This window comes from Phaeobacter sp. QD34_24 (genome assembly GCF_028890115.1).
Lineage (GTDB): Bacteria > Pseudomonadota > Alphaproteobacteria > Rhodobacterales > Rhodobacteraceae > Phycobacter.
In genome coordinates this window covers 1-51,949 of the sequence record NZ_JARCJD010000023.1, presented here as the reverse complement: position 1 = coordinate 51,949, position 51,949 = coordinate 1, and the positions used below count along the sequence as shown (strand labels likewise).

Sequence of the window (51,949 nt, the reverse complement as noted above, 5' to 3'; positions counted from 1 at the left end):
CAAATCACGCTCCAAGACCCAAACTCGGGGAAAGCTGGGCAACACCAGCCAGTTTCCACACAGCCTCCGGACTTTGCCGACATTGATGTTTAGCCATGTTGCTGACGCAGCATTTGTTTTCTCTTGCAGCACAACCATCGCTGCGTTGCGGCCGCGAGCCGCGGGAGCGGACATTCAGAGTTCGTCGGGCCCCAAAAATCTGTTCCACTACCGAATGACGGAGGGGAGCCCGTAGTTCCAACCCTGTACCTTGCTCGAACAACCGCTAGACGTCGCCACTTCAAGGTTAACGATCGCCATCGGAGCTGAGATCTTTCCCCGTAAGCTCCTGACACAATGACAGCGCAACTTCGGCGAGGGTATCAATCAACTGCTTTTGAATTGGTCGGATACGTCAGGTGTCCGCGACGTAGAACTTCAGAATGTCTGGCGCGACACCCACGCCGTTGACTGGCGTGACGTCTTGAGGGCAGGCGGACATGACGGCGATGACGTCCATATCGGCGCGGAAGGTCACTTGGTCATCCGGTTTTGACACGGGTGCGACGAAACTTGTGCTGCCGTCGGCTTGCACAGGGACGTTCATCCAAAGATTGAAAGGGGCGGGAACAGCTGGCGCTTTGAGGCCAATGGCCATCAGCGCCATCCGCAGATTATCAGCGCAATTGTCGTGGTATTCCGTGCAGCCCAATTGCTGGTACCGGGCATGATCGCAGCAGGCGATTATCGTGTCATGCACACCATCGGATGTGTCTTCCGTGATTGTCATCAAGGGGCGACGCAGGTTGGAGGTCACACTGTCACCTACTTTGGGGAATATCGAGCCTAGGGCTGTGTGCAAATGCTCCATCGAAGAATACTCACCCACATCATCTGCTGCAAAAATCCAGAAATCGCAGACTTGATGGCCGCTGGGGTTCATCACGGTTAGCTGTTGACCTGCGCCGACGCGCACCGCCACGCCGCATCGCGCGTCGATTGTGTAGGTGTGGTTCATTCTGGGTGTGCCGTCAGCGGAAACGGCAATCTCAAGACTGCGGTTGGTACCATCGGGTCGGGAGGGGTCGAACGAGGCCATGGGCACGGGCTTTCGTGGATTATGTCTGGGTAGTTGCATTGTTTGGCGAGGGGCCATTCGCAAAGGAGCATAGACAGTTCTCGGCATATTGGAATGAAGCTTACGTGCTTCTCGTCGGAGACGTGCCGAAGATTAGCTCCGCTTTGACATCGGCTGGTTTTGCAAAGAACCGCAGGCGTTCTCATCGAGATGCATTCATTTCCAAGCTAAATGAACTAATAAGCACAATAAATTTTCTAAATTCCATTGCCGATGATAGCGTCCTCGCAATAACCGGGATTGAGAATTGAGATGGATCGACACGACTTCAAAAAGACCTTTGGCGCAACTGGTCCTGTCATTCTTCCTGTCATTCATGTGCTTGACAGCGAACAGGCCGAGCGGAACATCAAAGCAGCCATTGCTGGCGGGTGTCCGGGGGTTTTTCTGATCAACCACGACTTCGAGAAAGAGAAACTAGTCCCGATCATCAAGGAGATGCGGCAGGCGTTCCCGGACATTTGGCTCGGGGTGAATTTTCTGGCGGTCACCGGCAAGTTTGCCTTCCCAATTCTGGGAGAGATGCAAGCTGAAGGGTGCAAGGTCGATGGTTACTGGGCCGATGACGCACGTATGGATGAACGCCGTGCGGAAGATGATCAGCCCGAAGCAGATGAGATCGCGGCCATCCGCGAAGGAAGCGGTTGGACCGGGCTTTATATCGGCGGCACCGCATTCAAAAAGCAGCGCGACGTTGATCCAGCACAGTATGGCAAAAGCGCGCGCATCGCGACGCACTACATGGACGTCGTTGTGACCTCCGGCGTGGCGACTGGCCACGCAGCCGATGTTGGCAAGATCGACACGTTTCGCGCGCATTGCGGCGACACGGCACTTGGCCTTGCATCCGGCATCACACCTGAAAACGCAGCGCAATATGCAGATGCGGTTGATCTTTTCATGGTCGCGACCGGCATCAATTTTGACGGCGATTTCTACAATATTGATCCTGAGCGCCTGAAGCGGCTCATGGACCTCACACAGACATAAGGGAGAGAAAAGATGGCTCAAGACAAAGGACCCAGAGACGACCGTTGGTACTTCTCGCTGATGGCCCCGAACACCAAAGGCGACAAGTTTGCATGGCTTGACCCGACCTCAATCTACATCAACGGCAAGGCGTATCATGATCTGCTGGATGATCTGGTGGCTGATCTAGATGCCGATGAGATTGACGTCGTCGCGGGCCTTGATGCGATGGGCTTTGTTCTGGCGGCGGGCATCGCGGCCCGTATCGGGAAGGGGTTTCTGCCCATTCGCAAACCCGGAAAGCTCTGTGTGGATACAGACAGCGCGTCTATGACCAACTACTCCGGTCAAACCCAGTCGATGGAAATGCGCACGCCCGCCTTTGCACCCGGAACGCGGGTTTTGCTGGTGGATCAGTGGGTTGAAACCGGCGGCACGATGCATGGTGCTGTCCAGCTGGTTGAACAGCAGAAGGGCAAAGTTGCGGGCATGGTGGCGATTGTCATGGAAGAGAATGACAATACGAAGTCCTATCGCGAAAAGTACAAGGTCGTCACCGCGATCCAGCCCGGCACCGAATGGCAGCGCCAGGCCAATGCGCAGTATCTGGAAAGCTTCAAGACCTACAAACCCGAGATGGCGTTCCCGGTCTAAGGCCTGAACCCGGCGCACATCCAATCAAACTCTGACCAGAGGGGCTCGACAGATGAAATTGATCTGTGGAAACAGTAACCGTCCGCTTGCTGAAGCGATTGCCGCGCATATGCGTGTCCCTCTGGCTGAGTGTAACGTGCGTCGGTTTGCCGACGAAGAAGTCTTTGTCGAGATACAGGAAAACGTGCGCGGCGATGACGTCTATGTCATCCAATCAACGTCCTATCCAGCCAACGACAACCTGATGGAGCTGCTGGTGTTGATCGACGCGCTGCGCCGATCCTCTGCCGGGCGGATCACCGCCGTGATCCCCTATTTCGGCTATGCCCGTCAGGACCGCAAATCAGCCCCGCGCACGCCGATCACGGCAAAGCTTGTGGCGAACATGATCACGCAGGCGGGCGCGCATCGGGTGCTAACTATGGATCTGCATGCAGGGCAAATTCAGGGGTTCTTCGACATTCCCACCGACAATCTTTACGCGGTGCCCGAAATCGTGCGGGATATCGAAAAGCAAAAGGACCGCGACAATGTGATGGTCGTATCCCCGGACGTAGGCGGTGTAGTGCGCGCACGCGCTTTGGCGAAACGTCTCTCGACTGGCCTCGCAATTGTAGACAAGCGCCGCGACAAGCCCGGCTCGTCTGAAGTCATGAACATAATCGGGGACGTCTCTGGCAAGTCCTGCATGTTGGTCGATGACATTATCGACTCTGGCGGTACGCTCTGTAATGCCGCGACGGCGCTGCTCGAAAATGGCGCGGCGGAAGTTTCTGCTTACATCACCCATGGGGTCCTGTCCGGCAAGGCTGTCGACAGGATCAATGCATCTGATCTGACGTCCCTGGTCATCACCGACACAATTTGCGCTACCGAAGCGGTCACCGCATCATCGAAAATTCGCGAGATTTCGATTGCGCCAATGTTCGCCAAGGCGATCACACGGATCGCGAATGGAGAGTCCGTCAGCGTCTTGTTCGAATAGAGGGTGATCATACGATTTGCATAAAGCAACTTTATCGTTGTTCGCTATACATTTTCAGCGCTAATGTTCTCGTATGGGCGCGGTCAACCTTTCAACAGAGCTCCTCAGAGCTTTCATCACTGTCATTGAGGTGGCAAGTTTCACGCGCGCGGCCGAGATACTTGGTCGGACGCAACCTGCCATCAGCCTGCAAGTGAAGCGCTTGGAAGAAGCGGTTGGCTATCCGCTCATTGCGCGGAAGGGCAAAGAGATATCGCTCACGGAGCGGGGGGAGGCTCTGGCCATACATGCGCGCCAGATTCTGCGCCTGAACGATCTGGCAATGGCGGAGTTTGAGCAGCGTGATCCCGCAGCAAGATTGCGGGTGGGGTTGCCTGTGGACTATGCGGTCAACACCCTGCAAGCCTGTTTGACGGACGTTGTCCGACAATTCCCCGATACACAGATCGAAATTCGATGTGATCTGTCCAAGCATCTGCTGGCGGCCATGCGGAGCAACGAAATCGATATCGCCGTGGCATTGTTCGACGGGGACGACCAGCAGTTCCTATTCCGCAACTGGAAAGAACAACCAACCTGGGTTGGCGCCAACGGGTTCGAGATCCCGGAACATGCTGACATCCCCCTTGTCGCGCACCCCTTTGGTTGTGTGTACCGCGACCGTATGGCTACCGCTTTGAAGTTGGTGGGAAAAAGCTGGCGCATCGCTTACTCCAGTCCCGGCATTGGTGGCGTTCAACGCGCGGTCCAGGATGGCCTTGGCCTTTCGTGCCTGACTGCTCCGACGGTCCAAAGCGGCATGCGCACTTTTTCTGAACAAGACGGCCTGCCGGTTCTTGCCCCTTTGCACATCGGGCTTTTCGCACGACAGGCTCAGTTGGGTGCGGGCGGATACGCGGCCATGGATGCCATGATCAACACCTTGGAGCAACGCTCATCGAGCGCTATTGACGCATAACTGCTCATTATGAAGGCATATCAACGATAAATTTCCTAAAAGTCTCATTTTACCATACCATTCTACAAAAATCAGACTGAACACTATGGTTCGGCGAAAAATCAAATGCTCTTTTGCTGGGAAAGAGTGACCAACCGGGAGACACAAATGTACAGACCAACCGTAACTTCATCACTATTGGGCTTGAACCGCCGCCAACTGCTGAAAGCTGGCGGCGCAGCCGTTCTGACAACACCATTTGTCAGCCGCGCCTGGGCGGCAACGACCGAAATCAACATGCTTGCGTGGTACGGCCATGGAGAGGCTGATGTGGTTGCGGAGTATGAGGCTGCAAACAACGTGAAGTTCGTGCCAAAGTATTATGCTGGTGGCGACAACATGCTGGCGCTGATCGCCCAATCCCCTCCGGGCACTTACGATCTGATCCTGTCTGACGCAGAATTCGTGCAGCAGCTGAACGCAGCTGGCTACATCGAAGAAATGAACCCGGCAGATTATCCGCTGGATGACATGCTGCACGAAGACTTCTCGCAGTTCCCCGGCCACTGGGCGGACGGCAAGATGTATTCCATGATCCTGCGCGGGGGGCACTTGGGTGTTTCCTACAACAAGAACTCCGTGACAGCGAAAGAAGCGGAAAGCTATTCCTGCTTCTGGAAGCCGGAGCTTCAGGGCAAAGTGGGCCATTTTGACTGGCACCTGCCGACCCTAGGTCAGATGAGCCTTTATGATGGGAATGGCGCTGACCTTTGGAACCTGAACGACGATCAGTGGTCCAAGGTTCAGGAGACCACCATGAGCCTGCGCTCGCAGGTTGGCGGCTTCTTTGACTATGGCGGCACGTTCAATGGCCTGAAAAACGGCGAGATGCAGGCGATGGTTGGCATCGGTGACTGGATCACCGGCGTTCTAGAAAAAGACGGCGCGCCTGTCGCGTCCGTGATCCCGAAGGAAGGCGGCATTCAGTTCACTGAAAGCTATTCCATCGGCAAGGGCAGCGAAAAGGCCGAAGAGGCCAAGAAGTTCATCCAGTACATGATGTCCCCTGCAGGTCAGGTGAAATCTGCACAGATGGCGGCCTATCCCGGCTTCTGCGTGACCAAGGCTGGCCGCGCCGCCCTGATCGAGGCTGACATGGCGGAAGCCAAGCGGTCGCACCAGGTCGATGGTGATCCGCAAGATCCGATCGCACTGATCAAGGAAGGCCGGGTCCATTACCGCGACATTCCTCAGCAGCAGACGCTGGAGGACTGGAACGACTTCTGGTCCGAGTACAAGAGCGCCTGATCTAGGGCCCAAAGAACCAAAAAAGGGCGGCCAACAGGTCGCCCCCTTTTTCCCTTAAGACGCGAAAGCCCTGCACAGCCCCATGTCTTCCAATCCTGAAAATCGCCCAAGCCTTTATGCGCTGACGTGGCGTTTGCCGATCATCTTCTGGCAGCTGATCTTCTTTGTCGGGCCGGTTCTGTTCATGGTCGCGATGTCGTTCTTCCTGGTGAAGAACTATCGCATGACCGAAGCCTTCGAGTTCGTGAACTGGTCGCGGATGCTGACGCGCGGGTTCTTCTGGGACAGCTATTGGTACACGATAGGCATCGCCACACTGTCCACCGTCTGCGCGATGTGTATCGCCTTTCCGGCAGCCTTTGCATTGGCCTTCCGCGCTTCTGAAAGCACGCGACGCTGGGCGATCTTTCTGCTGATCATTCCGTTTTTCACCAGCTATCTGGTGCGTACATTTTCATGGTTCGTGATTCTGTCCGAAAGTGGCGTGGTAAATGCCGTGCTGGGCTACATCGGCCTTGGCCCCTACACCATGCTGAACACCAACTTCGGCACGCTGGTGGGCTACATGACTCTGACCCTGCCGCTGGTGGTCATACTGCAAACCGTCACGATGGCCAATATCGACAAAAACCTGATTGAGGCGGCGCGCAACCTTGGCTGTTCGCCCCTGCGCACGATCTGGCAGGTGATCATTCCACTGTCCAAGACCGGGCTGATCATCGCGGCGATCTTCTGCTTTATTCTGTCCTTTGGTGACTTTGTGGCACCCTTCTATCTGGGCGGATCGCAGGAACCGACCCTGCCAATCCTGATCCTCGATACCACCAAGTCCGGCCAGCAATGGCCGCGCGCAGCCGTTGTCGCGATCATGATGATGGTTACGCTCTTTGCCATCGCCTTCACCGGCATTGCTTTGGCCTATCGCAAGGGGAAGGGCGCAAAATGAAACAGAGCCGATCCCTCAACTTTATCCTTGGCATCTATGTCGTCCTGATCTTCGCCTTCGTATTTGCGCCCATCATCTTCAGCATGATCTTTTCCTTCAACTCGCAGCGCTTCCCGACGATCCCGTTGGGTGAGTTTTCGACCGAATGGTACGCTAAGGTCCTGGCCGATCCGGACATCTGGAAAGCCGCGCGCAACAGCCTGATCGTCTCCTGCTCAACGGCTGTGATCGCGACATTCCTAGGCTTTTGCACGGCCTATTCCGACTTCCGGTACAACTTCCGATTCAAAGGCCCGTACCTTGCGCTGATCCTGCTGCCGCCCACGATTCCGCTGATCATCATGGCGCTGGCCATGCTTGCGTGGCTGTCCAAGATCGGGATGTCCGGGCAGCTTTATTCGATCATCATTGCGCACAGCGTGCTGACAGCACCTTTTGCCATGGCTGTGATCCGCCTGCGGCTGAACCAAATGGACCCGGACCTCGAATCCGCTGCATGGAACCTGGGCGGATCGGAATGGCAGACCATGCGGCATGTGATCGTGCCGTTCTGCAAGCCTGCCATTTTTTCAAGCCTGTTCCTGACGGCCGCTGTCTCCTTCGACGAATTTGCTGTGTCATGGTTTGTCTCTGGCCTGAATTCTACGTTGCCCGTGGTCGTTCTCGAAATCGTTCAGGGCAATATTGACCCGCAGGTCAACGCCATCGGGACATTCGTCTTCCTCACATCAATGACGCTGGTTGTGCTGGCACAGCTCTTCTTCGCCAGCCGCCAAATCAAGGGCCTGCACGCATGAGCAAACCGCTGGTTGTCTTTGACAAAGTACAAAAGCACTTCGGCAATTTCGTTGCAGTTAAAGAACTGGATTTCGAAATCCGCGAAGGTGAGTTCCTCGCAATCATGGGGCCATCCGGCTGCGGCAAGACCACAACTTTGCGCATGTTGGCTGGCCTCGAAGCGCCGACGCACGGCGAGATTCGCCTAAATGATCGAGTGATGAATGACGTTGCCCCGCACGAGCGCGACACGCCTTTGGTTTGGCAGTCACTCGCGCTCTTCCCATTCCTGACGGCGCGCGAAAACGTCGAATTTGGTCTCAAGATGCGTGGCGTGGACAAGGCGGAACGCAAAGAGCGTGCGATAAAGTGGCTCGACAAAATGGGGATCCTCGAATTTGAGAACCGCCATATTTCGACCTTGTCAGGTGGCCAGAAGCAACGTGTTGCACTGGCTCGTTCGCTGGTGATGGAGCCACAGATCCTGCTCTTGGACGAACCATTGTCAGCTCTGGATGCTCATTTGGTAATTCGCATGCAGGCCGTCCTCACGGACCTTCAGCGCGAGTTGGGGATTACCTTTGTCTACGTGACCCACTCCCAGTCCGAGGCCTTTGCGATGGCCGACCGCGTCATCATCATGGGCAAAGGCGAGATTGGTCAGATCGGCACGCCCAAGGAAATCTACCGCGCCCCTGCAAACCAGTTCGTCGCCGAGTTTGTGGGCCGCAACAATATTCTGGCAGGCAAAGTCAAATCTGTTGACGGCGGTACGGCGCGCATCACAACCACCTCTGGCGAATTCACAGTACCCACGAACGAGGTGCAGCTGGTCGAAGACCACAACGCCAGCTTCGTGATCTCCGCCGATCTGGTGCACATCGCATCAGAAGAACCCGTCGGCGGGAACAAGGCGTATTGCAAGCTGATTTCTGAAGAATTCGTCGGCTCCATGGTCACCCTGTTCCTCGAAGACGCGCAGGGCCATGAATTCAAGGTCCAGATGCAGGAACGCGAACTGTCCAAGTTCGATCTGCACTCTGGTGATGAAATCTGGCTGTCGTGGGACACGCAAAGCGCCCACGTCCTGAACGAAAGCTGACGATGTGATCCGCAACCCCATCCCCTGGCCCAATGGTGCCAAATGCGCCGTGGCAATTACGTTCGACATGGATGCGGACAGCCTGATCCACATCGCCAAGCCCGAAGACAGCCACGACCGGCTCTACCCCATTTCAATGGGCCGCTATGGCCCTCTGGTCGCGCTACCCCGCATCCTCGACACCTACCGGTGTCTGGGCCTGAAGCAATCGTTCTTCATCCCCGGCTGGTGTTTGGAGACCTACCCGGATGTGGCCGAGGCGATCCTGAAAGACGGGCACGAGATCGGCCACCACGGATACTTGCACGAAGACCCTATAAAGACACGCGGGGAGCAGCGCGAGTGGTTCGAGCGCACGCTCGATGCGCATATGCGCATCTGCGGGCAAAAGCCGCGTGGTTACCGTGCACCGGTCTACAACATAACGCAGGAAGTCGTCGATCTGATGATCGAACACGGCATTCGCTATGACAGCTCAATGATGGCCGACGACATTCCGTACCGTTTGGACACGGCCAATGGATCTCTCTACGAAATGCCTGTGCATTGGGGTACCGACGACTGGCCCCCCTTCGCGCATTACGACGAGATTGGGTACATGATGCCAGTTGCAAGCCCGTCGCACGGGCTCAGCGGTTTCTGGGAGGAATTCGAGGCGCAGTATGACGCCGGTGGTTTCTTTATGCTGATCATCCATCCTTTTCTCACAGGGAGATTGGCGCGGTGGAAGCAGGTTGAAGCATGGATTGCCAAAACGCAGGAAACCAAAGACGTCTGGTTTGCCACCCTTGACGAGATTGCCGATCATATGGACCAGTTGCAGGAGAATGGCACCTGGATGCCAAGCGTTGAACGGCTGCCCTACTACGACGGGCCAATCCTGGGGGACAAGACATGAACGCTGACGACACACGCTTGCTGCGCATCGCTTACGACGAGGCCAAAGCCGGGTTTGAAGAAGGCGGGTGCCCGATAGGTTCAGTGCTGGCGCGCGGCGGCGAAGTCGTAGCCCAAGGGCGCAATCAACGTGTCCAAAAAGGCGACCCGATTGCCCATGGCGAGATGGATGCGTTGCGCAAGGCCGGCCGCCAGAAGACCTATCGCGACACGACGCTTTATACGTCGCTCAGCCCGTGCATGATGTGCACCGGGACGATCATTCAATTCGGCATCCCGCGCGTGGTGATCGGCGAAAACACCAACTTCGGCGGGAACGAAGAGTTCCTACGCTCGAAAGGCGTTGAAGTGATAGTCGCAGATGACCCCGATTGCATTGCTCTGATGCAGCGCTTCATCGATGAAAAACCGGAGCTCTGGGCAGAGGACATCGCGGAGTAATCGCGTCCTGTGATCAAAAACGAGAGCATGACTGTAGATCGGCCGGATCTCGTGCCCGCGGGGGCGTTCAGCTATCCGGTCAAGGATCCCAAGGCAACCCGGTGGTTCGGGTTCCTGCTGTTGCCCCAATTCACTTTGCTCGCGTTCAGCGCTGCTCTGGATCCTCTGCGCATCGCCAACCAGCTGTCCCAAAAACCACTCTATGGATGGCTGGCCATCTCAGATGACGGCAGGGCTGTTTCGTCATCCTCCGGCATCGATATTGATGTGCATGGCAGCCTGGACGATCTGAACCCCGATACCTACTTCTTTGTCTGTTCGGGCAACAATAGTATTCAGGCGGCCTCCGACGATGTCTTGGGGGGCATACGCCGCCACGCCCGGTTTGGCGGCAAGCTTGGCGGCATCTGCACCGGTGCTGCGACCCTCGCGCGCGCGGGTTTTCTCAGGGACAAGACTTTCACCCTTCATTGGGAAAACCAGCCCGGATTTGTTGAGGCATTTTCCGATCTGGAGCCCACACCACAGAGGTTCGAAAGGGACGGAAGTCTGCTGACTTGCGGTGGTGGTGTTGCGGCAACTGAAATGATGATTTCGATCATCGCCGAAGACTATGGCGAAGACTTTGCAATCGCCGTTTCGGATATGTGTTTGAACGGCCCCGATGTCGCGACCCGCAGCGAACAGCGCTCCTCAATCGCCAAGGCCATCAGCTCTCGCAATCCTCGTATCCTTGCTGTTCTGCGGGCCATGTATGACAATATCGAGGACCCGCTGACGCTCGATGAACTTGCCACAAGCGCGGGTATTTCGCGCCGTCAGATTGAACGTCAGTTCAGACAATTGCTGAACGAGGCTCCGGCGCAAACCTATCGCAACATCAGATTGGAACGCGCGCGCACATTGCTTACAGAAACCAACCTGAGTGTCATGGAAGTTGCCATGGCGTCAGGGTTCAACTCGAACAACGTATTCTCACGGCATTACAAAGAGCGATACGGCGAAACACCCTATGGGCACCGAGGGCGGCTCAAAACGGTGGGCAACAACAAATAGTGTCGCGCTAGATGTGGAACCTCAACAGGTTGTTCCGATCAAAGTCTAGCCGGCTGATGGGTGGTTTTGATTTTAGCGCCGTGTGTGGGCGGTGCCAATTGTAGAGGTGGGTCCAGACCGGCAGATCGGCGGCGCGGTCGTCTGAGGTCTGATAGACTCGGGCGTAGGCCCATTCACGCAGAGCAGTCTGGATGAACCTCTCGGCTTTTCCGTTGGTTTTGGGCGTGTAGGGTTTGGTGCGGATGTGGCGGATGCCAAGCTCGGCACAGGCGGCCTTGAAAGCATGAGATTTGTAGCACGACCCATTGTCTGTCATCACCCGCGCAACCTTCACCCCGATGGACGCATGCCAGGCCACCGCCGCATTCAGGTGCGCCACCGCGCTCACCGCCTTTTCGTCGGGATGGACCTGGGTGAAGGCCAGGCGCGAGGCGTCATCGACACAGACATGCACATGTTCCCAGCCGATCCCTCGGCTGTTCGACTGGCCTGTCCTGTCGCCCGTGATGCGGTGCCCGGCGCGCTCAAACTTGCCAAGACGCTTGATATCGAGGTGGATCATGTCGCCGGGATGATCGCGTTCATACCGGCGTACAGGCTCGGCAGGCTCCAGATCGCGTAGCCGCGAAAGGCCCGCCCTGCGCAGAACCCGGCTGACCGTCGCCGCCGAAACGCCGGTCCTTGCCGCAATATGTGCCCCGGTAAGACGCTGACGGCGCAAGGCGATGATCCGGTCTGCCACGTCATCAGGCGTAGGATTGCGCAGAGAATAAGGGCGTGAACTGCGATCCTGCAAACCTTCGCGCCCCTCCTGTTCATACCGCCGCCACCACTTCGTGGCCGTCTTGGCAGAGCAGCCGCAGATCGCCCCAGCCTGCGCAAAACTCATCCCGCATGCAATCATCCCCACTAGCCGCTCTCGACCCAATGGCGTCAGTCTGGCATTCTTGTGCACGTTCATTCGATCCCTCCGAACAAGGTTGGTGCTTGGTAACTCCAACCAACTCGGTCTGGATCGAATGGACAACCTGCTGAAAGCTCACAGCTAGAGCCGGTATGAGCAGCTGTAGCCGCTCATACCTTGGATCAGGACTGTTTACCCGACGACGTTGTGCTCCGGTCCGTAGGGGAAACCGGTGATGTTCTCGTTACCGTCTTCGGTGATGACCAGAATGTCATGCTCGCGGTAGCCGCCTGCGCCGGGCTGGCCATCAGGAATCGTCAGCATTGGCTCCATCGAGATCACCATCCCCGGTTCAAGCACAGTGTCGATATCTTCCCGCAGCTCAAGCCCTGCCTCACGGCCATAGTAATGCGACAGAACGCCAAAGGAATGGCCATATCCAAAGGTCCGGTACTGCAGCATGTCGCGCTCCGCAAAGAAGTCGTTGATCTTGTGCGTGACCTCGGCGCAGGACACACCCGGCTTGAGCAAGCTCATTCCGTATTCATGGGCAGCGACATTCGCTCCCCAGACCTTGAGGCTGGCCGGATCCACCTCCTCGACGAAAAGTGTGCGCTCGAGCGCCGTGTAGTAGCCCGAGATCATCGGGAAGGTATTGAGGCTGAGGATGTCACCGCGCTCTAGTTTGCGGCAGGTCACAGGGTTGTGCGCGCCATCGGTGTTAATGCCAGACTGGAACCAGACCCATGTGTCGCGGATTTCAGAATCTGGGAACCGTTTGGAAATCTCCAATTCCATCGCATCGCGTCCGGCCATGGCAACGTCGATCTCGCGCGCTCCGGTTTTGATCGCGTCCTTGATGGCATATCCACCAACGTCCGCTGTCGCGGCACCTGCTCGGATCAGTTCGATCTCTGCCTCAGATTTGTGCATGCGCAACCGCATGGTTGTCGGCGCGATGTCTTTCTTGACAGAGGGTGCCAGGAATTCATCCATCAAGCCCAGTTGTGTATAGGAAATGTGATCCCCTTCGAATCCGACTACCTTACCGGACCCCGTCACAGACTGGATCGCACGCCAATAGTTGTTCCGCTGCCAATCAGTGTAGGTGATGTTGTCACCATAGCCACGACGCCAGGGCTGTGCCGCGTCGATGCCTGCGCTGAACGTGACGGTTTCGGTCGCTGTGACCACCTGAGCGTAAGGCCGACCAAACGCACAATACAAAAAGCCCGAGTAGTAGGAGACGTTGTGCATTGAGGTTAACACGCAGGCATCAATGCCCTCATCGGCCATGACCGCACGCAGCTTGGTCAAGCGTGCTTCATATTCGGCGTCGGCAAAAGGCAGCACCTTTTCGCCTTGGTGAAAACGGTAAAAATCTGGGCGCTGTCCTGCAACGCCAAACTCGGATATTCCGGACATCGGTATACTCCTGTTCAGGCCGAGTGTGACGAGGAGGAGCGTGCTTCATACCGGTTGCACCTTCCCTCACCACAAGAGCGGCAAAGCAAGATCCCGGCGTTCAGGATGGTTGGATAGGGATGCTCTAATCGGAATTCGGTTAGTGACGACGCCATCGTCAATCCCATGGTGCACTAATAGACAAAAAGCATCGCCCAATCAAGAATGTTCACCGCCGAACTTCTGAAAAGACGCAAGCTGTTAGCTGACTTTGGACGCGTCCTCTTGCACGCTCACCCTGACGACGACGGGAACGTCCCACAACCCTGCGGATTCGACCAAACCCAGATTTTGCAGCCGCAGGGAACAGCCGCAATGCCCGCTTCGACCGCAGCATCCGTGACTATGGGTTCGCATTTCGTTTTCGACGTCGCGTGATCTCAGATCTCTTATGATCTGGCGAACGGTAAGCACCGTTCGCCAACATTGCTTAGATATCGATGCGCTCCGCAATACTCAGAGCATCTTCCAACTCAACGCCTAAATATCGCACCGTACTGTCAACTTTTGTGTGACCAAGCAGAAGCTGCACCGCGCGAAGGTTGCCAGTCTTGCGATATATCTCGGCAGCTTTGGTCCGACGGAGCGAATGAGTGCCGTAACCGCTGGGTTCCAGTCCAATTGCAGTCACCCAATCACGAACAAGTCGAGCATATTGCCGCGCGGAGATGTGAGGTCGGTCATGAAATCGGCTGGGAAACACGAAAAGGCGGCCGATCATTTCAGGCGATCTAACCCAAGCAGTAACCGTTTCTCTCGTGTTTTCAGTCAGTTCAAACCGAACCGGCTGATTGGTTTTGCTTTGGATCACCGACACTCGTTCGCGAACGCGATCATCTCTGACCAAATCGGTCACGGCGAGTTTGACTAAGTCGCACCCTCGCAACTTGCTATCAATCGCGACGTTGAACAGCGCGAGGTCGCGAAGGTAGCCTGCAATCTCGAGCCGAGCGCGGATTGCCCAAACTTGTTTGGGAAACAGCGGCCGTTTCTGGCCGATTATCCGCCCTTTGTTCCAAGCTTTGCGTTTTGGGGTGACTGCGGGAAGTTGGACTCGTGGCATAACATGCCCTCCAATCCTCCCTCCAAACCCAGACGTCAGCGCCGCGCTGACGTCTGGAGCATAGCATCGGGTCGACACGCTGTAGCCCATCGATGGTGTTTAGCTTTTTTGCCTTGGTTTTTTGACGTGGGAAGCTCCGCGACCTGATCCTTGAATGCCACACCAAAGCTCCAGATTGCGCGAATGGCTGCTTCTTACACCGTGTTGCAGCATCAAAACCTTCGCCAATGCAGCACAATCCGTGCTGCGAGCGCACGCAGCACAAAATAAGGACTTCCGGTGTGGGCTCTCACCCGGCTTTCGCCGCACTTTACACGAACGTCCGCTGTCGGGAAGCGGGCCAGACTTTGCAAAGTCCGCTGTCTGCGCATAACCGCATCACAGATGAACCGCGGCGTCCGTCATCCAAACCTCAAGACCGTCCAACAGCACTTCAAAGCGCAAGAAAAAGGCGCCCCGCAGGGCGCCTTTTGATCACTGATCCAAGAAGCTGCGCAGCTTTCGGCTTCGGCTGGGGTGTTTGAGCTTTCGCAGGGCCTTGGCCTCGATCTGGCGGATCCGTTCGCGGGTCACCGAGAACTGCTGACCGACCTCTTCCAGCGTGTGGTCGGTGTTCATGCCGATGCCAAAGCGCATGCGCAGAACCCGTTCCTCGCGCGGGGTGAGCGAGGCCAGCACCCGGGTGGTGGTTTCCTTGAGGTTTTCCTGAATGGCGCTGTCCAGGGGCAGCACCGCGTTCTTGTCCTCGATGAAATCGCCCAGCTGGCTGTCTTCCTCGTCCCCGATGGGGGTTTCGAGGCTGATCGGCTCCTTGGCGATCTTCATCACCTTGCGGACCTTCTCGAGCGGCATCTGCAGCTTTTCGGCCAGCTCTTCCGGCGTCGGCTCGCGGCCGATTTCATGCAGCATCTGACGGCCGGTGCGCACCAGCTTGTTGATCGTCTCGATCATGTGGACCGGGATCCGGATCGTGCGCGCCTGATCCGCAATAGAGCGTGTGATCGCCTGACGGATCCACCAAGTGGCATAGGTCGAGAACTTGTAGCCGCGGCGGTATTCGAACTTGTCCACCGCCTTCATCAGACCGATGTTGCCCTCCTGGATCAGGTCCAGGAACTGCAAACCGCGGTTGGTGTATTTCTTGGCGATCGAGATCACCAGGCGCAGGTTGGCTTCGACCATTTCCTTCTTGGCCTGGCGGGCTTCCTTCTCACCCTTTTGCACCTGCTGCACGATGCGGCGGAATTCCGAGATATCGAGACCCACATACTGGCCGACCTGCGCCATGTCGGCGCGCAGTTCCTCGACCTTCTCGGTGGAGCGTTCGATGAACATCTGCCAGCCCCGGCCCGGCTTTTCCGCCATGTCCGACAGCCAGTTCGGGTCCAGCTCGCGGCCCCGGTATTCCTCGACGAATTCGCGGCGGTTGATGCGGGCCTGGTCGGCCAGCTTCACCATGGCGCTGTCGATCTGCATCACGCGGCGGTTGATGCCGTAAAGCTGGTCGATCAGGGCTTCGATGCGGTTGTTGTGCAGATGCAGCCCGTTCACCAGCTCCACGATTTCGGAGCGCAGCTGCTGGTAGGTCTTTTCGTCCTGCTCGCTGAAGGATCCGTCTTCGTTCAGGGTGGCCGAGATCCGGCTGTCCTGCATTTCGCTCAGCTGGGCGTAATCCGAGGAAATCTGTTCCAGCGTGGTCAGCACGCGATCCTTGAGCGCGGCCTCCATCGCGGCAAGGGACATGTTGGCCTGCTCGTCCTCGTCATCATCGTCATCGCTGGCGATGGGGTTGCCGTCGGCATCCAGCTCGGGGCCTTTGTCTTCCTTGACGGGTTTGGCGGCCCCGGCAGCCGCGCCGGTATCCACCACCGGTTCGCTGACTTCGCCCTCTTCGTCCATCTGGTTGCCAAAGGTGGCCTCCAGATCGATGACATCGCGCAGAAGGATGTCTTCGGACAGGAGTTCGTCGTGCCAGATAGTGATCGCCTGGAAGGTCAGCGGGCTTTCGCACAGACCCAGGATCATCGTGTTGCGGCCGGCCTCGATCCGCTTGGCGATGGCGATCTCGCCCTCGCGCGACAGCAGTTCGACCGAGCCCATCTCGCGCAGGTACATACGCACCGGATCGTCGGTACGGTCCAGCTTTTCGGTGGCAGCACCGGCAACCGCGACTTCACGGTTGGATTCGGTGGTCACAAGTTCGGTCGAGCCCTTGTTCTGCTCTTCCTCCTCGGCCTCTTCGTCCTCGATGATATTGATGCCCATTTCGGACAGCATCGACATCACGTCTTCGATCTGTTCCGAGCTGACCTGATCCGGCGGCAGAACCTGATTGAGCTGATCGTAGGTGATGTAGCCCTTCTCGCGTGCCTCGGCGATCATCTTCTTGACCTGGGCCTGGCTCATGTCCAGCGAGATTTCGGCTTCCTGATCGTCAGGTTTGCGGTCGTCGGTGTCTTTGGCGGCCATTCATTGCTCCTCTAAGAGGCTGGGGCGATTCGGATAGCGCGAATCATTAGCCGGAACTGATGATTCGTCACCCCATTTACCCAATTTTCTTTTGCTCTTCCTTAGGAAAACACCCTTTTTGCGCGGATGTGTCATTTGTCGGAAAAGCCGATTCTGTCCAAAAGGGCGCCAAAGGCGTCGCGTTCCTCGCGATCGAGCCGGGCGCCATTCTCGCCTACGTCATATTGCGCCCTGTCCTCGTTCTCGCTTCGCACGGCCCTGTTACGCGCCTCGGCGGCCTGTTTCAGGCGCCAGGTCAAAGCCTCATCTGCAAGACCGATCAGGTCCTCCTGTGCCTCAGCCAGTTCCGCATCCAGCCCCCTGAGCGCTTCGAGCTTTGCGATTTCCTCCGCCAGGGTCAGGCGCGCGGCCTCCTCATCGCCTGGTTTGCGCAGACAGGGCACAATTGCCACATGGCGCAGGGCAAAGAGGTTTTCAAGGGCATGGGGGCCAAGCGCGTATTCGATTTCCTCTTTCAGCCGCTCAGGGGCCGCAACGCCATGGCGCAGGACCATGTCGCGCAGGGCCGCCAGATCCGGGTCGGTGCAGATCATCCGCTCGAGATTGGTTTCAAACTCGGGGATCACCGCAGGCGTGGTGATCACCACCGCCAGGATCACCGCCTCGCGGGCACGGGCCAGGGTCGCCTCATCGGCGGCCGCCAGGAGCGAACTGCGGGTGGTTGCCAGTGGCACCGAAGCCCCCCCCTGCACGCGCCAGGGCGCGCGCGCGCCATCGCGAAAGCCGCCTGCCCCGCCGCCTCCGCCCGCCTTGCGGCGCGGTGTGAAACCGTCGTCGCGGGGCGGCCGATTGCCCCGGAACAGCTGCCAGCGCAGCTCCTTGATGTCCTCGCCATAATGTCTGCGGATCGACGGATCGCGGATCAGGCGGATCCTCTCGCGCAGGGCCTTGTCGAGCGCCGCCTTGCGTTCGGGGCTGTCAAAGACGCGGCCTTCGGTTTCACGCTGCCACAGGAGCTTCACCATGGGCATGGCCTGATCCAGCACCGCCTGCACCGCGGCAGGGCCTTCGCTACGGATCATGTCATCGGGGTCTTTCCCCTCGGGCATGATGGCAAAGCGCAGGGATTTCCCGGCTTCCAGTCGCGGCAGGGCCAGATCGATCAGCCGCATGGCGGCGCGGATCCCGGCGGTGTCGCCATCCAGCGCGATGATCGGCTCATCCGACATCCGCCACAGCATCATCAACTGGTTTTCGGTGATCGCGGTCCCCAGCGGCGCCACGCAGGAGGCAAAGCCGCCTTCGGACAGCGCAATCACATCCATATAGCCTTCGGCCACGATCAGCGGCGTGCCCCGCCCGGCAGCGGCGCGGGCCGGTCCGTGGTTGTAAAGGCTGCGGCCTTTGTCGAACAGTTCGGTCTCGGGCGAGTTCAGATATTTGGCGTTGTCATTCGGGTCCATCGCCCGGCCGCCAAAGGCGATCGCCCGGCCGCGCGCATCGCGGATCGGGAACATGATGCGGTTGCGGAAGGTATCATAGGGCTTGCCACCCTTGTTCGAGGGCTTCGCCAGCCCCGCCCCCATGATCAGGTCCTCGGCCACGCCCTTGCCGCGTAAGTGATCCCAAAGCCCCTGCCAGCCATCCGGGGCAAAGCCGATCTCCCAGCGCTGCAGGGCTTCACCCGTCAGGCCGCGTTTGGCCAGGTAGGCGCGCGCGGCGGTGCCGCCTTGGGTATTGAGCTGCAGGCGAAAGAACTGCACCGCCTGCTCCATCACATCTGCCAATTGGCTGCGACGATCCTGTTTTTCCTGCGCCTTGGGGTCGCGCTTGGGCATCTCCATGCCCGCTTCCCCGGCAAGGATCTCGACCGCCTCCATGAAGGCGACATTCTCGGTCTCCTGCACGAACTTCAGCGCATCGCCCTTGGCCTGGCAGCCAAAGCAGTAATAGAAGCCCTTGCGATCATCGACATGGAAACTGGCCGATTTCTCGTGATGAAAGGGGCATGGCGCCCACATGTCGCCCTTGCCCGGGTTTGACTTGCGCTGGTCCCACATGACCTTGCGCCCGACAACATCAGTCAGGCTGATGCGGGTGCGCAATTCGTCAAGGAAACCGGGCGGCAGCGACATATCAGTTCGATTTCAGCTGTTTCTTCATCGCCTGGATCTGATCCCAGTTTTCCAGGCATTGCTGTTCAAAGATGGCACCAAGATCGGCGTTGCGCAGATCGCGCCGCTTCATCCCATAAACATGCTCGGTCAGCTGCGGGATCGCCTTGGAATACTGTTCGGGCCATGCAGGATCCGAGGCCAGGATGACCTCTTCGACCTTCTCCTGTTTCACACGGTCCATCCGCGCAGCCTGCACGGCGGCCATGACCTGGCCCTGGTATTTGCAGCTGTCTTCCTTGCTGTCAGCAGCCTGGGCCGGCGCAGAAGACAGAACGGCCAGGATGGCCGCCACTGGTGCAATCGCTGCGGAAATGCGCTTCATCGATACGCTCCATGAATCAGTCGGTGATCCAGGGAGATTACCTGCGCGCGGCGACGGCTTCCATGGCTGTTTTCAGATCATGCGCCAAGGTTTGCGCAAGCGAGCGGAACACCATGATCTGAAAGCTGTTTGCCCCGATGCGCGTCACCGATGCCATCATGTGGCGCAGCTCGGTGCGCGCGGTATGGCCGCGTTTGAAGGTCTTGCTGCGCAGATCGATGGGGCAAAGACGCGCCAAAACATCTTCGGCCCCCTCCCCGTCAAGCCGCACCACGGCCCAGGCATCGCTCTGATCGGTCAGCGCCGCGTATTCGGCCAGAGATGGATCGGGCGCAGGCCCGGCCAGCAGCGCCATATCCCGACCAAACCAGATCGCCCTGTTCCCCGCCTTGCCGGTGCTGCGCCCCATAGCGGGCAGTTTCATGCCATGGGCGGCCTCCAGTGCCGCACTCAGGCCCCTTTCCTGATCGCTGAAGGGCGCAAGGCTGGTCAAAGCCCCCAGATCCTCTTCGCTGAGGGACAGACCGCCAACAGAGACGGGCAGCAGCCCCGCGCAGGGGCTTTTTGCAATGAGTTCAGCCACGGGCGCGCCCTCCTTCCGGGTCAAAGAACTGCGGTTCCACCACCTCGCACATGGCGTCTATGCCGCGCATGTGATCGACCAGGCGGATCTGATCGCCGATCCGATCCCGCCCGCCACTGAGGAAACCCAGCGCGATGGAGTGGCCCAGCGTGGGCGAGAAACAGGCCGAGGTCACATAGCCCTGGTCATGGATCCGCTCCACCGGATCTTCGGGGTTGAACAGATGCGCCCCGGCGGTGAGTTGTTTCACCGCGCCGATGGGTTTGAGGCCGACCATCTGCATCCGGTCCTCGGCCATCAACCCGTCGCGGCGGGACATCGGCCCCCCGAAGAAATCCTTCTTCTTCGACATCATCCCCTGCATCCCCAGATCACCGGCCGTCACGGTGCCGTTGATTTCCGCATGGGTGATGAAACCCTTCTCGATCCGCAGCACATTGAGCGCCTCCATCCCGTAGGCGCCGCCTCCCAGGCCTTCGGCACGGGCCAGAAGTTCGCGGAACAGCGCATCGCCATAGCGGGCGGGCACCGCCAGTTCATAGGCTTCCTCGCCGCTGAAGGAGATGCGGAACAGCCGACCCGCGACGCCCATGACCGAAACCTCGCCGCAGGCCATGAAGGGCCAGGTTTTGCTGTCGATCTCGTCATCCAACAGACCATTCAAAAGCGCGCGCGCCTTGGGGCCTGCCACGGCAAATTGCGCCCATTGTTCGGTGACCGAGACAATGCGCACATCCCAATCGGGGCACAGCACCTGGGTCACATATTCCAGATGCGCCATCACCTGCCCCGCAGCGGCGGTGGTAGTGGTCATCACATAGTGCTGATCGCCCAGCCGCGCGGTGGTGCCGTCATCCATGACAAAACCATCCTCGCGCAGCATCAGACCATAGCGCGCGCGCCCGACCTTCAGGGTCGAGAACATGTTGGTATAGACATAGTCCAAGAGCTTTCCGGCATCCGGCCCCTGGATGTCGATCTTGCCGAGGGTGGAGACATCGCAGACCCCGACGTGATTGCGCACCAATGTCACCTCGCGGTCGCAGGACTGGCGCCAGTTGGTTTCCCCGGTTTTCGGGAAATAGGCGGCGCGATACCAGAGCCCGACCTCCAGCTGATGGGCGCCGCGCTCCTCGCTCGCCTTATGCGAGGTCAGGAAGCGCTGCGGCTTGAAGCCCTGCTCTGCGGCCCCTGCCCCCATGGCTCCGATGCTGACCGGCACGAAGGGGGGGCGGAAGGTGGTGGTGCCGGTTTCGGGAATGCTGCGCCCGGTGGCATCGGCCAGCACCGCCAGCGCCGCGACGTTCGAGTTCTTGCCCTGATCCGTCGCCATGCCTTGGGTGGTGTAGCGCTTCATATGCTCGACCGAGCGGAAGTTTTCCGCCGCGGCCTGTTTCACATCCTTCACGGTCACGTCGTTCTGGAAATCAAGCCAGGCGCGTCCCTTGCCCGGCACATTCCAGAGCGGCGAAATCCGGTAGGGATCATCCTCGGCCAGCGGCAGATCGGCACTTGGCACCTTCAGGCCCAGCGCCTCCAGCGCCTTGCCTGCGGCTGCAGCCCCGTCGCGCAGGGCACCGGCGGTGGAGAACTCGCCATTGCAGCCCCCCGCTGTCACCATGCCCGGCACGCTGCCCTCCTTCGGCACAAAGGCCGCGATGTCGCGCCGCCAGCTGGGCCGCGCGTTCAGATGGCAGGTCAGATGCACCGAAGGGTTCCAGCCGCCCGACATGGCCAGACAATCGCTCTGGATCTTCTCCTCTCCGGCGACGGAGCGCACGGTGATGCTTTCGAGCCGCTTGCGTCCGCCCGCATCGCAGACCTGCGCGCCCTTGATCACCGGGAACAACTCGCTGTCGGGCGCATCATGGCGGCTGTCGATCAGGGCGGCCACATGGACGCCCGCCGTTGCCAGATCGCGGGCGGTGCGATGGGCGTCGTCATTATTGGCAAAGACAGTGACCCGTTCGCCCGGCGCCACCCCCCAGCGGTTGAGATAGGCGCGCACGGCGCTGGCGGTCATGATGCCGGGGCGGTCGTTGTTGCGAAAGGCCACCGGGCGTTCAATCGCCCCTGCCGCCAGCACCGCGCGTTTCGCCGCGATGCGCCAGAAGCACTCGCGCGGAAGGTGGCTTTCCTTCAGCGAATGGCGGCGCGGCCTGTGATGGGCAACACGCTCCAATGCGCCATAGGTGCCCTGATCATAGGCGCCTGTCACGGCCGTGCGCGTCATCAGCCGCACGTTGTCCATAGACGAGAGTTCCTTCAGAACCTCCGCCACCCAGAGGTGGGCGGGCATGCCGTCCACCTCTTCGACCTCGGCCAGAAGGCGGCCGCCCATTCGGCTGTCCTCTTCGGCCAGGATCACGTCGGCGCCCGCGCGCGCGGCCACCAGTGCCGCCATCAGACCGGCAGGCCCCGATCCGATCACCAGCAGGTCGCAGAAGGCATAGGCCTTTTCGTAGGCATCCGTATCCGCCGCCCCGCTGAGTGCACCCAGCCCCGCCGCGCGGCGGATCATCGGCTCGTAGAGTTTCTCCCAGAAGGCCGCAGGCCACATGAAGGTCTTGTAGTAGAACCCCGCGCCCAGGAAGGGCGCCGCCAGATCGTTCATCGCCATCACGTCATGCTCGACCGAGGGCCAACAGTTCTGGCTACGGGCGCTGAGGCCTTCGAAAAGCTCCTGCGTGGTGGCGCGCACATTCGGATCCTGATGCGCGCCGCTGCCGATGGTGACCAGCGCATTCGGCTCTTCGCTGCCTGCGGTCAGGATGCCGCGCGGGCGGTGATATTTGAACGAGCGCCCCACCAGATGCACGCCGTTCGCGAGCAGGGCCGAGGCCAGCGTATCGCCCTCAAGCCCCATCATGTGGCGGCCATTGAAGGAGAACGTGACGGGCTTGCCGCCTTCGATCAGCCCCTTGCCGGGCAGTCTCATGCTCATGCCGCACCTCCAAGACCCGCCTCAGAGGCAAGCGATACCTCAAGGACCTCATGGGTGGCCGTGTTGCGGCGCACCTTCAGCCAGGCCCCGCAGCCCATCTCGTGATACCAGAGTTCATCCAGCGGGCCTGCCGGGTTTTCGCGCAGGTTTACGTACCGGTGCCAGGCGTCCAGACCGGCATCCTCGGCAGGGCGCGGAAGGGCCGCACCGCGATAGGTGAACTCGCGGCGGTCCCTTTCGCCGCAAATGGGACAGGTGATCCTCATGTCTGCCGCTCCCCTGAATAGTCGATCTTTGGCTCTGTCATGACGACGGCAACGCGCCTAGTGCAAATTGTGCTGGGCACCGGTCCCCTCCTCGTCCATGAGGCCGATACCGCTGCGGAAGCGGTCCAGCTTGAACCGGGTCGCGGCGCCATGCGGGCGGTCGGTGGCGATGAGATGGGCATAGACATTGCCCGACCCCGGGGTTGCCTTGAAGCCGCCATAGCACCAGCCGCAATTGAGATAGAGCCCGTCGATCGGGGAATGGTCGATAATGGGCGATCCATCCGGCGTCATATCCATGATGCCGCCCCAGCTGCGCAAGAGCCGCGCCTTGCCCACGGCGGGGACCATGGCCATGCAGGTCTCCATCGTGTGTTCGACCATCGGCAGGTTCCCCCGCGCCGCATAGGAGCTGTAGAAATCAAGGTAGCTGCCAAAGACCAGCCCGCCCTTGTCGGACTGGCTGATATAGAGATGCCCCTCGGCAAAGGTGATGACGTGGTCGATCAGCGGCTTCACCCCTTCCGAGACAAAGGCCTGCAGCACGTGGCTTTCGATCGGCAGGGTCAGCCCCGCCATCGCCGCCACCTGCCCCGAACGCCCGGCCGCCGCCAGTGCCACCTTCTTAGCCCGGATCGGGCCGCGCACGGTCTGCACGCCGGTGACGCGGCCGTTCTCCACATCGATGCCCGTTACCTCGCAGTTCTGGATCAGATCCACCCCGCGCATGTCGGCGCCGCGGGCAAAGCCCCAGGCCACCGCATCATGGCGCGCGGTGCCCGCCCGGCGCTGCAACAGCGCTCCCATGATCGGGAAACGGTTGTTGTCAAAGTTGAGATAGGGCGCCATGCGCCGCACGCCTTCACGGTCCAAAAGCTCGGCATCGTCGCCCTGGTTGATGATCGAGTTGCCACGCCGCACGATGGCATCGCGCTGCCCGTCATTGTGAAACAGGTTGAGGATGCCGCGCTGGGACATCATGGCGTTATAGTTCAGCTCCTGCTCCAGGCTCTCCCACAGGCGCAGGCTATGGGAATAGAACTCGGAGTTGCCCGGCAGGTAGTAGTTGGCGCGCACGATGGTGGTGTTGCGCCCAACGTTGCCGCCGCCGATATAGCCGCGTTCCAATACGGCGACATTGGTGATGCCGTGTTCGGCAGCCAGGTAATAGGCCGTGGCCAGCCCGTGGCCGCCGCCACCGATGATGATCACGTCATATTCGCGCTTGGGATCGGGATCGCGCCAATGAGGGCGCCAGCCCTTGTTGCCGGTCAGCCCTTCCTTCAGCACCCGCCATCCGGAAAACCGCATATCGTGACCTCCACCTCTCCGTCGCACCTGCAGGCCGCAATGCCCGCCGCAGATCTTGCCCTAGTGCTAGCGCCTTTGCGGGGCCTCTCCTACCCCCTTTTGCGGGAAAGTCGAAACGACCCAATCCGCTACCGGCGCAGTCGACGATTTCTGGGCAGTCCTGTCTAGTTCTGAATGCGACGCTTCGTGGCGCAAGTGGGCAAGGGCGGCAAAAAGGAACATACCGCCCGGACAAAAGGCGCCGGGAAAAGAAAATGGCGGACACAACGGCCCGCCACATCCCAAAAGCTAAGGCTGAATGCGCGCTACAGCCCCTTGGCACGGTAGCTGGCGGCGACCTTTTCGATCGACACCAGATAGGCCGCCGTGCGCAGGTCCATCACGTCGTCGCGTGCATGCCAGACCTCGCGCATGGACTGGTAGGCGATGCGCATGGTGTCATCGAGCCCCGAGCGCACCAGTTCCAGCTCATCGGCGCCGCGCAGGTATTTCTCCTTGAAGCGCGGATCCAGCGTCCAGGTCTTGCCAAGGCTTTCCGACAGTTTCTCCAGTTCGTCCACCACCAGCTGGTGGCGCGCCTCTTCCTGGCGGCGCTGCATGCGGCCAAAGCGGATGTGGCTGAGGTTCTTGACCCATTCGAAATAGGAGACGGTCACACCGCCCGCGTTGGCATACATGTCGGGGATGATCACCGTGCCCTTTTCGCGCAGGATCTCATCCGCGCCGGCAGTCACCGGGCCGTTGGCGGCCTCGATGATCAGCGGCGCCTTGATACGTGCAGCGTTGGACATGTTGATGACGCCTTCCAGCGCCGCCGGGATCAGGATATCGCACTCCTGCTCCAGCAGGGTGGCACCATCGGCGGTATGGGTCGCATCCGGATAACCGGCAATGCCGCCATGTTTGACGATCCAGTTGCGCACGGCCTCCACATCCAGCCCCTCTTCGCGGTGCAGGGCGCCGTCGCGTTCGATGATGCCGGTGATCAGGGCGCCGTCTTCCTCGCTCAGGAACTTGGCGGCGTGATAGCCCACATTGCCGAGGCCCTGCACGATCACGCGCTTGCCGTCGAGCTTGCCAGAGAGACCCGCCTTGGCGATATCCTCGGGGTGGCGGAAGAACTCGCGTAGAGCGTATTGCACGCCGCGGCCCGTCGCCTCGACCCGGCCCGCGATGCCGCCGGCATTCAAGGGCTTGCCGGTGACACAGGCGCGGGCGTTGATGTCGGTGGTGTTCATCCGCGCGTATTGATCCGCGATCCAGGCCATTTCCCGTTCGCCCGTGCCCATGTCGGGGGCGGGCACGTTCTGGCTGGGGTGGATCAGGTCGCGCTTGGCCAGCTCATAGGCAAAGCGGCGGGTGATCAGCTCCAGCTCGTGTTCCTCATATTCGCGCGGATCGATGCACAGCCCCCCCTTGGAGCCACCAAAGGGCGCCTCCACCAGGGCACATTTGTAGGTCATCAGCGCCGCCAGCGCCTCGACCTCGTCCTGGTTGACGCCAAGTGCGTAGCGGATACCACCCTTCACTGGCTCCATATGTTCGGAGTGGACCGAGCGATAGCCGGTGAAGGTCTGGATCTTGCCACGCAGGCGCACGCCGAACCGCACGGTATAGGTCGCATTGCAGACCCGGATCTTTTCCTCCAGCCCCGGCGGCAGGTCCATGATGGAGACCGCGCGGTTGAACATCAAATCTACACTCTCGCGGAAACTGGGTTCGTTCTGGCTGCTCATTGGCATTTCTCCGTGCTTTTGCAACGACTCATGATCAAATCTAAGGCAACTCTGTGCATGGAAGTTTAAGACCTGCGACCTTTTTTACCATTCCAATAATAAGAATCGCCTCGAACGCATTGGTCTAGTGATTCGATATCCTTCTGAACCGATACTATTTCCCCAGGGGAAACAATCCCTCATTCACCACCCCTCATTGATCCGGGATCAGATCACAATCGTTAAGGTTTCGCCCAGGCCGCGCCCCATTTCCGCCATCTTCCCCAAGCAATCATGAAGACCAGTTGCGAAAGGGCGGAGTGCGCCCTGATTGACGGCACGGGACATGGGGGTGTGTTGCATGTGTGCGCGTGGCAAGACCGAAAAAGGCCCAAAGCATAGCGTTCTGAGCGCGCAGGCGGTTCGGCTGCGCGACTTTGCACGTGACGACAGTGGCGCCATGGCCGCGCCGACCATCTTCTTCTTTCTGGCCATGCTGGCGATCGGCGGCATCGGCATCGACCTGATGCGGATGGAGCGGGACCGGACCATCCTGCAGTATACCCTGGACCGTGCGGTTCTGGCCGCCGCCGACCTGGATCAACCCCTGTCCCCGGCCTTGGTGGTTCAGGACTACCTCAGCAAGGCGGGTCTGGATGAGTATTACCAGCCCCCCATCGTGGAGCAGGGCCTGGGCTACAAGAAGGTGGAAAGCACGATCAACACCACCTTTGACACCCATATGCTGGAATTCTCGGGCGGCGCCAACATGCCGCTGCATGCCAATGCCCGCGCCGAAGAAAGCATCGACGGGCTGGAAATCTCGCTGGTGCTGGATGTGTCTGGGTCCATGAACTCCAACAGCCGCCTGACCAATCTCAAGGTCGCGGCCAAGGATTTCATCGATACGATGGTGGCCAATACCACCGACGGAAAGATGTCGGTTTCCATCGTCCCTTATGCGACGCAGGTCTCGATCCCGGATGAACTGGCCGAGCAATACAATATCGACCGCCCACAGACCTATGCCAACTGCGTGAACTTCCAGAGTGACCATTTCGACACCACCGCGCTATCCACGACCGAAGCCCTGCAAGGTTCGATGCTGTTCAGCCCTTGGTCGGGGAGTGATTACCGGTCCAGCGGCACGCTCATCAATCAGGAAGTCTGTTCCCACGACGAAGACCGGGAAGTGCTGCTGTTTGAAAAAAACGCAACCACGCTCAAGAACTTCATCCAGAGCCTAACGGCCTGGGGCAATACCTCCATTGATGTCGGCATGAAATGGGGTACCGCCCTTCTGGATCCCAGCGCGCGCCCCGCAATCAACGCGCTTGCCACCGGCGCCGACGCGATTGTCCCCAGCGATTTCAGTGCACGCCCCGCAGAATACAACGATTTCGAGACCATCAAGGTCATCGTGCTGATGACCGACGGGCAGAACACCTCGCAATACTACATGAACGAAGACTATCGCAGCGGGGCCACCGGCGTATGGTACAACCCCGAGCAGGGCGTCTATTCCACCTATGACCCGCACAACAACCGCTACTACTGGCACAATCGCGGGATCTGGATGGATCATCCCTATGGCGCCTCCCCCGGCACCGAGTATTGCTATCAATGGTATTATGGCAGCTGCAGGCGCACCGCGACCGAGGGCGGCACCGTCGCGGAGCTGAATTTCGGCGATCTCTATGCCTACACCTCGGTCAAATCAGTCTATTACATGTTCTCCAACGCAATGGGCCGCTCCTATGCGCGCACCTACTGGTACAACTACGTCTATTCCTCCTACGGCAACTCGACCAAGAACGCCCGCACCCGTGCCATCTGCCAGGCGGCCAAGGATCAGGGCATCATCGTCTACACCATCGGCTTCGAGGCCCCCAGCGACGGCGTGGCGGTGCTGCAGGACTGCGCCAGCTCGGATGCCCATTACTTTGACGTGGACGGGTTGGAAATCTCCGATGCCTTTGCCTCCATCGCAACTTCCATCCGCCAGCTGAGGCTGACCCAATGATACGCCGATGCCACACTGCACTGAGACGGTTCCGCCAGCGCGAAGACGGCAATGCCTCGCTGGAATTCGCGATCATCATCCCGGCCTTCCTGATGATCCTGATGTCCACGGTGGAACTGGGGCTGATCAATATCCGCCAGTCGCAGCTGGAACGCGCCCTGGATCAGACCGTGCGCGGCATCCGGCTTTCGACCGGGGCCGCCGCCCAGCATGACGCGATCCGCGACGAGGTCTGCGCCCGGTCCGGTTTCATCGACAATTGCGCCACCTCGCTGCGCCTTGAAATGGTGCGGCTCGATCCCTTCAACTGGACCGGCGTGAATGCCACGCCCGACTGCGTCAGCCGCATCGAAGAGGTTCAGCCGGTGCGCACCTTCACCAGCGGTCAATCCAACCAGCTGATGCTGATCCGCGCCTGCATGAAGTTCTCACCGATCTTTTCCGATTGGGGGCTGGGCGGCAGCCTTGGCAAGGATGCCGACGGTCGCGTGAGCCTCTTTGCCGCATCGGCCTTTGTTCAGGAGCCGAGGTAAGCCCATGTTTCACGCCCTGCGCCACCGCCTGAAGACATTCTCCCGCGACAGCGACGGCTCGGTCTCGATCGAATTCGCGATCTATGCGCCGCTGCTTCTGGGGGTCTTTGCCGCCTTTTACACCTTCTTCGATGCCTTCCGTCAGGAAAGCGTGAACCTGAAGGCCGCCTATACGGTATCGGACCTGATCTCGCGGGAGACCACCGCGCTCAACAACGACTATATCGACAGCATGTATGAGATGACCAAGCTGCTGATCCGGTCGGATTCCAACATGAGCCTGCGGGTTTCGGTGATCCGTTGGGATGAGGATGATCAGCGCTACTACGTGGACTGGTCCGCAGTGCGCGGCGGCGCGCTGGAACAATGGACCGATGGCACGATTTCCAACGTCAAGGACGACCTGCCCAACATGCCCGATCAGGAGCGCGTGATCCTGGTGGAGACCCGCAACCAGGTGACACCCGCCTTTCGGGTCGGACTGCCGGACCTGGACATCAACAACTTCGTCTTCACCCGCCCGCGTTTTGCGCCGCTGGTGCGATTTGAGGGCGACGTCGATGCCGGGGGCAGCCACGACGACGGCGCTGGCGATACTGGTGTGGTCGACTAGACAGGCATGACCCGAGGAGGCGTGACCGACGACGCGCACGCCACCCTCATCCTGCGCCTGTCGTCACAGATCATCGGCCAGTTACCAGTTACCAGTTACCAGTTACCATTGACCAATGGTCAGTCGTCCGGTGGTCAGTCGTCCAGCGTCGTGCCAAGATCGCGCCGCGCGATCATCGCCGCCAGGATTTCCGACATCGCCTTGCTCTGAGAGCCTGGGGTGACACCTCCGACCCCGATCCGGCGCCCCATACGCCACCACAGCCCCGGGAACCAGGCGCGCGGACCCGGCGTCTTGCGGCGCATCAGGAAACCGTTGGAGGGCTTGAAGGCAAAAAAGCCGCGGTCGATGGCTTCGATATCGGCGATGCGGGCAATCTCGGTCCCGTCCGAGCAACGCAACACCTCTTCGGTCAGCTCGATCCGATAGGCGGTCGCCTGCCACATGCGCGCGGCCAGCCAGAGAGCGCCCAGCCCCACCGCCAGCAGGAACACCAGCCAGGCGGCCGAGGGCGGCGATGAAAAGGCCACATAGAGCAGGATCACTCCAACGGCGGCCAGCATGCCGACCCCCATGACACGCCGGGGTCCCGACGCCTCGATCGTTGTCACCACCTCTTCCGCCATGTCGCTGCCTCCTGTGACCTGTTGTTGCGCGGCATAGCGTGAAACGCGGCGGACGAACAGCCCTCGTATCGCGGCCCTGTGGATGCCGGACGGATCCTGAGCGCCCTATTCTGCTGCGGCCCTGCGGATCCGCACCTCGTGACCGCGCTCTTCGGGCTCTTCGTCGATCAGCTCCTGCGGGAAGCCATCGGCCAATACGCTGACGCCCGCCGCCTCTTCCAGCCGTTCGATGATCCGATCCGACTGCGCGCGATTGCCATAACGGGTCTGCCCGTCCTGCATGATGCGGATCACCTCGGGCGACAATTCCAGCGGCACCGCATTGCGCTCGGCAATCGCCTGGAACAGGCCGATGTCCTTCAGCACCAGATCCATGGTGAAATTCACATCGCGACTGCCCGACAGGATCAGCTGGCTTTCGGTTTCATGTACAAATGAGGTGCCCGAGCTGATCCGGATCGCCTCGTAGGTTGTGGCCAGGTCCAGCCCTGCCGCCTTCATCGTGGTCAGCGCTTCGCACAGGGTCAAAAGATTCGCCGTCGCCAGGTAGTTGGTCATCACCTTCAGCGTGCTTGCGGTACCGATCTCCCCGGTGTGGAGCACGCGGCGCCCCAGGATCGTCAACAGCGGCAGCACCCGCTCGAAGCCATCGCGCGGCCCGCCCGCAAAGATCGAGATATTGCCGGTGTCGGCGCGATGGCAGCCCCCCGAAACGGGGCATTCCATCGCCAGACCACCGCGCGCCTCGACCGCCTGTGCCAGACGGCGCACTTCGGCCTCGTCCGTGGTCGACATCTCGATCCAGATCTTGCCCTCGGCCACATGGGGCAGCATCTCCTGCATCACCGCATCGCATGCAGCAGGCGACGGCAGGCAGGTGATCACCACATCGCAGGCCTGCATCATCGCGGCAGGCGATGCCCCCGCCCCAGCGCCGCGGGCGACGAAATCGGCAACCCGCGCCGGATCGAGGTCATGCACCGACAGGTCCACGCCATTGCGCAAGAGGCTGCCCGCCAGCTTGCCGCCCACATTGCCGAGCCCGATAAAGCCGGTCTTCAATCCCTCAGTCATGGTGGCACCCTCGCTTCCGCCTCCTCATTGCCAATCCAGCTTGCAGGGGATCACAGCGGCAAACCTCTCGGAAAACGACAGCGTCGGACCGTTCGCGACCCCCCCCACTTGCGCGATGGCGCACAGTCTCTGTCGCAGGATGGGGATTTGCGCCCCAGCCATTGGCTCCTATCTTTAGGCAAACGCGAACAGGCCAGGAGCCATCCGATGTCGATCAGACCGATACTTGAGACCCGCAGCGCCATGCCCACGATGGAGGGCGCAGGTGTGAAGCTGCACCGTGCCTTTGGCTTTCAGGATCCAAGCGAGCTGGACCCCTTCCTGCTGTTTGACGATTTCCGCAACGAATTCCCGCAGGACTACCTGCGCGGCTTTCCCTGGCATCCCCACCGCGGCATCGAGACGATAACCTATGTCCTGTCCGGCACGGTCGAGCACGGCGACTCGCTCGGCAATACCGGCACCCTGGGCGCAGGCGATGTGCAATGGATGACCGCCGGCTCCGGCATCCTGCATCAGGAGATGCCGAAGGGAAACGCCCAGGGCCAGATGCACGGCTTCCAGCTCTGGGGCAACCTGCCTTCGAGCCAGAAGATGACCGACCCGCGCTATCAGGATGTCCAGGGCAAGGAGATCCCCGAGGTGATCGACGACGACGGCACCCGCGTGAAGGTCATCGTGGGGGAGTTCTGGGGCAAGAAAGGCCCGGTGGACGGGATCGCGGCAGACCCGCAGTATCTGGATGTCTACGTGCCTGCCGGGGTGCGCAAGACCTTCAAGATCGATACCTACCGGCGCGCATTTGCCTATATCTTTGAAGGCCAAGGCGCCTTTGTCGATGCCTCGCGCCCGCAGGGGGTTCTGCTGGAAAAAGAGGTCGCGGGCGAAGAGCTGCATATCCGCGACATGTCCGGCGACCGCACCCTGGTGCGGTTCGGCACCGGCGAGGAGATCACCGTTCAGGCCGGCCCGGATGGGGTGCGCTTCCTGTTGATTTCAGGCGCTCCGATCGAAGAGCCCGTCGCCTGGCATGGCCCCATCGTGATGAATACCCAGGCCGAGCTGCGCCAGGCCTTCCGGGATCTGAACAACGGCACCTTCATCAAACCGGCGCACTGACCTGAAAGCCTCCCTGCCCCGGGCTGCCGGGGCGGGCCTGGCGTCAGGCCGCCACCGCCTTGCGCACCATGTCCCAGTAGATCGTTTCGACCTCTTCCAGCGACAGGCGCCCGCCCGCGCGATACCAGGTCATCACACCGTTCAGCATGGCGATCACGGCCAGGGTCGCGATCTTGGTGTCCGGGATCTGGAAGGCGCCCTCTTCCACCCCTTGCCTCAGAATGCCCTCCAGCGCGTTCTCATAGCTGCGCCGCATGGATTCGATGCTGGCAAAATTCTCTTCCGAGAGGTTGCGCAGCTCCATATAGGCGATGAATACCGCATCCGGGCGCTCCATGTGATAGCGAATGTGAAAGCGCACGAAGCGCTCCAGCCGGTCCAGGGCGCCATCGGCCACCGGTTCGGCCTGCCAGGCCGCCAACAGATCGCTCATGTGGCGACGCATCAGGCTGAACAGCAGGCTCTGCTTGTCCGAGGTGTAGTTGTAGAGCGCACCGGCCTGCACCCCGACCTCGGCCGCGATCTGCCGCATCGAGACCGCCGCAAACCCATGCTGCGCAAATAGCCTGAGCGCTGCATCGCGGATGCGCGGGCCGGTGATATCGGAATGAGAGCCTTGGGTACGTGCCATGGGCCCAAAGTATCTGAACACGTGTTCAGAAAAAAGCCCCGCCAGAAAAAAGCTCAGCTTGTGCAAGAGCCTGCAATTGTGCATCAAGGATCCGCGCAAGAAGGAGCGACACCATGGTCCAGCCGGGATGGCAGACCCGATTTTCCAGGACGGCCCTGCTGGTCCTGTTGACGGCTGCCGCCACCGCCTGCACGCGGGTGCCTGAAATCGAAGACCGGCTGACGCCGGATCTGCGCGGCGCCGACTATCCCGCTCTCATGCCGCTGGAGCAGAGCGTTCCTCCCCTGCCTGCCCCCGAAGAGGAAAGCCTCCGGCTGGAACGACAGTTGGACGCGCGCAGCGCCCGGCTGAAAGCCCGCGCAGAGGCGCTGCGCCGCGCCCAGTTCTGATCGGTTTTTCGCCGCCATGCGCCTTTGGCCCCCGCTTTCTCTGTCCTGCATGTGCCCGCAGCGTTGCACCGCTGGCCCGAACCGGCTAAGGCGGGGCAAACGAGTTGAGACAAAGGACCTCCCGCCATGACAGAGCCGCTTCGCCTTGGGATTGCAGGTTTGGGCACGGTTGGCGTCGGCGTGGTGAGAATCATTCGCCGCCAGGCCGCACTGCTGGAGGCCCGGACCGGCCGCCCGGTGGTGATCAGCGCGGTCTCCGCCCGCGATGCCAGCAAGGATCGCGGCGTCTCCCTCTCCTCCTATGCCTGGGAGACCGATCCCGTGGCGCTTGCCACCCGCGATGATGTCGATGTCTTCGTCGAACTGATGGGCGGCCATGAAGGTGCGGCCAAGGCGGCGACCGAGGCAGCGCTGGCAGCGGGCAAGGATGTGGTCACCGCCAACAAGGCGCTCTTGGCCATCCACGGCCAGGCCCTGGCCGAGCAGGCCGAGGCCGCAGGCCGGGTGATCCGCTTTGAGGCCGCCGTGGCCGGCGGCATCCCGGTGATCAAATCCCTGACCGAAGGGCTGGCAGGCAACGAGATCACCCGGGTGATGGGTGTGATGAATGGCACCTGCAACTACATCCTGACCCAGATGGAAGCCACCGGACAGGGCTATAACGCCCTGTTCGAGGAATGCGGCCGCCTCGGCTATCTGGAAGCAGATCCCAATCTGGACGTGGGCGGCATCGATGCCGGTCACAAGCTGGCGCTTCTGGCGGCGATCGCCTTTGGCACCAAGCCCGATTTCGGCAATGTGCAGCTGGAAGGCATCCAGCGCATCGCCATCGAGGACATCCGCCATGCCGCCGATATGGGCTACCGGATCAAGCTCTTGGGCGTGGCCCGGAAATCCGCGCGCGGTTTGGAACAGCGGATGACCCCCTGCCTGGTGCCTGCGAATTCGCCCCTGGGTCAGCTGGAAGGCGGCACCAACATGGTGGTGATCGAAGGCGACGCGGTCGAGCAGATCGTGCTGCGCGGCCCCGGCGCCGGAGAAGGCCCGACCGCCAGCGCCGTCCTGGGTGATATCTGCGATATCGCCCGTGGCTTCCGCATCGCCACCTTCGGCCAGCCTGCGACCACGCTGCAAGAAGCCCCCTCGGCCATCTCGGGCCTGCCCGCGCCCTACTATCTGCGCCTTGCGCTACAGGATAAACCGGGCGCCATGGCCAAGGTCGCCGCCGCCCTGGGCGATGCCGGCGTTTCCATCGACCGGATGCGCCAATATGGCCATTCCGACACCACCGCCCCGGTGCTGATCGTCACCCACAAATGCACCAGTGCCATGCTGGGCGACGCCCTTGCCGGTCTGACCACAACCGGCGTCGTGGATGGTGAGCCGGTGGCCCTGCGCATCGAAGAACTTTGAGCCGCGAACACCCCACCCAAGCGCGCGGAAAGCCCTCCGAATGCGGAGGCATCCGCGCTTCCTCCCTTGCCCCAAGCCCCCCGCGCAGGGTATCGACAAGCAACCCATACGGATTGACACAGGATTATTGAGTATGACCTCGACCAGCTCCGACGCCCCCTTTCACGACCGCATGCTGTCCCTGGGCCTGGCCCGGGTCGCCGAACAGGCTGCCCTTGCCTCGGCCTCTCTGATCGGGCGCGGCGATGAAAAGGCCGCCGACCAGGCCGCCGTCAACGCCATGCGCGAACAGCTGAACCTCTTGGACATCGCAGGCGTCGTCGTCATCGGCGAAGGCGAGCGCGACGAGGCGCCGATGCTGTTCATCGGCGAAGAGGTCGGCACCGGCAATGGCCCCGGCGTGGACATCGCGCTGGATCCGCTCGAAGGCACCACGCTGACCGCCAAGGACATGCCCAACGCGCTGACCGTGATCGCCATGGGCCCGCGCGGCTCGATGCTACATGCGCCGGACACCTATATGGACAAGCTGGCCATCGGCCCCGGCTACCCTGAAGGCGTTGTCTCGCTCGACATGTCCCCGCGTGAGCGGGTGGAGGCTCTGGCCAAGGCCAAGGGCTGCGCGCCTTCCGACATCACCGTCTGCATCCTGGAACGCCCCCGCCACGAGGCGATGATCGCCGAGGTACGTGAAACCGGCGCCTCGATCCGCCTGATCACCGATGGCGACGTGGCCGGTGTCATGCATTGCGCCGAAAGCGAAATCACCGGTATCGACATGTACATGGGCCAGGGCGGCGCGCCCGAGGGCGTTCTGGCCGCAGCCGCGCTGAAATGCATGGGCGGGCAGATCTTCGGCCGCCTGTTGTTCCGCAACGACGATGAAAAGGGCCGCGCCGCCAAGGCGGGCATCACCGATCTGGACCGCGTCTACAGCCGCGACGAGATGGTCACCCAGGACGTGATCTTTGCCGCCACCGGTGTGACCGGCGGCTCGCTCCTGCCGCGCATCAAGCGCGAGCCGGGCTGGGTCGAGACCACCACGCTTCTGATGCGTTCGAAAACCGGATCGGTGCGCCGCATGTCCTACCGCACCCCGGTCGAGACCAAGGCCTGAGCCAAATAGCCCTCTGACAGGGAGCACGCCTGCCGCGCGGCTCCAGCAGGTTGGCAACATCCAGGGCCGGGTCCAGGCAGGATCCGGCCCTCTTTCATGGGAGTAACAGGTTGAGCTTTCTTGGGGTTGAACAGTCTCTCACCGGGCGCCGCTGGGTCGGCCCCGGTATCGATCAGCAGCGCGCCTCGGAAGGCATGGCGCAGCAGACCGGCCTGCCCGCCGCCGTCTGCCAGGTGCTGGCCCGGCGCGGTGTGCCCGCCCATGAGGCCGCCGGGTTTCTGGCGCCCGCCCTGAAGGATCTGCTGCCCGACCCGCGCCGCATGAAGGACATGGAGACAGCCGCCGCGCGCTTCCTGCAGGCCGTCGAGCAGCGCCAGCGCATTGCCGTCTTTGCCGATTACGACGTGGACGGGGGCAGCTCGGCGGCGCTGCTCCTGGTCTGGCTGCGCGCCATGGGGCAGGATGCGACACTCTATATCCCCGACCGTATCGACGAAGGCTACGGACCGAATGACGCCGCCATGTCGGCGCTCGCCCGCGACCACGACCTGATCGTCTGCGTCGATTGCGGCACGCTTTCGCATGGTCCCATCGCCGCCGCCAAGGGCGCCGATGTCATCGTGCTGGACCACCACCTGGGCGGCGAGACCCTGCCCGACTGCGTTGCCGTGGTGAACCCCAACCGGCAGGACGAAGAGGGCGATCTGGGCTACTTCTGCGCCGCAGGGGTGGTCTTCCTGATGCTGGTGGAGGTGCGCCGCCAGGCCCGCGACAAGGGGCTGGGCACCGGGCCGGACCTGATGGCGCTTTTGGACCTTGTCGCCTTGGCGACGGTGGCGGATGTGGCCCCCTTGATCGGGGCCAACCGGGCGCTGGTGCGCCAGGGGCTGAAGGTCATGGCCGCGCGCAAACGGGTGGGGCTTGTGGCGCTGGCCGATATCAGCCGGATGGATTCGGCGCCCTCCACCTATCACCTTGGCTTTCTGCTTGGCCCGCGGGTCAATGCGGGCGGGCGCATCGGCAAGGCGGATCTGGGTGCGCGGCTCCTGGCGACGGACAACCCGCATGAGGCCGCAGCGCTCGCCGAGCGGCTCGACCAGCTGAACACCGAACGCCGCGACATCGAGAACGCAGTGCGCGCCGCCGCCCTGGAGCAGGCCGAGGCGCGCGGGCTGGACGCACCGCTGGTCTGGGCCGCCGGTGAAGGCTGGCATCCGGGCGTCGTCGGCATCGTTGCCTCGCGCCTGAAAGAGGCCGCAGGCCGCCCTGCCGTGGTGATCGGCCTTGACGGGGACGAGGGCAAGGGATCGGGCCGGTCGGTCAGCGGCATCGACCTTGGCGCTGCCATCCAGCGCCTCGCCAGCGAGGGCCACCTGATCAAGGGCGGCGGTCACAAGATGGCGGCGGGCCTGACCGTGGCGCGCGACAAGCTGGAAGAGGCGATGGCACGCCTTGGCGATCTTCTGGCAAAACAGGGCGCAGGCGACCTTGGCCCCGCAGATCTGAAACTGGACGGCATGCTGATGCCCGGTGCGGCCACGGTCGATCTGATCGAACAGATCGAGCAGGCAGGCCCATTCGGTGCCGGAGCCCCTGCCCCGCGCTATGCCTTTGGCGATCTTGAGGTGCGTTTTGCCAAGCGGGTTGGAGAATCGCACCTGAAACTGTCGCTCAGCGATGGTCTGGGCGGTGGCATCGACGCGATCTGTTTCGGGGCCTTCGACACGGCTATGGGGCAGCGCCTGCTCGACCATGGCGGTGCAAGGTTCCATTTTGCCGGGCGGCTGGAGGTCAACACCTGGGGAGGCCGCCAAAGCCCGCAACTGCGCCTGGAAGACGCCGCACCAGCCGCCTGATGGCGCCTCTGTGGTGGGCGCAAAAGAATCTTTCGATGCGCGCATTTTTTCGCTTGCGGCGCAAAGCGGGAATAACTAAACACCGCTCACGCACCAGAGTGGCCCGTTCGTCTATCGGTTAGGACGCCAGGTTTTCAACCTGGAAAGAGGGGTTCGATTCCCCTACGGGCTGCCACTTTCCCCAGATCATTCACCAGCGCTCAACCTTTGAAGCGACGTGACATGTCTGTCGGCGTGCATCTTTGACCATTGGCCAGGACGCACACGAGGTGCCCCCGAAAGGCGCGCCTCCTCTGCCGCTGCGCTGCTCTGATCCTCTCTCAACCCGTGGTGGCTGCTCCGGAAAAGGTAATGGTCGCTAATGCTTGCGAGGACAGGTCTGGGTGCTCCAGATCTGCCATTGAGCGCGCAATGGCAAGGAATGGGTGCCCCCAGACAGGTGTTTTCCAGCCCCCGTGATTTTCTTGCGAATTGCCCGAAAAACACTCTTGCGCCCCCAGAGCACACTGAGTAAACACCGCTCACGCACCAGAGTGGCCCGTTCGTCTATCGGTTAGGACGCCAGGTTTTCAACCTGGAAAGAGGGGTTCGATTCCCCTACGGGCTGCCACTTCTTCCCTGACTTCTGAATGTCACGCAGCTTCCTGACAGGAAGTATCCGAGAGTTTTCGCGTCTTGGGAAAAGTCTCTGCAAGAAACCCCGGGTGAAAGACCGCACGGCCTTCGCCGCGATTGCGCCCTCCACGGCCCGCCCCGGGCAGGTCTGGATCGCGGCGCTCCTCGATCAAGAGGTTGCCTTGGCCGATCGGTCTTGGCACCGGCTCCTCATCGCGGGTGCAGAGCAGGAGCTCATTCACACCATATCCTCCGGCGCCCCGGATCGTTCAGCCCTGTCGGACGCCCCCAGTCAGAGTGAGGGCAGCCAGAGCGCCAATTGCGGGAAGGCGATCAGCAAGGCCACCAGCAACAGCGAGCAGAAGATGAACGGAAAGGCCGAGGTGTAGATCTCGCGCATGGTCGTTCCCGGAGGCGCCACACCTTTCATGACGAACAGGAGCAATCCGAAGGGCGGCGTGGTAAAACTGATCTCCAGCGACAAAAGCATGATAAGCGCGAACCAGATCGGATCGAAGTCAAGCGTCTGCGCCAAGGGAAAGAAGATCGGTACCGTCAGGAGCATGATCGAGATCTGCTCCATGAACATGCCAAGCAGCAAGAGCACGGCAAACATCACCAAGAGCATCGCCAAAGGGGCAAGGTCAAAGCTGGTTGCCCAATGCACCAGCCCGCGCGATGCCCCGGAGAAGGCCAGGAGCTGGCTGAAGGTGGCCGAGCCAAAGACGATGAGATAGGCCATCAGCGTGACCCTGAGCGCGCCGATGACGGATTTCTTCATCGCCTCCCATGTCAGGCACCGAAAGAGGGCCGCAAGGATGAGCACCCCGAGCGCGCCAAAGGCGGCGGCCTCGGAGGGGGTGACGAAGCCTTTGATCATCAGCGCGATGATGATGACCATAACGCTGACCATCGGGATGACTTCGCGCAACAGCAGTTTCAACTTGGCCCCGAATGACATCGGCGGCACGTCATAGGCGGGGGCGGCTGTTGGATCGATCCGGGTCTGCAGCCAGATCGTGGCGATGTACAAACCGGCCAGGATCAGGCCGGGGATCACGCCCGCGATCAGCAGGGCCGCCACCTCGATCTGCGCCAGGGTCGCCAGAAGCACGGCAAGCGCGGAGGGCGGAATGATGATCGCAAGACCACCCGTGCCCAGGATCGGACCGATGCTCATATGCGATTTATAGCCCCGGCGGCTCATCTCGGGCACCATAAGCGAGCCAAGCAGCGCGGTTGAGCCCATGGAAGAGCCCGACAGCGTGGAAAAGGCGGTGCCGCCCAGCACGGTGACATAGCTGAGCCGCCCCGGCAGGCGCCCCAGAAGCTTGTCGATCGCGGTGAACATGCGCCCGCCAAGGCCCGTGTGAAAGAAGATCTCCCCCATCAGCAGGAACAGCGGAATCGGCATCAGCGCATATTTGGTGAGCGCGCCAAGGCCGTTGTTCAGAAGCTGCATTACGCCGCGTTCGCCGCCCATGAAGACCCATGCGCCGACGATATTGGCCGCCAGGAAGGCCAAGGCAATCGGCATCCCGACCGCCATGAGCAACATGATCGTCCCGATCAACAGGGCCAGCGCCTCGAACCATTCCATTATTCGTGTATCCCTGCTTCGCCGCTATGCATCAATTCCTGGCCAAAGACAAAACGCGAGAACTCAACCGCCATCAGGCCAAAGGACAGCGGGAAGGCGATGGTCAGAAGCCAGCGCGGAAAATAATAGGCGCGGGTGTCGAAATCGCCGCGCGCGATATTGGTCATCACCAGCTCCGCGCCCTTCCACGTCAGGATCGCGCAGACCAGGACGCAGGCGGCGGCCACGGCACGGCTCAGCAGGTGACGGGCTCCTTCGGGCAAGGCGGCCGTCAGCAGTTCGATATGCACATGGCCCTTTTCCCGCACCAGCCAGGGCGCCCCGAGCATCGTCATGTAGAGAAGACCGTATTCAGCAGAGGTGAACAGCCACGCGAAGGGCTGAAGCCCGAGGTTTCGCATCACCACCGAGGTAATCACCGACACCATGATCCACACAAGCGTGAGGCCCGATATGCCAGCCATGCCGTAGAGCAGTGCCTTGTAGGTCGTGTTGATCATTGCCGAGGACTCCGAAAAAGCAGGCCCACCCGGAACGGGCAGGCCTGCAAAGGGGCTTAGTTGGCTGCGTCGAGATCGTAGAACAGCTCGATCAGGCGGTCATAGTTGGCGGTGCCACCGGGCTGACCGGACATCACCTCTTTCATCCGCTCCCAGGTCTTTTCACGGGCCGCGGCAAGATAGTTGGCCTTGGCCTCCCCTTCGAGCGAGACAACCTTCATGCCCGCCGCATCCAGCGCGGCGAAGTCTTCGTCACGCTTGGCGCGCAGGGCGGCAACGCTGTCTTTCTCGTGCTGGATGGCCACATCCTGAACGATTGTGCGGGCCTCTTCGGACAGCGAATTCCATTTGTCGTTGTTCACGATCACGCCAAGGTCGGTCGAGAAGAAGCACGGCTCGATCCGATAGTTCAGGAATTCGTTCCACTTCAGGTCGATCAGGCCGATCTGGGTCCAGCCAGTCGCATCCACCACACCGCGTTGCAGCGCCGAATAGACCTCGCCGGTGGGCAGGTCGATCACCTGCGCGCCCAGGTAGTTGGTGAAGAAGGCGTTGTAGACGTTGTTGCCGCGCAGCTTGAGCCCCTCGACCTCGAGGTTGCCCGCGTCATCAAAGGTCGGCTCTTCACGGGTCCACAGGTTGTAGCACACGCCGCTGTCGAACCAGCCGAGGTATTTCAGGCCCATCTTCTCCTGGTGGATCTGGTCGATCAGCGCGATGCCGCCGTTTTCGCGTGTTTCCACGGCTGTCAGGTTCGAGGCGACCATGGCGTCTTTTTCAGGCAGCGAACCGCCGTAGAACGAGCCGGGGGTATAGACCATATCCACGATCCCGTCGCGCACCGCATCAGGCTGCTGGAACATGCCGATCGCCTCGGGACCACCGCGCACATCGATCCGAACCACGCCCTTGCCCGCTTCGTTGACCTTGTCGACAAAGCTCAGGAAGCTCTTGGTGTAGATCAGCGTTTCAGGGAAAGCATGCACCGCCGAGATGGTTTCCTCGGCCTTGGCCACGCCCGCAACAAGCGTGGCTCCCGCAAGCAGGCTTGCCATCAGTTTCATTTTCATTTTGTAGTACCTCCGCTGTTTTGAGGTCTGTGCCTCGTTTGTCGGGCCCGTTTTGGGCCGTGATTGCCGCGTGACACGGCTGTTTTCATTCCATCTCTTTCGGCCATGCCCAAGCCGCGGTTTGTCCGCGTTTCTGCTTGAAGGCGGTGATGGCCGCGCTGTGGTTCAGGGTGAGATCGATATCGTCCCAGCCGTTGATCAGTTTCGTGGCCCAGCTGTCATCGAGGACAAAGCCGAATTGCGCCCCGTCCAGCGTGATGCTGCGGGTCTCGATATCGATGGCAATCTCTTGCGGAGCATGCGCAAGAGCCGCTTCCAGGGCGGCAAAGCCTGCATCCTCGACCTTTGCCGGCAGAAGACCGTTGTTGACCGCATTGGCGGCAAAGATATCGCCAAAGCTGGGCGCGATGACCGCGCGGATGCCCGCATCCACCAGCGCATAGACCGCCGCTTCGCGCGAGGATCCGCTGCCGAAATTGCGCCCCGCCACAAGCACGCTGGCACCGGGATGGGCATTGAGCGGAAACTCCGGGCGCAGCGCCCCCGCCCCGTCGCGGCGCATGTCATGCAGCAGGTAAGTCCCATAGCCCTCGGCGCGCGGCACCGACATGAAGCGCGCCGGGATCAGCTGATCGGTGTCGATATTTGCGACCGGCAGGGAAACGGCCCTGCCCCTATGTCTGCGCCACCCCGCCATCACGCCGCCCGTCCTTGAAGAAGCTTGCGCACATCGGTGAGCCTGCCGGTCACGGCGGCCCCGGCCACCATCGCCGGGCTCATCAGATGGGTGCGCGCGCCGCGGCCCTGACGGCCCTTGAAATTGCGGTTGGTGGAGGAGGCACAGCGTTTGCCCTCTTCAACCAGGTCTCCGTTCATGCCCACGCACATGGAACAGCCGGAGGCGACCCACTCAAGGCCCGCCTCGGTAAAGATACGGTCCAACCCCTCGGCCTCGGCCTGCGCCTTGACCTGGGCAGAGCCTGGCGAAATGAGGCCCGGCACCACGGCTTTGCGCCCCTTGAGCACGGCAGCCGCAGCGCGCAGATCCTCGATCCTGCCATTGGTGCAGGAGCCGATGAAAACCTGGTCCACCGGGGTGCCTTCCAGCATCGCCCCGGCCCGCAGCCCCATGTAGTCCAGCGCCGCGCGGGAGGCTTCGGCCTTTTCGGGCGGCAAATCGGCGGGATCGGGGATGGTGGCAGTGATCGGCAGGGCCTGTTCGGGACTGGTGCCCCAGGTGACGGTCGGCGCAATCTCGGCGGCGTCCAGCGTGACCTCGCGATCAAACCGCACGCCCGCGTCGCTGGCAAGCGCCGCCCAATCGGCGCAGGCCGCCTGCCAATCCGTGCCTTTGGGCGCAAAACGGCGTCCCTGGAGATAGGCAAAAGTGGTGTCGTCCGGCGCCACCATGCCGAACCGGGCGCCGCCTTCGATCGACAGGTTGCACAGCGTCATCCGCGCTTCCATCGACAGATCCCTGATGGCGCTGCCGGCATATTCCACCGCATGGCCATGGGCGCCATCGGTGCCCAGCCGGGCGATCCAGCACAGCGCGATATCCTTGGCCGTGACTCCGGCGCCAAGCTGGCCCTCAACGGTGATCCGCATCGATTTGGGTTTGCGCTGCCAGACCGTTTGCGTGGCCAGAACATGGGCCACTTCCGTGGCTCCGATACCAAAGGCCAGCGCACCAAAGGCCCCGTGGGTGGAGGTATGGCTATCACCGCAGTTGATCAGAAGACCGGGCAGCGTCAGGCCCTCTTCGGGGCCGACAACATGCACGATGCCCTGATGCGGGTCGTCCAGATCGTAGATCCGCAGCCCATGCGCGGCGGCATTGCCGCGCAGCGTGTCGATCATCCGGGCGATCTGCGGATCGGCAATCCTGGAGCGCCCCCGCGTGGGCGCATAGTGATCAACCACCGCAAAGGTCAGCTCCGGTTCGGCCACCGGCAGTCCGCGCGCCTTGATCTTGGCAAAGGCGTGATGCGAGCCCTCGTGCACCAGATGCCGATCGACCCACAGCAGGGACACGCCATCCTCGCGCCGCTGCACCTCATGCGCGGCCCATAGCTTGTCCAGCATGGTCTGCGGGGTGCCCATCACTCTTCGCCCTCGCTTTGACCAATGGCAGGTTCCCAATGGCGCGCCGCCCCCCGGCCAACCCGCGTCAGCGGCATTTCAAGCCGGAACATGTCCGGGCGATAAAGCCCCGAGAGATATTCAACCCCATTGCCGTCAATATCGCGCACAACCCGGCGCAGCGACAAGAGCGCCGATCCCTCGGCCACCTCCAACGCCGCTGCCACGTCGGGACCGGCGAGCGTGGCGCTCACCGATTGATGCGCCTCCTTGATCTGGACGCCGCTGCGCTCCAAGAGCTTGAACAGCGGTGTCGTCGCAAGATCGTTCTCGGAATAGTTCTGCGCGATCTGGGCCGGCACATATGTTGTCAGATGAGAAAAGGGCACATCCCCGGCCAGGCGCACACGGGTGGCGATCTGAACCTTGCTGCCCCCTTCAAGCCCCATGGCCGCGGCGACGAAATCGGGTGCGCTACCATAGGAGAAGGACAACAAGCGCGCCGTGGTCTGCTGCCCCATCTCCACAAGCTGCGGCATCAGCGTATTGAAATCCATTGCGGCAGCTTGGCCACCGCCGGCACGGGCACGCACCTTGGTGCCGCTGCCCGCGCGCCGCTCGATCAGGCCGCCCTGGGCCAGCGCCTCCAGCGCGCGGCGCACGGTGACGCGGCTGACCCCGAAGGTTTCGGCAAGCTTCTGTTCGCCCGGTAGGCTCTCGCCCTCGCGCAGGTCGCCGGCGGTGATCTGATCGCGCAGCGACAGGTAAACGCGCCGCGCCTTGACCCCTTCTGGCAGTATTTGAACAGCTTCGGCCTGCACCTGTGATTCCCCCAAATATCCAGGGCCGAGCGTAAATGCGTTCGACCCAAAAGCAAGGATTAGTAACATCAATATCCAAAATTTTTCTCTGGCAAGATACAATATATGTATTACAGATAATACTGATTAACCGAGGGATGCTGCCATGCCGATTGTCGAACTGCATGTTTTAGAGGGCTATAACAGCCAGGAAAAACAACGCCTTGGCGAGGCTTTGACGGATGCGGTGCGATTCGTGGTACCGGCCGCGCCCGATCTCGTGACGGTGATGATCCACGATATGCCGACAGACAGTTATTACCGGGGCCGCAGGCAGCGCAGCCCGGCACCGGCGCGCCCGGATCCCGCGCAGATCGTCAAAGACTACCTCGCCGCGATGGAAGCCCGCGATCTGGAAAAGGCGCACGGCCTGCTGGGCGATGGCTTTAGCATGACCTTCCCCGGAACCCGCCCCATGCACAGTCTCGAAGAGCTGATCGAATGGTCGAAACCGCGCTACAAATTCGTCACCAAGACCTATGAAGGCTTTGACGCGATGATGGGCACAAAAGAGGCCGCCCTCGTCTATTGCCGCGGCACGCTGCAGGGCGAATATCACGATGGCAGCGCCTTTGACGGCATTCGCTTTATCGACCGCTTCGAGATCACAGGCGGCAAGATCACGAAACAAGAGGTCTGGAACGACATGGCCGAAGTAAAGGCAAGCACATGAGCGAGATTGATCCCATCACCCTTTCGGTTCTGGCAGGCCGTATGGAGCAGATCGCCGACGAGATGGACGCGACCCTGTTTCGCGCCGCCTTCAACCCGATCATCGCCGAGGCGCATGATGCCAGCCATGGTCTTTATCACGCGACATCGGGCGATACGCTGGTGCAGGGCAAATCGGGCCTGCCCATCTTCGTGGGCGTCATGTCCTTTGCGGTGAAAGCCGTGATCGAAAAGGCCGCCAGGGATGGCGATCTGCAGGATGGCGACATCTATATCTTCAACGACGCCCATATCGGCGGCACTCACCTGTCGGACATGCGCCTGGTGCGGCCCTATTTCCGCGATGGGAAGCTGTTCTGCTATCTCGCCTCGGTCGGGCATTGGCATGACGTGGGCGGTGCTGTGCCGGGCAACTACAACCCGGCGGCGACGGATGTGTTCCAGGAAGCCTTCAACCTGCCGCCGGTGAAACTCGCCCGCGGCGGAGAGATCAACCAGGACATCATCGATATCCTGCTGCGCAACACCCGGCTACCGCAATCGGCCATGGGGGATCTGAACGGCCAGCTCGGCGCGCTGGATCTGGGCGTCAGGCGGATGGACGAATTGCTGGATGAATATGGCGCCAAGACGATCACCGCCGCGCTGGAAGCACTGGGCCACCGTGCCGAGGCGCTGATGCGGTCGGAACTGACCGATCTGCCCGATGGCCGCTGGGAGGCCGAGGATTATCTCGACAATGACGGGATCACCGATGAACCGCTGAAGATCCGCATCGCACTCGAGATCAAGGGCGATGAAATGACACTGGATTTCACCGGATCTTCGCCGCAATGCGCGGGGCCCGTGAACATCGCCCTGCCGACCACCGTGGCGACCGCCTATGTGGCGATCAAACATGTCTTTCCCGCCCTGCCCGCCAATGCCGGCGTAATGCGGCCCATCGATGTGATCGTGCCCGAAGGCAGCCTGCTGGCGGCGCAGTTTCCCGCGCCCACGGGGGGCTATACAGAAACCATCCTGCGCATGATCGACGTGGTGTTTTCCGCCTTTGCCCAGGCAGCGCCGGACCGTGTGGTCGCCAATGCCTATGGCACGATCAACGCGCTCTCCATCGCGGGCAAGCGCAAGAACGGACAGCCATGGGTGATGTTCTCCTTCTATGGCGGCGGACATGGCGGCTCGATCGAGACGGACGGGCTCAACCACGGCAATGCGCCCATTTCGACCGCGACGATCCCGCCGCTCGAAATTCTGGAGGCCGCCTATCCGGTGATGTTCCGCAAATGGGCGCTGCGCCCCGACAGCGCCGGTGCAGGCGCCCATCGCGGTGGCATGGGCGCGGTCTATGAGATCGAAGTGCTGGAAGAAAACGGCGCAGAGGCCTTTCTGTTTGGCGAACGCGGGCGATTTGCCCCCAAGGGTATCGCAGGCGGCGGCGATGCGGCGATGAATGCCTTTCAGTATGAACAGGATGACGGCTGGCACAGCCCGCCGCTGGCCTCAAAAATGCGCGGCATCACCCTGAAGGCTGGCCAGGCCGTGCGCCTCGAAACACCGGGCGGCGGCGGCTATGGCGCAACGTCCGAGCGCGACCCCAAGGCCGTGGCCCGCGACGTTGCACGCGGGTTGGTCAGCGAAGAACAGGCAGATGCCATCTATGGCACGAATTGGCGGGAGGGCGCAGCATGAGCAGCCGAATGATTGGTGTCGATGTTGGCGGCACCTTTACGGATGTTTTCGTCCTGAACGAGGCAGAAGGCACCGCAAGCGTCGCCAAGGTCCCCACGACGCGCCCCGATCAATCGGGCGGCTTTCTGGATGGGATCGGGCGCGAGGTTCAGGATCTCTCGGAGATTGCCGTGGTGGTGCATGGCACCACGGCGGGCACCAATGCGCTGCTTGAACGCAAGGGCGCAAAAACCGGAGTGATCTGCACCGAAGGTCTGCGCGATGTCCTGGAAATGCGCCGCCGCGACAGACCGCGCACATGGGGCTTGCGCGGGGATTTCGAACCGGTGGTGGACCGCCGCAACCGGCTGGAAGTGCCCGAGCGGACCCTGGCCGATGGCACCATCCGCACCCCTGTGGACCTGGATGCCGTGCGCAAGGCGGCCAAAACGCTGCAGGAACAGGGCTGCGAAGCCGTGGCGATCCTCTTTGCCAATGCCTATGCCAATACCGCCAACGAAGATGCCGCCGTCGCCGCGCTGCGCGAGGTCTGGCACAATGAACATGTCTCGGCCTCCTCCGAGATCCTGCCGGAAATCCGCGAGTTCGAACGTTTCTCCACCACCGCGCTCAATGCCTATCTGCAACCCGAGGTCTCGGGCTACCTGGGGCGGCTGGAAAACGCGCTCAAGGCGGGGGGCTTTGATGGCGAATTCATGATCGTACAATCCAATGGCGGCGTCATGGCAGTCGATACCGCCTGCCGCCTGCCGGTGCGCACGGCGCTCTCCGGTCCCGCCGCAGGGGTCATCGCCGCGGGCTATATCGCCCAGTCGGCAGGGTTCGAGAATATCATCACCGGGGATATGGGCGGAACCAGCTTTGATGTGTCGCTGATCGCCGAAGGGCAATCCATGCTGTCGCCGCAGACCGCGATCGATTTCGGCATGGTGGTGCGCAACCCGATGATCGAGATCACCACGATTGGCGCAGGCGGCGGCTCCATCGCCTGGGTCGACAAGGGCGGATTGCTCAACATCGGCCCCGAAAGCGCGGGCAGCAATCCCGGCCCCGTGGCTTACGGCCTTGGCAACACGCGGCCCACCGTGACGGATGCCAATGTGGTGCTGGGCCGGATCGACCCGGACAACCCCATTGGCGGCAAGCTGGACCGTCTGGACGTCGAGGCCGCGAGCCGGGCAATCGACACGCATGTGGGCGCGCCGCTGGGTCTCAGCACCGTCGAAGCCGCCGAGGCCATCCTGAAGGTTGCCAACAGCCGCATGGCGGGGGCAATCCGCCTGGTCAGCATCGAACGCGGCTTTGATCCCAAGCGCTTTGCCTTCATGCCCTTTGGCGGCGGCGGCGCGCTTCATGCGGGCGCGATGCTGGCCGAGGTAGGCATTTCCCGGGCCATCGTGCCGCGCTATCCCGGGGTTACATCCGCCATGGGCTGTGTGATCGCCGATATGCGCCAGGATTTCGTGCAAACCATCAACTCGCTGGTCGACACGCTGGACGCAGCGGCGCTGGGAGCCTTCATGCAGGATCACGCGGACCAGGGCATGGCGCTGTTGGATGCCGCCCGCACCACTTTTGAAGCGCGTGAGCTGAGTTTCGAGCTGGACATGGCCTATATCGGGCAAACCCATACCGTATCGGTGCCCCTGACCGTGAAAACGGCAGGCGGCAAGGTGACCCCGCCGACGCGCGCCGAGATCGAAGAGGCCTTTGATACCGCCTATCGCGCCACCTTTGGCCGGTTGTTGCAGAACGGTGTGCGGCGCATCCTGAACCTGCGCAGCGCCATCACCGGCAAACGCCCGAAATTCGACCTGCACGCTCTGGCGCCCTCCGGGGCAGGCTCGGCCAAGCCGATCGGCCAGAGACAGGTGCATTTTGCCGACGCCTGGTATGACACCGCGATCTATGACCGGCTTGCCCTGCCGGTGGGAACTGTGATCAAAGGCCCTGCAATTCTGACGCAACCCGACACCACCGTTCTGATCGAGCCCGACTTGCAGGGGCGCGTGGACCGGTTCGGCAACACCATCATCGAACCCTCGGAGGAGGCATCATGAGCAATCCAGCCGCATGGGACATGGCGCGCACGGCGCTTCTGACGATTGATCTGCAGAACGATTTCATCCACCCCGAAGGCGCCTATGGCCGCGCGGGCCAGACGGCGGACAGCATCGCCGCCCTGCCCGATCGCATCGCCCCCCTGGCACGAGCCCTGCAGGCTAGGGGCGGGCGCTATTTCTCGGCGCAGTTCACACTGGTGCCGGACAAGGATGGCGAGCCGCTGATCGCGCCGCACCTCAAGGAGTTGCGGCCCTTCCTCGGCAAGGGCGACTTTGCGCCGGGCAGCTTTGGGCACAGCCTTGTGGACAGGCTGCAGCCTGCGGATTTCGTGATCGAGAAGGTCGCCTATTCGGCCTTCTACCAGACGCGACTGGAATACCTGATGCGCGCGCTGGACATCGACCACCTGATCGTCGGCGGCATCGTGACCAATGGCGGCGTGGCCTCGACCTTACGTGATGCGCATCTGCGCAACATAGACACCGTGATGCTGACGGATGGCTGCGCCGCCTTCCGGCAGGAGGTGCATGACGCCACGCTCCTATCGCTGGGCACGGTGACCCACCAGATGAGCTGCGCTGAGGCGCTGACCGTGATCGAGGGTGCGTCATGAGCCTGCGCAACCGCCTTCAGAACAAGGACATCGTCGTCGCCCCCGGGGTCTATGACGGGTTGACCGCCTCCCTGGCCGAAGCCGCAGGTTTTGAGGCGCTGTATCTCAGTGGCGCCGCGGTCGCCTATACGCGGCTGGGGCGCCCTGACATTGGCCTCACCACCGCCTCCGAAATGGCTGATACCATGACGCTGATTGCCGACCGCACCCCGCTGCCGGTGATCATCGACGCCGATACCGGCTTTGGCAATGCGCTCAACGCCCAGCGCACCATGCGGCTTTATGAACGCGCGGGCGCCTCGGCGTTGCAGATGGAGGATCAGACCTACCCCAAGCGCTGCGGCCACCTGGCGGACAAGTCGCTGATCCCTCCTTCTGAAATGGTGGGCAAGATCGCCGCCATGGCCGACGCCCGCACCAGCGACGAGACGCTGATCATCGCCCGCACCGATGCGATTGCCGTCGAGGGATTTGCCGCCGCCGAAGACCGCGCCGAGGCCTATCTCGAGGCAGGCGCGGATGTGCTCTTCATCGAGGCGCCGCAGAACCGCGATCAGCTTGAAACCATTGCACAGCGTTTCGCAACACGCGTACCGCTCCTGGCCAATATGGTCGAAGGCGGCGCCACCCCGATCACCGGCGCGGACGACCTTGAAAGCTTAGGTTTTTCCATCGTCATCTTTCCCGGCGGCATTGTCCGCGCGCTGGCCCGCACCGCGCAGGACTATTACCAGAGCCTGGCGCGGCACGGCTCCAACAAGCCCTTTGCCGACCGGATGTTCGATTTTGGCGGTCTCAACGGCGTGATCGGGACGGATGAGATGCTGAAAAAGGGTGCGCGCTATGACGGCACCGACAGTTGACACCCCGCCCGCGCGTTTTGACCTTGAGGTTGAAACGCTCATCATCGGCGCCGGTGCCTGCGGGCTGGTTGCCGCGCTGTCCGCGCAAGAAGCCGGACAAGAAGTTCTGGTGATCGAGGCCGATGCCATCCCCTCCGGCTCCACCGCCCTGTCGGCGGGGTTGATCCCGGCGGCGGGCACAAGGCTGCAACAGGAGGCGGGTATCGAAGACAGCCCGGCCCGGTTCGCCGCCGACATCCAGGCCAAGGCCCACGGTGAGAACGACCCGGCGCTGGTGACTCTTCTGGCAGAAAATGCCGCCCCGGTGATCGACTGGCTGGTGCAGAAACATGGCCTGCCGTTTTCGGTTGTCGATGATTTCGACTATCCCGGCCACTCGGCCCGTCGCATGCATGGGCTGCCGACGCGCGCGGGCACCGAACTGATCGACGCGCTGCGCAGCGCTGCCGAGGAGGCCGGGATCGACATCATCTGCGAACGCCGCGCCGAGACGCTATTCTTTGCGGGCGGCCTGGTGCATGGCATCGCCGCGCGCCGCCCCGATGGCGGGGTGGAAACCATCGGCTGCCAGCGCCTGATCCTGGCCTGCAACGGCTATGGCGGCAACCGCGCATTGGTGGCCCAGCATATGCCAGAGATCGAAAGCGGTCTGTGGTTTGGACATGACGGCAACCGGGGCGAGGCCGTGCTTTGGGCCGATCAGATTGGGGCCGCGACGGAGCATCTTGGCGCCTATCAGGGCCACGGCAATGTTGCTCATCCTCATGGGATCCTGATCACCTGGGCCACGATCACCGAAGGCGGCGTGCAGGTGAACCGCGACGGCAAACGGTTCTGGAACGAGGCACAGGGCTATTCCGAGGCGGCCCGCGCCGTGCTGTCGCAGCCGGGCGGCGAAGCCTTCACCATCTTTGACGCCCGTATCGCGGGCATTGCCCGGCAATTCGAAGATTTCAAGCGCGCCGAAGCCCAAGGTGCGGTCAAGAGTGCCGACACGTTGGACGCACTGGCCCGCATCCTGGGGTTACCCGCCGATGCGCTCAATGAAACCATCGCCACTATCCCAACGGGCAGCACCGATGATTTTGGCCGCACATTCGGCGCAACTGGCCTTGCTCCACCCTATTGCGGCGTGCGGGTGACCGGGGCCTTGTTTCATACGCAGGGCGGCCTGCGTGTGGATGGGTCAGCACGCGCCCTCACCGCCGAAGGTGTTCCGATTGCAAATCTCTTTGCTGGCGGTGGCGCCGCCTGCGGCGTGTCGGGCCGCGCCGACAGCGGCTACCTGTCCGGCAACGGCCTGCTGGCCGCGGTGGTCCTTGGGCGTATCGCCGGAACCGCCGCCCTCACTTAAGAACAGTGCGCCCTCCCCCTATTCAGCAGGGCGCGCGAGAATGTCTCGGGGGCATTCGACAAGGACATAAGGTGACGCGATAGCGAAGAGGCTGTGTGAAAACTCCCTTGCTGATCTGAATGATGGTATGATTTCTGCATTCGGTGCGGAGGCATTTTATGGG

At 61.4% G+C, this 51,949-nt stretch carries 47 protein-coding genes and 2 tRNA genes; 27 read left to right on the top strand and 22 right to left on the bottom strand.

The features are described 5' to 3' along the window. Positions 1–394 precede the first annotated feature (394 nt). The gene (locus PXK07_RS16280; protein ID WP_050687544.1) at positions 395–1,078 is read right to left on the bottom strand and encodes a DUF1989 domain-containing protein; all 684 of its coding nucleotides are present in this window, start codon (positions 1,076–1,078) and stop codon (positions 395–397) included. 291 nt (positions 1,079–1,369) lie between these two features. Here PXK07_RS16280 and PXK07_RS16275 point away from each other — a divergent pair, with 291 nt between their 5' ends. The 11 genes from PXK07_RS16275 to PXK07_RS16225 all read left to right on the top strand — a co-directional run bounded on the left by PXK07_RS16275 (position 1,370) and on the right by PXK07_RS16225 (position 11,189). Further along, positions 1,370–2,107 (top strand): BtpA/SgcQ family protein, encoded by a 738-nt coding sequence (locus tag PXK07_RS16275; protein WP_050687546.1) that lies wholly within the window; start codon positions 1,370–1,372, stop codon positions 2,105–2,107. Between the two features lie 12 nt (positions 2,108–2,119). After that, positions 2,120–2,740: a phosphoribosyltransferase family protein gene (locus PXK07_RS16270; protein ID WP_050687554.1), complete on the top strand. Its 621-nt coding sequence runs from the start codon at positions 2,120–2,122 to the stop codon at positions 2,738–2,740. A 52-nt stretch (positions 2,741–2,792) separates the two neighbouring features. Continuing rightward, complete coding sequence (locus tag PXK07_RS16265) at positions 2,793–3,725, top strand: ribose-phosphate pyrophosphokinase (RefSeq protein ID WP_050687556.1); 933 nt, start codon at positions 2,793–2,795, stop codon at positions 3,723–3,725. A gap of 73 nt (positions 3,726–3,798) precedes the next feature. Then, on the top strand, positions 3,799–4,683 hold the full coding sequence (locus PXK07_RS16260; protein ID WP_050687558.1) for a LysR family transcriptional regulator: 885 nt from the start codon (positions 3,799–3,801) through the stop codon (positions 4,681–4,683). 147 nt (positions 4,684–4,830) lie between these two features. Then, complete coding sequence (locus PXK07_RS16255; protein WP_050687560.1) at positions 4,831–5,970, top strand: ABC transporter substrate-binding protein; 1,140 nt, start codon at positions 4,831–4,833, stop codon at positions 5,968–5,970. A gap of 82 nt (positions 5,971–6,052) precedes the next feature. Continuing rightward, complete coding sequence (locus tag PXK07_RS16250; protein WP_050687562.1) at positions 6,053–6,916, top strand: ABC transporter permease; 864 nt, start codon at positions 6,053–6,055, stop codon at positions 6,914–6,916. After that, on the top strand, positions 6,913–7,713 hold the full coding sequence (locus PXK07_RS16245) for an ABC transporter permease (protein ID WP_050687564.1): 801 nt from the start codon (positions 6,913–6,915) through the stop codon (positions 7,711–7,713). The genes PXK07_RS16250 and PXK07_RS16245 overlap by 4 nt, the downstream gene beginning before the upstream one ends. Continuing rightward, positions 7,710–8,795: an ABC transporter ATP-binding protein gene (locus PXK07_RS16240; RefSeq protein WP_050687565.1), complete on the top strand. Its 1,086-nt coding sequence runs from the start codon at positions 7,710–7,712 to the stop codon at positions 8,793–8,795. The genes PXK07_RS16245 and PXK07_RS16240 overlap by 4 nt, the downstream gene beginning before the upstream one ends. A gap of 4 nt (positions 8,796–8,799) precedes the next feature. After that, positions 8,800–9,693: a polysaccharide deacetylase family protein gene (locus PXK07_RS16235; protein ID WP_050687567.1), complete on the top strand. Its 894-nt coding sequence runs from the start codon at positions 8,800–8,802 to the stop codon at positions 9,691–9,693. Continuing rightward, positions 9,690–10,133 carry a nucleoside deaminase gene (locus tag PXK07_RS16230; protein ID WP_050687569.1) on the top strand — a complete coding sequence of 148 codons (444 nt, stop codon included), beginning with the start codon at positions 9,690–9,692 and terminating at the stop codon, positions 10,131–10,133. The genes PXK07_RS16235 and PXK07_RS16230 overlap by 4 nt, the downstream gene beginning before the upstream one ends. Before the next feature lie 27 nt (positions 10,134–10,160). Next, positions 10,161–11,189: a GlxA family transcriptional regulator gene (locus tag PXK07_RS16225; RefSeq protein ID WP_274849413.1), complete on the top strand. Its 1,029-nt coding sequence runs from the start codon at positions 10,161–10,163 to the stop codon at positions 11,187–11,189. 7 nt (positions 11,190–11,196) lie between these two features. Here PXK07_RS16225 and PXK07_RS16220 read toward each other — a convergent pair whose 3' ends face one another. The 11 genes from PXK07_RS16220 to PXK07_RS16170 all read right to left on the bottom strand — a co-directional run bounded on the left by PXK07_RS16220 (position 11,197) and on the right by PXK07_RS16170 (position 26,428). After that, on the bottom strand, positions 11,197–12,150 hold the full coding sequence (locus tag PXK07_RS16220; protein ID WP_274849412.1) for an IS481 family transposase: 954 nt from the start codon (positions 12,148–12,150) through the stop codon (positions 11,197–11,199). Between the two features lie 135 nt (positions 12,151–12,285). Next, a complete protein-coding gene (locus PXK07_RS16215; protein WP_050687573.1) occupies positions 12,286–13,518 on the bottom strand; it encodes an aminopeptidase P family protein in 1,233 nt (410 codons plus the stop codon). Positions 13,519–13,987: 469 nt separating this feature from the next. After that, positions 13,988–14,620, bottom strand: coding sequence for a tyrosine-type recombinase/integrase (locus PXK07_RS16210; RefSeq protein ID WP_050687576.1), 633 nt, complete (start codon positions 14,618–14,620; stop codon positions 13,988–13,990). Between the two features lie 474 nt (positions 14,621–15,094). Beyond that, on the bottom strand, positions 15,095–17,089 hold the full coding sequence (gene rpoD, locus PXK07_RS16205; RefSeq protein WP_274849411.1) for an RNA polymerase sigma factor RpoD: 1,995 nt from the start codon (positions 17,087–17,089) through the stop codon (positions 15,095–15,097). Positions 17,090–17,220: 131 nt separating this feature from the next. After that, on the bottom strand, positions 17,221–19,224 hold the full coding sequence (dnaG, locus tag PXK07_RS16200) for a DNA primase (RefSeq protein WP_274849410.1): 2,004 nt from the start codon (positions 19,222–19,224) through the stop codon (positions 17,221–17,223). 1 nt (position 19,225) lies between these two features. Beyond that, entirely contained in the window at positions 19,226–19,588 is a 363-nt protein-coding gene (locus PXK07_RS16195) for a hypothetical protein (RefSeq protein ID WP_274849409.1), read from the bottom strand. A gap of 37 nt (positions 19,589–19,625) precedes the next feature. Beyond that, positions 19,626–20,171 carry a sarcosine oxidase subunit gamma gene (locus PXK07_RS16190; RefSeq protein ID WP_274849408.1) on the bottom strand — a complete coding sequence of 182 codons (546 nt, stop codon included), beginning with the start codon at positions 20,169–20,171 and terminating at the stop codon, positions 19,626–19,628. Further along, on the bottom strand, positions 20,164–23,109 hold the full coding sequence (locus tag PXK07_RS16185; protein WP_274849415.1) for a sarcosine oxidase subunit alpha family protein: 2,946 nt from the start codon (positions 23,107–23,109) through the stop codon (positions 20,164–20,166). Before PXK07_RS16185 ends, PXK07_RS16190 begins: the two co-directional genes overlap by 8 nt. Positions 23,110–23,111: 2 nt before the next feature. Continuing rightward, a complete protein-coding gene (locus PXK07_RS16180; protein WP_274849407.1) occupies positions 23,112–23,381 on the bottom strand; it encodes a sarcosine oxidase subunit delta in 270 nt (89 codons plus the stop codon). 57 nt (positions 23,382–23,438) lie between these two features. Then, entirely contained in the window at positions 23,439–24,692 is a 1,254-nt protein-coding gene (locus PXK07_RS16175) for a sarcosine oxidase subunit beta family protein (RefSeq protein ID WP_274849406.1), read from the bottom strand. 305 nt (positions 24,693–24,997) lie between these two features. Beyond that, a complete protein-coding gene (locus PXK07_RS16170; RefSeq protein WP_274849405.1) occupies positions 24,998–26,428 on the bottom strand; it encodes a Glu/Leu/Phe/Val family dehydrogenase in 1,431 nt (476 codons plus the stop codon). 340 nt (positions 26,429–26,768) lie between these two features. Here PXK07_RS16170 and PXK07_RS16165 point away from each other — a divergent pair, with 340 nt between their 5' ends. From PXK07_RS16165 to PXK07_RS16155, 3 genes are read left to right on the top strand one after another with little or no spacing between them, the layout of a single operon-like run. Next, a complete protein-coding gene (locus PXK07_RS16165; RefSeq protein WP_274849404.1) occupies positions 26,769–28,430 on the top strand; it encodes a TadE/TadG family type IV pilus assembly protein in 1,662 nt (553 codons plus the stop codon). Next, positions 28,427–28,963 carry a TadE/TadG family type IV pilus assembly protein gene (locus PXK07_RS16160; protein WP_274849403.1) on the top strand — a complete coding sequence of 179 codons (537 nt, stop codon included), beginning with the start codon at positions 28,427–28,429 and terminating at the stop codon, positions 28,961–28,963. Before PXK07_RS16165 ends, PXK07_RS16160 begins: the two co-directional genes overlap by 4 nt. Before the next feature lie 4 nt (positions 28,964–28,967). After that, positions 28,968–29,576 carry a TadE/TadG family type IV pilus assembly protein gene (locus tag PXK07_RS16155; RefSeq protein WP_274849402.1) on the top strand — a complete coding sequence of 203 codons (609 nt, stop codon included), beginning with the start codon at positions 28,968–28,970 and terminating at the stop codon, positions 29,574–29,576. 134 nt (positions 29,577–29,710) lie between these two features. On the opposite strand, the gene PXK07_RS16150 is transcribed toward PXK07_RS16155, so the two are convergent. Both PXK07_RS16150 and PXK07_RS16145 read right to left on the bottom strand, forming a co-directional pair. Further along, positions 29,711–30,202 carry a hypothetical protein gene (locus PXK07_RS16150; RefSeq protein ID WP_274849401.1) on the bottom strand — a complete coding sequence of 164 codons (492 nt, stop codon included), beginning with the start codon at positions 30,200–30,202 and terminating at the stop codon, positions 29,711–29,713. Positions 30,203–30,307: 105 nt separating this feature from the next. Beyond that, complete coding sequence (locus tag PXK07_RS16145) at positions 30,308–31,264, bottom strand: NAD(P)-dependent oxidoreductase (RefSeq protein WP_274849414.1); 957 nt, start codon at positions 31,262–31,264, stop codon at positions 30,308–30,310. A gap of 219 nt (positions 31,265–31,483) precedes the next feature. On the opposite strand from PXK07_RS16145, the gene PXK07_RS16140 reads away from it, so the two are divergent. Then, a complete protein-coding gene (locus PXK07_RS16140) occupies positions 31,484–32,395 on the top strand; it encodes a pirin family protein (RefSeq protein WP_274849400.1) in 912 nt (303 codons plus the stop codon). 43 nt (positions 32,396–32,438) lie between these two features. On the opposite strand, the gene PXK07_RS16135 is transcribed toward PXK07_RS16140, so the two are convergent. Continuing rightward, on the bottom strand, positions 32,439–33,026 hold the full coding sequence (locus tag PXK07_RS16135) for a TetR/AcrR family transcriptional regulator (RefSeq protein WP_274849399.1): 588 nt from the start codon (positions 33,024–33,026) through the stop codon (positions 32,439–32,441). Between the two features lie 113 nt (positions 33,027–33,139). Here PXK07_RS16135 and PXK07_RS16130 point away from each other — a divergent pair, with 113 nt between their 5' ends. From PXK07_RS16130 to PXK07_RS16105, 6 genes are all read left to right on the top strand, one after another. Next, positions 33,140–33,415 (top strand): hypothetical protein, encoded by a 276-nt coding sequence (locus PXK07_RS16130; protein WP_274849398.1) that lies wholly within the window; start codon positions 33,140–33,142, stop codon positions 33,413–33,415. Between the two features lie 126 nt (positions 33,416–33,541). Continuing rightward, positions 33,542–34,828, top strand: a complete 1,287-nt coding sequence (locus PXK07_RS16125; RefSeq protein ID WP_274849397.1) for a homoserine dehydrogenase — start codon at positions 33,542–33,544, stop codon at positions 34,826–34,828. A 133-nt stretch (positions 34,829–34,961) separates the two neighbouring features. Further along, positions 34,962–35,945 (top strand): class II fructose-bisphosphatase, encoded by a 984-nt coding sequence (gene glpX, locus PXK07_RS16120; protein ID WP_274849396.1) that lies wholly within the window; start codon positions 34,962–34,964, stop codon positions 35,943–35,945. A gap of 110 nt (positions 35,946–36,055) precedes the next feature. Beyond that, the gene (recJ, locus tag PXK07_RS16115; RefSeq protein WP_274849395.1) at positions 36,056–37,801 is read left to right on the top strand and encodes a single-stranded-DNA-specific exonuclease RecJ; all 1,746 of its coding nucleotides are present in this window, start codon (positions 36,056–36,058) and stop codon (positions 37,799–37,801) included. Between the two features lie 100 nt (positions 37,802–37,901). Further along, positions 37,902–37,976, top strand: a tRNA-Glu gene (locus tag PXK07_RS16110). A 360-nt stretch (positions 37,977–38,336) separates the two neighbouring features. Further along, positions 38,337–38,411, top strand: a tRNA-Glu gene (locus PXK07_RS16105). 22 nt (positions 38,412–38,433) lie between these two features. Here PXK07_RS16105 and PXK07_RS16100 read toward each other — a convergent pair. The 7 genes from PXK07_RS16100 to PXK07_RS16070 all read right to left on the bottom strand — a co-directional run bounded on the left by PXK07_RS16100 (position 38,434) and on the right by PXK07_RS16070 (position 44,489). Then, positions 38,434–38,658 carry a hypothetical protein gene (locus PXK07_RS16100; protein ID WP_274849394.1) on the bottom strand — a complete coding sequence of 75 codons (225 nt, stop codon included), beginning with the start codon at positions 38,656–38,658 and terminating at the stop codon, positions 38,434–38,436. A 50-nt stretch (positions 38,659–38,708) separates the two neighbouring features. After that, entirely contained in the window at positions 38,709–40,016 is a 1,308-nt protein-coding gene (locus PXK07_RS16095) for a TRAP transporter large permease (RefSeq protein ID WP_274849393.1), read from the bottom strand. Next, positions 40,016–40,516, bottom strand: a complete 501-nt coding sequence (locus tag PXK07_RS16090; protein WP_274849392.1) for a TRAP transporter small permease — start codon at positions 40,514–40,516, stop codon at positions 40,016–40,018. Before PXK07_RS16090 ends, PXK07_RS16095 begins: the two co-directional genes overlap by 1 nt. 56 nt (positions 40,517–40,572) lie before the next feature. Continuing rightward, positions 40,573–41,586, bottom strand: coding sequence for a TRAP transporter substrate-binding protein DctP (dctP, locus tag PXK07_RS16085; protein WP_274849391.1), 1,014 nt, complete (start codon positions 41,584–41,586; stop codon positions 40,573–40,575). A gap of 85 nt (positions 41,587–41,671) precedes the next feature. Continuing rightward, the gene (gene leuD, locus PXK07_RS16080) at positions 41,672–42,283 is read right to left on the bottom strand and encodes a 3-isopropylmalate dehydratase small subunit (protein ID WP_274849390.1); all 612 of its coding nucleotides are present in this window, start codon (positions 42,281–42,283) and stop codon (positions 41,672–41,674) included. Then, a complete protein-coding gene (leuC, locus tag PXK07_RS16075) occupies positions 42,283–43,689 on the bottom strand; it encodes a 3-isopropylmalate dehydratase large subunit (protein ID WP_274849389.1) in 1,407 nt (468 codons plus the stop codon). Before leuC ends, leuD begins: the two co-directional genes overlap by 1 nt. Then, positions 43,689–44,489 (bottom strand): GntR family transcriptional regulator, encoded by an 801-nt coding sequence (locus PXK07_RS16070; RefSeq protein WP_274849388.1) that lies wholly within the window; start codon positions 44,487–44,489, stop codon positions 43,689–43,691. The genes leuC and PXK07_RS16070 overlap by 1 nt, the downstream gene beginning before the upstream one ends. A 145-nt stretch (positions 44,490–44,634) precedes the next feature. Here PXK07_RS16070 and PXK07_RS16065 point away from each other — a divergent pair, with 145 nt between their 5' ends. From PXK07_RS16065 to PXK07_RS16040, 6 genes are read left to right on the top strand one after another with little or no spacing between them, the layout of a single operon-like run. Continuing rightward, positions 44,635–45,201 (top strand): nuclear transport factor 2 family protein, encoded by a 567-nt coding sequence (locus PXK07_RS16065; protein ID WP_274849387.1) that lies wholly within the window; start codon positions 44,635–44,637, stop codon positions 45,199–45,201. Then, entirely contained in the window at positions 45,198–46,892 is a 1,695-nt protein-coding gene (locus tag PXK07_RS16060) for a hydantoinase B/oxoprolinase family protein (protein WP_274849386.1), read from the top strand. Before PXK07_RS16065 ends, PXK07_RS16060 begins: the two co-directional genes overlap by 4 nt. Then, on the top strand, positions 46,889–48,952 hold the full coding sequence (locus tag PXK07_RS16055; RefSeq protein WP_274849385.1) for a hydantoinase/oxoprolinase family protein: 2,064 nt from the start codon (positions 46,889–46,891) through the stop codon (positions 48,950–48,952). Before PXK07_RS16060 ends, PXK07_RS16055 begins: the two co-directional genes overlap by 4 nt. Continuing rightward, positions 48,949–49,569 (top strand): cysteine hydrolase family protein, encoded by a 621-nt coding sequence (locus PXK07_RS16050; protein ID WP_274849384.1) that lies wholly within the window; start codon positions 48,949–48,951, stop codon positions 49,567–49,569. Before PXK07_RS16055 ends, PXK07_RS16050 begins: the two co-directional genes overlap by 4 nt. After that, entirely contained in the window at positions 49,566–50,432 is an 867-nt protein-coding gene (locus PXK07_RS16045; protein ID WP_274849383.1) for an isocitrate lyase/PEP mutase family protein, read from the top strand. Before PXK07_RS16050 ends, PXK07_RS16045 begins: the two co-directional genes overlap by 4 nt. After that, positions 50,413–51,786 (top strand): FAD-dependent oxidoreductase, encoded by a 1,374-nt coding sequence (locus PXK07_RS16040; protein ID WP_274849382.1) that lies wholly within the window; start codon positions 50,413–50,415, stop codon positions 51,784–51,786. Before PXK07_RS16045 ends, PXK07_RS16040 begins: the two co-directional genes overlap by 20 nt. The last annotated feature ends 163 nt before the right edge of the window (positions 51,787–51,949 follow it).

Coding starts and splice junctions, on each gene's coding strand:
- PXK07_RS16280 (WP_050687544.1), bottom strand. CDS start 1,078: ATGGCCTCGTTCGACCCCTCCCGACCCGATGGTACCAACCGCAGTCTT.
- PXK07_RS16275 (WP_050687546.1), top strand. CDS start 1,370: ATGGATCGACACGACTTCAAAAAGACCTTTGGCGCAACTGGTCCTGTC.
- PXK07_RS16270 (WP_050687554.1), top strand. CDS start 2,120: ATGGCTCAAGACAAAGGACCCAGAGACGACCGTTGGTACTTCTCGCTG.
- PXK07_RS16265 (WP_050687556.1), top strand. CDS start 2,793: ATGAAATTGATCTGTGGAAACAGTAACCGTCCGCTTGCTGAAGCGATT.
- PXK07_RS16260 (WP_050687558.1), top strand. CDS start 3,799: ATGGGCGCGGTCAACCTTTCAACAGAGCTCCTCAGAGCTTTCATCACT.
- PXK07_RS16255 (WP_050687560.1), top strand. CDS start 4,831: ATGTACAGACCAACCGTAACTTCATCACTATTGGGCTTGAACCGCCGC.
- PXK07_RS16250 (WP_050687562.1), top strand. CDS start 6,053: ATGTCTTCCAATCCTGAAAATCGCCCAAGCCTTTATGCGCTGACGTGG.
- PXK07_RS16245 (WP_050687564.1), top strand. CDS start 6,913: ATGAAACAGAGCCGATCCCTCAACTTTATCCTTGGCATCTATGTCGTC.
- PXK07_RS16240 (WP_050687565.1), top strand. CDS start 7,710: ATGAGCAAACCGCTGGTTGTCTTTGACAAAGTACAAAAGCACTTCGGC.
- PXK07_RS16230 (WP_050687569.1), top strand. CDS start 9,690: ATGAACGCTGACGACACACGCTTGCTGCGCATCGCTTACGACGAGGCC.
- PXK07_RS16225 (WP_274849413.1), top strand. CDS start 10,161: ATGACTGTAGATCGGCCGGATCTCGTGCCCGCGGGGGCGTTCAGCTAT.
- PXK07_RS16220 (WP_274849412.1), bottom strand. CDS start 12,150: ATGAACGTGCACAAGAATGCCAGACTGACGCCATTGGGTCGAGAGCGG.
- PXK07_RS16215 (WP_050687573.1), bottom strand. CDS start 13,518: ATGTCCGGAATATCCGAGTTTGGCGTTGCAGGACAGCGCCCAGATTTT.
- PXK07_RS16210 (WP_050687576.1), bottom strand. CDS start 14,620: ATGCCACGAGTCCAACTTCCCGCAGTCACCCCAAAACGCAAAGCTTGG.
- rpoD (WP_274849411.1), bottom strand. CDS start 17,089: ATGGCCGCCAAAGACACCGACGACCGCAAACCTGACGATCAGGAAGCC.
- dnaG (WP_274849410.1), bottom strand. CDS start 19,224: ATGTCGCTGCCGCCCGGTTTCCTTGACGAATTGCGCACCCGCATCAGC.
- PXK07_RS16195 (WP_274849409.1), bottom strand. CDS start 19,588: ATGAAGCGCATTTCCGCAGCGATTGCACCAGTGGCGGCCATCCTGGCC.
- PXK07_RS16185 (WP_274849415.1), bottom strand. CDS start 23,109: ATGAGACTGCCCGGCAAGGGGCTGATCGAAGGCGGCAAGCCCGTCACG.
- PXK07_RS16180 (WP_274849407.1), bottom strand. CDS start 23,381: ATGAGGATCACCTGTCCCATTTGCGGCGAAAGGGACCGCCGCGAGTTC.
- PXK07_RS16175 (WP_274849406.1), bottom strand. CDS start 24,692: ATGCGGTTTTCCGGATGGCGGGTGCTGAAGGAAGGGCTGACCGGCAAC.
- PXK07_RS16170 (WP_274849405.1), bottom strand. CDS start 26,428: ATGAGCAGCCAGAACGAACCCAGTTTCCGCGAGAGTGTAGATTTGATG.
- PXK07_RS16165 (WP_274849404.1), top strand. CDS start 26,769: ATGTGTGCGCGTGGCAAGACCGAAAAAGGCCCAAAGCATAGCGTTCTG.
- PXK07_RS16160 (WP_274849403.1), top strand. CDS start 28,427: ATGATACGCCGATGCCACACTGCACTGAGACGGTTCCGCCAGCGCGAA.
- PXK07_RS16155 (WP_274849402.1), top strand. CDS start 28,968: ATGTTTCACGCCCTGCGCCACCGCCTGAAGACATTCTCCCGCGACAGC.
- PXK07_RS16150 (WP_274849401.1), bottom strand. CDS start 30,202: ATGGCGGAAGAGGTGGTGACAACGATCGAGGCGTCGGGACCCCGGCGT.
- PXK07_RS16140 (WP_274849400.1), top strand. CDS start 31,484: ATGTCGATCAGACCGATACTTGAGACCCGCAGCGCCATGCCCACGATG.
- PXK07_RS16135 (WP_274849399.1), bottom strand. CDS start 33,026: ATGGCACGTACCCAAGGCTCTCATTCCGATATCACCGGCCCGCGCATC.
- PXK07_RS16130 (WP_274849398.1), top strand. CDS start 33,140: ATGGTCCAGCCGGGATGGCAGACCCGATTTTCCAGGACGGCCCTGCTG.
- PXK07_RS16125 (WP_274849397.1), top strand. CDS start 33,542: ATGACAGAGCCGCTTCGCCTTGGGATTGCAGGTTTGGGCACGGTTGGC.
- glpX (WP_274849396.1), top strand. CDS start 34,962: ATGACCTCGACCAGCTCCGACGCCCCCTTTCACGACCGCATGCTGTCC.
- PXK07_RS16095 (WP_274849393.1), bottom strand. CDS start 40,016: ATGGAATGGTTCGAGGCGCTGGCCCTGTTGATCGGGACGATCATGTTG.
- PXK07_RS16090 (WP_274849392.1), bottom strand. CDS start 40,516: ATGATCAACACGACCTACAAGGCACTGCTCTACGGCATGGCTGGCATA.
- dctP (WP_274849391.1), bottom strand. CDS start 41,586: ATGAAAATGAAACTGATGGCAAGCCTGCTTGCGGGAGCCACGCTTGTT.
- leuD (WP_274849390.1), bottom strand. CDS start 42,283: ATGGCGGGGTGGCGCAGACATAGGGGCAGGGCCGTTTCCCTGCCGGTC.
- leuC (WP_274849389.1), bottom strand. CDS start 43,689: ATGGGCACCCCGCAGACCATGCTGGACAAGCTATGGGCCGCGCATGAG.
- PXK07_RS16065 (WP_274849387.1), top strand. CDS start 44,635: ATGCCGATTGTCGAACTGCATGTTTTAGAGGGCTATAACAGCCAGGAA.
- PXK07_RS16060 (WP_274849386.1), top strand. CDS start 45,198: ATGAGCGAGATTGATCCCATCACCCTTTCGGTTCTGGCAGGCCGTATG.
- PXK07_RS16055 (WP_274849385.1), top strand. CDS start 46,889: ATGAGCAGCCGAATGATTGGTGTCGATGTTGGCGGCACCTTTACGGAT.
- PXK07_RS16050 (WP_274849384.1), top strand. CDS start 48,949: ATGAGCAATCCAGCCGCATGGGACATGGCGCGCACGGCGCTTCTGACG.
- PXK07_RS16045 (WP_274849383.1), top strand. CDS start 49,566: ATGAGCCTGCGCAACCGCCTTCAGAACAAGGACATCGTCGTCGCCCCC.
- PXK07_RS16040 (WP_274849382.1), top strand. CDS start 50,413: ATGACGGCACCGACAGTTGACACCCCGCCCGCGCGTTTTGACCTTGAG.